This window comes from Enterobacter cloacae (assembly GCF_013375935.1).
Taxonomy (GTDB): domain Bacteria; phylum Pseudomonadota; class Gammaproteobacteria; order Enterobacterales; family Enterobacteriaceae; genus Enterobacter; species Enterobacter pasteurii.
The window spans coordinates 4125461-4183131 of record NZ_CP056117.1; the positions used below are offsets into that span (position 1 = coordinate 4125461).

Below are 57671 nucleotides of genomic sequence, written 5' to 3' on the forward strand. Positions count from 1 at the left end.
GTTTATTCTGCGCCCGCAGCGCCGACAGCAGCGCCGCGCGCTGCGGTGAGATATCCTGAAACTCATCCACCAGAATGTGTTTCCACGGGCTGACGAAGCGTCCTTTCTCCAGTATGACGATGGCCTGATGGATCAGCCCTGAAAAATCGACCGCGTTTTCGTCTTTCAGCGCGCTTTTCCAGGCTTTCAGCATCGGAGCCATCAGCTTGACCCGCTTAGAAAACAGGGCGCGGATTGGCTCCGGCGCGCTTTCAATCATTTCGGCCTGAGAGCCGCCGTGCATACGCATCAGGCTTACCCAGCGGTCGAGCCGTGAGCCCAGACGGCGCGCCAGCTTTTCATCCTGCCAGAAGCTGCCCTCCGGCACCTCCCAGCTCAGCTCCTCTTCAAGCCACTGACGCCAGCCTTTCGCCTGCGCCTTCTTCTCACTGCACTGCTGGCGCCAGGTTTTTATAAACAGCGCCTGACGGGCCTGCGCGTCGTTCTCCAGCTTGCTGACTACGGGCACCTTTTTACTGCCCTGCTGAATGATATGCAGGGCGAGGGAGTGGAAGGTGCGCGCCGAGATATCCTGAGTATGCAAACGCGCCTGGATGCGTTCATCCATCTCCTGCGCGGCCTGGCGGCCAAAGGCAAGCAGCAAAATCTGGTCGGCAACCGCCTCGCCCGTCGTCAGAAGCCAGCCTGCACGCGCCACCAGCACCGACGTTTTGCCGCTCCCGGCACCTGCCAGCACCTGCAGCGACTGCTCGCCGTTTACCACCGCACGCGCCTGGGCGGGGTTGAGGGGCGATGTCTCGACCGTACTGAAGAACCCGGCATAGCGCGCGAGCATTGCATCGGTCCAGGCCTGATTGTGCGCCAGACGGCTTTTCTCGATATCGCTCAGCCAGGCCTGACACTTACGCCAGGCGTCGCGGCAGTTATCAAACTCTTCAAGCCGGGCCACGGGTAAGGGTAATGCCGTCAGCGCCTCGGCGATCTTTTGCTGAAGCCCGGCGGTTTGCTGACGTGTCAGCCACTTCTGCTGGGTATGGCTCTGGTCTATATCGTCCAGCACCTGTTGCAGTACCTGCGCGGCAATCACGCTCATCTCCTGGCTCCACTGCTGCCAGCGCGTGTTCAGATGGTGGTGGAAGCGTTGGGTTTCAGCCCACTCCGTCCCGTGCAGCCGTACCACCTTTTCAGCAGGCAGAACGAACTCCAGCTCGCCCCACACCAGCCCACGCTTGCAGTGAATAGCCAGAAGCTGATTAAACGGAATAAGGTATTCGTGGCGTTCACCGGAGACTTTGACGCCCGCATTGAGAAGGACAACCTTGTCGTACGGGTGCTGCGCCAGGCGTTTGCCCATTGAAGTTGCTTTCAGTTCCATATCCTGCCGGATCCACGAGGTAATAATTTGTCAGACAGTTTAACCGCCAGTTTTAAGGTGCTCCAGCCCAAAAAAACGTTACAATCAGCGGGCGTTAATCATATCGAAGGAAATGAGGGTTTATGCGTACCGTTCTGAATGTGTTGAATTTTGTCCTTGGCGGTTTTGCCACCACCCTTTCCTGGCTTTTTGCCACCCTGGTGAGCATCGTGCTCATCTTCACCCTGCCGCTGACGCGCTCCTGCTGGGAAATCACTAAGCTGTCCCTCGTTCCGTATGGCAATGAAGCCGTACACGTGGATGAGCTGGAGCCGGAACGAAAAAGTGCCCTGATGAACACCGGCGGCACGCTGCTGAATATTCTGTGGCTGATCTTCTTCGGCTGGTGGCTGTGTCTGATGCATATCTTCGCCGGTATTGCCCAGTGCATTACGATTATCGGCATTCCGGTTGGCATCGCTAATTTTAAAATTGCCACCATCGCCCTGTGGCCGGTAGGGCGCCGGGTTGTTCCGGTAGAAGTGGCGCAAGCCGCGCGTGAAGCCAATGCCCGTCGTCGTTTTCAGTAAATAAGGACAGGCCGCTCTCATGCTAAGCCCCCTGCTTCGTCGCTATACGTGGAACAGTAACTGGCTCTATAACGTCAGGATCTTTATCGCCCTCTGCGGCACCGTGGCTCTGCCGTGGTGGCTGAACGATGTGAAGCTCACCATCCCTCTCACGCTTGGGGTGGTGGCCGGCGCGCTTGCCGATCTCGATGACCGTCTGGCCGGACGCTTGCGTAACCTGGTTATCACGCTGGTCTGCTTCTTTATTGCTTCCGCGTCCGTGGAGCTGCTTTTTCCCTGGCCCTGGCTGTTCGCCCTCGGGCTGACGGTATCCACCAGCGGATTCATTTTGCTCGGCGGCCTCGGGCAACGCTATGCCACCATTGCGTTCGGCGCCCTGCTGATTGCCATTTACACCATGCTGGGCGTCTCCCTTTACGATCAGTGGTATCAGCAGCCTGTACTGCTGCTGTTGGGCGCAATCTGGTATAACCTGCTCACCTTAACCGGGCATCTTATTTTTCCGGTTCGCGCCCTGCAGGACAACCTTGCCCGCAGTTACGAACAGCTGGCCCACTATCTGGAGCTGAAATCCCGGCTGTTCGATCCGGATATCGAAGAGGACAGCCAGGCGCCGCTGTACGATCTGGCGCTGGCAAATGGGCAACTGGTCGCCACGCTAAACCAGACGAAAGCCTCTCTGCTCACCCGCCTGCGCGGCGATCGCGGTCAGCGCGGCACCCGACGCACCCTGCACTATTACTTTGCCGCCCAGGATATTCACGAGCGTGCCAGCTCCTCGCATGTGCAGTACGCGGCTCTGCGCGAAAAGTTTCGCTACAGCGACGTGATGTTCCGCTTCCAGCGCCTGCTGTCGATGCAGTCACAGGCCTGCCAGCAGCTTGCCCGATCGATACTGCTGCGTACGCCCTATCAGCATGACCCACGCTTTGAGCGCGCGTTCAGTCATCTGGATGCGGCGCTCGATCGCGTGCAGGCCAGCGGCACGTCGCCGGAACAGTTCAAAGCCCTGGGCTTTTTGCTCAACAACCTGCGGGCCATTGATGCGCAGCTGGCCACCATTGAGTCTGAGCAGGCCCTGGCGCTGCCGGGCAATGACGCGGAAAACCAGCTTGCCGACGACAGCCTGAACGGCTTCAGCGATATGTGGCTGCGCCTCAGCCGCCACTTTACGCCCGAATCGGCGCTCTTTCGCCACGCGGTGAGGATGTCGCTGGTGCTGTGCGTGGGCTATGCCTTTATTCAGATTACGGGGCTGCACCACGGGTACTGGATCCTGCTGACCAGCCTGTTCGTCTGCCAGCCGAACTACAACGCGACCCGCCATCGCCTCGCGCTGCGTATTGTCGGGACATTAGTCGGGGTCGCCATCGGGCTGCCGGTCCTCTATTTTGTGCCATCAGTAGAAGGGCAGCTGATCCTGATTGTTATCACCGGCGTCCTGTTCTTTGCCTTCCGTAACGTGCAGTACGCCCACGCCACCATGTTCATTACGCTGCTGGTTCTGCTCTGCTTCAATCTGCTGGGCGAAGGGTTTGAAGTTGCCCTCCCCCGCGTGATCGACACCCTGATTGGCTGCGCCATCGCCTGGGCGGCGGTGAGCTTTATCTGGCCTGACTAGCGTTTTCGTAACTTACCGCGCGTGTCCGACAGAGCCATGAACGCCAACTGCCGCTACCTGGATGCCATCCTTGAGCAGTACCATCAGGGCCGCGATAACCGTCTGGCCTATCGCATTGCCCGCCGCGACGCGCACAACACCGATGCCGAACTGGCTTCCGTCGTCTCGAATATGTCCACAGAGCCACGCGCCACGGCAGAGATGCGGGAAACGGCCTTCCGTCTGCTGTGCCTGAACCATACCTTCACCAGCTATATCTCCACGCTCGGCGCACACCGCGAGAGGCTGACGAACCCGGGTATCCTGGCGCTGCTGGACGACGCCGTCTGCTACGTTGATGACGCACTTCATCATCAGCCCGCGGATGAGCCACGGGTACACCAGGCGCTGGAGGAACTGTCGCAGCGTATCGTCCATCTTGACCCAGGGACCGACAACAAAGCGCCGCTGGTCCTACAGCAAATTGGCCTGCTTATCGCTTTGCTGCCGGAAATTTGTCGACTGCGTCAGCAGATCGCTACCTGGCGGAACGATGCCCCTGCGACTCGGGCAGCGCATTAAACCACTCTGTAAGCTCCCGGCGAATCTCCGCCGGGAGTGCCGCCTCATGCAATCCCTCTATAGCACCTTCAAGCGCAAACAATACCCGGATACTCAGCCCCTTATTTTTAGAGCGCATTTTCAGCCAGCTTGTCTTAGACCCCAGCTGCCGTAGCGTCTCTTCATTAGTAATGCCCGCCTCCATAAGCAGGACCTCAATCTGAAAGGTCAGGTTCGGCAGATCCTTCAGCCGGTTACGCTGATGGCGCTGGTAGCGCTCTCTCCTGGCGGCATCCAGCGCAAAAGAGGAGAGCTGAAGCAGTTTTTCCCTGTCTTGCCACAGGCCTTCATCCACGCGGTAGTAATTAAGCAGAACCGGACGTCCGCGTTTCATTAACGTCAGAAAAGAAGAGGCGTTTTTTACACAGTACTTTGCACTCTCCTCACAGGCGCGAAGGTAGAGTTCGCCGTCAGACACCATGGCAAATACCGCTTCATCCACGGCCAGGGTATAACCGCCAAACAGGGCACGATGACGAATTTCACCCAGCGGAGAGAGGTATTCCTGGGATTGATAAATCCGTTCATAAGATATCTTTTTCATGATAATTCCATTAAAAATCAAACATTAACCACGACATTTCTTACTAACGGATCCGTTAGCAGGAAAATAGGCAACTTATTGTCGTTGGGCAAGATGATTTTTTCAGGTTCACCGGGAATGGATGAAATTTGCGAGTTGCTTTCCGAAAATGAGGTTGATCTTTATGCATACAGGGGTTACTGTATATCCATACAGTAACCACAGGGCTGGAATGAACATGTACACTTCAGGCTATGCAAATCACTCAACACCTTCCTCTTCTGCCGCCGGCACTACTGCGCAGAATTCTAGCGGACGTGTATCGACAGGGCTTATCAGTGAAGTGGTTTACCGTGAAGACCAGCCGCTGTTAACACAACTTTTACTTTTGCCGCTGTTACAGCAGCTCGGCCAACAGTCTCGCTGGCAGCTCTGGCTGACGCCTCAGCAAAAACTGAGCCGCGAGTGGGTGCAGTCCGCTGGCCTGCCGCTGGCGAAGGTGATGCAGATTAATCAGCTTTCCCCGTGTGATACGGTCGAGTCGATGGTTCGGGCATTACGTACCGGGAACTACAGCGTCGTGATTGGCTGGCTTCCTGAGGAACTGACGGAAGAGGAACATTTGCGTCTGACTGAAGCAGCAGAAGAAGGTAACGCAATGGGCTTTATTATGCGGCCGGTTCGTGCAGATTCTTATCGCAGAGGACAACTTTCTGGGCTAAAAATTCACTCAAATTTGTACCATTGAGTCATTTTAAGAGTTTTCCTGGAATTTTTTTCGACCTCATGATGCAAAAAAAGTTCAACGCGCCAAAACTGCGGCAAGGCTTGTCTGACGCGGTTCTCGTTAATTTTACTGCACAAAATTCGTTCAAAAAATGTTAAATATTGGGTATACGGACCTTTTTTTTTCATATGCCTGACGGACTTCACACTTGTAAGTTTTCAGCTACGTTGTAGACTTTACATCGCCAGGGGTGCTCGGCCTAAGCCGAAGATATCGGTAGGTTTATATTTGACCACGCCCCCCGGTGAAGGATTTAACCGTGATTTCTCTGACGGAGATATTCATGGCAAATTTTGGATGATAACGAGGCGCAAAAAATGAAAAAGACAGCTATCGCGATTGCAGTGGCACTGGCTGGCTTCGCTACCGTAGCGCAGGCCGCTCCGAAAGATAATACCTGGTATGCAGGTGGTAAACTGGGCTGGTCTCAGTTCCATGACACTGGTTGGTACAACAGCGACCTGAACAACGATGGCCCTACTCACGAGAGCCAGCTGGGTGCAGGTGCGTTCGGTGGCTATCAGGTTAACCCGTATGTTGGCTTTGAAATGGGTTACGACTGGTTAGGTCGTATGCCTTACAAAGGCGACAACGTAAATGGCGCTTTCAAAGCTCAAGGCGTACAGCTGACCGCTAAACTGGGTTACCCAGTAACTGACGATCTGGACGTGTACACCCGTCTGGGCGGCATGGTATGGCGTGCAGACTCCAGCAACAGCATCGCTGGTGACGACCACGACACTGGTGTTTCTCCAGTATTCGCTGGCGGCGTTGAGTGGGCAATGACCCGTGACATCGCTACCCGTCTGGAATACCAGTGGGTTAACAACATCGGTGACGGTGCTACCGTTGGCGTTCGTCCAGACAACGGCATGCTGAGCGTTGGTGTTTCTTACCGTTTCGGTCAGCAGGAAGATGCGCCAGTCGTAGCTCCAGCTCCGGCTCCAGCTCCAGAAGTACAGACCAAGCACTTCACTCTGAAGTCTGACGTTCTGTTCAACTTCAACAAAGCGTCCCTGAAACCAGAAGGTCAGCAGGCGCTGGATCAGCTGTACACCCAGCTGAGCAACCTGGATCCTAAAGACGGTTCTGTAGTGGTTCTGGGCTTCACCGACCGTATCGGTTCTGACGCTTACAACCAGGGTCTGTCTGAGAAACGTGCACAGTCTGTAGTTGATTACCTGGTATCTAAAGGTATCCCAGCTAACAAGATCTCCCCACGTGGTATGGGCGAATCTAACCCAGTTACCGGTTCTACCTGTGACAACGTGAAACCACGCGCTGCACTGATCGACTGCCTGGCACCAGATCGTCGCGTAGAGATCGAAGTTAAAGGTATCAAAGACGTTGTAACTCAGCCTGCGGCATAAGTTATCGTCTTATAAAAAAACCCCGCTATGCGGGGTTTTTTATTATCTGAACAAACGTAAAAACGTCATTTTTTACCCAGCAGTGCCTGCAAATCGTTCTTCAGCGTCGACATCTGGCTGGCATATTTTTCTTTGTGTTCGGCATCTTCAATCAGCTGCACCACCGTTTCAGACAAAGTTTTCCCGCGACGTTGCGCAAGCCCGGCCAGACGCTGCCAGACCATAAACTCCAGGTCGATGGATTTTTTACGGGTGTGCTGATGTTCAGCATTGAAGTGCCGCTTACGTCGCGCACGGATAGTTTGCTTCATCCGGTTCAACAGGGCCGGATTAATGTGTTTCTCAATCCAGCCGTTGACCTGTACCGGTTCGTTTTCGAGGGTCAGCAACATATCCACAGCTTCTTGTGCCGCGCTGGCTTCGATGTAGCAGGTGATCAGCTCCCCTTCACGGTGCTTTTTGACCAGGTACTTCCATTTCCAGCCGCTTTCGAGGTTTTCCAGTTGTTGATATTTCATTGCGATCTCAGTGTTACCGTGTAACTCTGTTCAGAATATCAGTTTTTTGGCAATCTGCTGAAAAGAAATCATATCCTGTGAAACACGACAGGCTATCTGCATGACGAAATCCCGAATCCTGATTGGGCAGAGTGCACCGCTTACGGTATACTCCACGGTTTTACATCTGACTAAAAAACATCAACTTTGACCATTACGAAACTTGCATGGCGTGACCTGGTTCCGGATACCGAGAGCTATCAGGAGCTGTTTGCACAGCCAGACCTCACAAAAGAACACGAATACATACTTAGCGAGACACAACCGCGTTTGCATTACGCGCTGGAGCAGATGACGTCCCCCTGGGCGACATCTCCTTTCATGCTGCTCAAAGCCCCGGAAGAAGCCGAGTATCTGACGCTTCTCGGTGATGCCATGCGCCAGTTGCAGCCGAAAACGAACGCCGTTTTTGGCGGTCGCTATCATGTTGCCGGACGCGACGTCACGTTCGAACCGTCAACGCAGGCCGACGGGCTTTTCGCCGCAAAAGGCGAGGTGATTACCGCCAGCTGGGTGGAAGCCGAGCAGCTGTTTGGCTGCCTTCGTCAGTTTAATGGTGAAGTGTCGCTGCAGCCGGGGCTGGTACACCGCGCGAACGGCGGCGTGCTGCTGATTTCCCTTCGCACCCTACTTGCACAGCCTCTGCTGTGGATGCGCCTGAAAATGGTAGTAACGCAGCAGCGTTTTGACTGGATTGGCTACGACGATTCGCGTCCGCTGCCTGTATCCGTCCCGTCGATGCCGCTCTCGCTGACCGTTGTGCTGACGGGTGACCGCGAATCTCTGGCTGATTTCCAGGAAATGGAGCCAGAACTCGCGGAACAGGCCGTATACAGTGAATACGAAGACAATATCCAGATTGCCGATGCCGATGACATGGCGCAGTGGTGCAGCTGGGTTATGGACGTGGCAGAACGTTTTGCCCTGCCCTCACCGGCCGACGACGCGTGGCCCGGCTTAATCCGCGAGGCCGTGCGCTATACCGGCGATCGGGAAACCCTGCCGCTCTGCCCGCTCTGGATTGGCAAACAGCTGCGTGAAGTAGGCGTCATCAGCGGCAGCGGCGCGTTTAGCGGCGAGCAGTTTACCCAGATGCTGGCCCAGCGCGAATGGCGTGAAGGCTATCTTGCTGACCGTATGCAGGATGAAATTCTGCTGGAGCAAATTCTGGTGGAAACCGAAGGCGAACGTATCGGGCAGATCAACGCCTTGTCCGTTATCGAGTTCCCGGGGCACCCGCGCGCCTTTGGCGAGCCTTCCCGCATCAGCTGTGTTGTGCACGTTGGTGACGGCGAATTTACCGATATCGAACGCAAGGCCGAGCTGGGCGGAAACATTCATGCCAAAGGCATGATGATTATGCAGGCCTTCCTTATGTCTGAACTCCAGCTTGAGCAACAGATCCCCTTCTCTGCCTCTCTGACCTTCGAGCAGTCCTACAGTGAAGTCGACGGCGATAGCGCCTCCATGGCCGAGCTGTGCGCGCTGATCAGTGCCCTGGCAGAAGTGCCAATCAATCAGAACATCGCGATCACCGGCTCCGTGGATCAGTTTGGTCGTGCCCAGCCGGTCGGCGGACTGAATGAAAAAATTGAGGGTTTCTTTGCCATCTGCGAGCAGCGCGGTTTAAACGGCAAACAGGGCGTTATTATTCCAGCCCCTAACGCCCGTCATTTGAGCCTGAGCCAGGCGATTCTGGACGCGGTAGAGCAGGAACAATTCTTCATCTGGGCCATCGAAGGCGTTGATGATGCACTACCCTTACTGACAAACCTGGTCTGGGATGGCGAAGGACAGACCACCCTGATGCAGACCATTCAGGAACGTATTGCTCAGGCGACACAGCAGGATGCTCGTCATCGTTATCCGTGGCCGTTACGCTGGTTAAGTTGGTTTAGTGCAAACTGATCGGACTTGTTCAGCGTACACGTGTTAGCTATCCTGCGTCCTTCACTAAAATAAGGCTTACTGAGAACATGGTAGATAAACGCGAATCCTATACTAAAGAAGACCTTCTTGCCTCTGGTCGCGGTGAACTGTTTGGCGCGAATGGCCCGCAGTTACCGGCCCCAAATATGCTGATGATGGACCGTGTCGTGAAAATGACCGAAACCGGCGGCAACTTTGATAAGGGTTACGTAGAAGCAGAACTCGATATCAACCCGGACCTGTGGTTCTTCGGTTGCCACTTTATTGGCGATCCGGTAATGCCTGGCTGCCTCGGCCTCGATGCAATGTGGCAGCTGGTTGGCTTCTATCTGGGCTGGCTTGGCGGTGAAGGCAAAGGCCGCGCGCTGGGCGTTGGTGAAGTGAAATTCACCGGTCAGGTTCTCCCGACCGCGAAGAAAGTCACCTACCGCATCCATTTCAAACGCATCGTTAACCGTCGTCTGATTATGGGCCTGGCGGATGGCGAAGTGCTGGTTGATGGTCGTCTGATCTATACCGCGAACGATCTGAAAGTGGGTCTGTTCCAGGATACCTCTGCTTTCTGATAGCGGCTTTTAGCCTCCTCCAGAAAGGCGAAACCTCCGCATTGCGGAGGTTTCTTTTTAAAGAGACGGTATCAGGCAAGTACTGCCCTGTCTCCGATGGCTTCTCGCCAGCCCCCTAACCATTGAGACCTTTGATTTAAGGCCTGGTAGGGACACATTTCTTTTGAACGTCCGGCGATGCCAGCCTGATAACCACGTTGATGAGCCCTTTCCAGGCGATCTCGTTTCTGTCTCTTCATGCCTCGTTTCCCTCATTCTTTTGTCTGGTGGAAAGAAAACAGTGGTTGCAATATGTGCAAGCACAGTTAACGAATACCCCGAATCAGCCTCAGCGTCAACGTTCAAAATTCATACGGGTGTCATATTTGTGAGCTATGCGGAAGATCGTTTGTACAAAAAATGTGATGCGGCACAAGTAACAGCCTGAAGCCAAAACGAAAAAAAGCCGCAATCAGCGACAAGCTGAGAGCGGCTTACGACTATGAATTTTACTTATGGCAGCCGGGAAATCTCTCTGGCAATGGCGGCCGACTCCTGCGCCCATCCCTGTGCGAGCACTTTCACCATCTCGTCATATCCATCTTTTTGCTGCTTCAGCTCAAGATGGAAAGGACGCTTGATCAGCTGTCCCTGATGGTTCAGCAGCCACTCCCCGCTGATGACAACGGCACCGTCATAGCGGCCGTGGAAGCCCGTTACGTTAACATTCAGCGTGTCCTGATCGCTTCCCAAAGGCTGTGAGGCCACGACCCAGCCGGGGAGCTGACCGCTCAGATTTGCCACCAGCGTATTGCGTAACTGCTGATCCAGCGGGCTGGCCCACAGGTTATTGCTGGCGATCACGTACTGCACGTCGCTGGTCTGGTAAACCACCCCGTTGCCTGCCAGATAATCCGGTACCGCAACCTGCTCGACCCACAGCAGCCGGCTGCCCTGCGAGGCGATGCTTTGAGCGCCCGGCTGCGCGCCCATGGGCAGCTGATAGTAGCTTTTGTTATCACTTCCCGAGCTACAGGCCGTTAATACCAGCGCGCCCACGATAGTTAGCCATTTTTTCATTGTTTCGCCCTCTTAGGCTCAGGATCCTTTTTATCTTTCGCTTCAAACACCAGCGCGTTGCTCTTCTCGTTGAGCGTTTTCAACACTGGCTGGAGCTCGCGTAAGACCTGGTCAAGACGCTGCATGTCCGCCACCATTTTGTTGTAGGCCGCTGAACCAGGCTGGAAGCCCTGCATACTGCGGTTCAGTTCGCGCAACGTTTTCTGCATATCCTGCGGCAGCTGCTGCATGGACTGGTTGGCGGTGAGCTTGTTGATATTATCCAGCGTGGTTTGCAGACGTCGCATCGTCGCCTGGCTCTGTTGCAGCGATCCCGTTGCAGCCTCAAGCATTGGATTCAGCGGCAGATTGTTAATCTTATCCAGCGTTTCCATCAGGCGCTGCTGGATCTGCGCCAGGCCACTGCTCACCGTAGGGATAATTTTATAACCGCCAAATTCGCGGATCCCCGTCATTGGTGGCGCTTTTGGATAGAAGTCCATATCGACATACAGCGCCCCCGTCACCAGGTTACCGGTTTTCAGCGAGCCGCGCAGACCGCGGTTCATCAGGTCGGTGATGTGCTCGCCGATATCCTGATCCTGACCAATCTGGTTAATCAAACGCTCAGGCTCAATGCGGATCAGCACCGGAATACGGTAATCATCATCAAGCATCTGCTTAAGACCCGGAACAAAGTAAGGCACCTGTCCCACTGTCCCCAGACGGATACCGCGGAACTCGACCGGCGCTCCCGGCTGCAGGCCACGCACCGAATCCTTAAAGAACATCAGATAGTCGATGTGATCGGTATAGAGCGCATCCTGAATGCTTTTCTGATCGTCAAACAGCCTGAAGGCGGTTTTCTCCGCCACCGGCTGTCCGAGATCCAAACCTTCCGGTACGTCAAAGCTGACGCCCCCGCCAAACAGGGTGGTGAGTGACCCCATCTCTACGCGCATCCCCGCCGAAGTCAGATCGACCGCGATCCCGCTGTCTTTCCAGAAGCGCACGTTGCTGGTCACCAGGCGGTCGTTCGGCGCATTGATGAAAAGCTGATAGCTGATGGTCCGCTTTTGCGGATCGAACGTACTGGTCTCAACCGAACCGACGCGGTAGCCGCGGAACAGCACAGGATCGCCCGGCGAAAGCTGGCCCGCTTTTTTACTGTCCAGAATGACGCGGATCCCCTTAGCGTCCGGCGGCGCAAGCGGCGGAGAGTCCAGCAGCTCATAGCTCGCGGGCTGGATACCCTTGTTGCCAGGCTGAAGCTCAATGTAAGCCCCTGACAGGAGCGTTCCTAACCCGCTGATCCCTTCACGGCCGACCTGAGGTTTAACCACCCAAAAGACGGAATCTTCATGCAGCAGTTTTTCCATGCCGGCATTCAGGCGAGCCTTAATTTCTACATGGGTTAAGTCATCCGTCAGGGTCGCACTTTCGACCACGCCCACATCCACGCTGCGGCTTTTGATGGTGGTTTTACCGCCCTCAATGCCTTCTGCATTGGTGGTGATTAGCGTGACTTCCGGGCCCTGATGGCTGTAATGATAAAACAGGATCCATGCGCCGATCAGCGCGGTCACGATGGGGAATATCCACACCGGCGACCAGTTTCTGACCTTCTGCACTTTAGCCTCTCCACTCTTATTTTCCATGCTCTTACTCTTCCTCATGGCTTGTCTCGGGCTCACGATCCCACGATAAACGAGGGTCGAAGGTCATGGCCGCAAACATGGTCATAATGACGACCAACGCAAACATCAGCGCTCCCATCGCGGGATAAATACTCATCAGCCCGCCCATGCGCACCAGCGCAGAGAGAACCGCTATCACAAACACGTCAATCATCGACCAGCGGCCAACAAATTCCACAACCTCATAAATCAGGTGCATACGTTCACTGTCGCGCTTTCCGTGCCCTTTCGCATCCCAGCAAAGCCAGGCAATCGCAATCATCTTTAAGGTCGGCACCATAATGCTGGCGATGAAAATCACCCCCGCAACCGGGTACGACCCTTCCCCCCACAGCAAAATAACCCCGGCCAGGATGGTCGAAGGCATTTTGTCGCCGAGCAGGTCGGTGATCATGATCGGCAGGATATTGGCGGGCAGATAAAGCATGATGGAGGTCACCAGCAGCGCCATCGTCCATTGCAGGCTATTTTTACGCCGCACGTACCCCTTTGTTTCACAGCGCGGACACACCTCGACCTCTGCGGGCAGGATGGCGGTGCAGCAGGAGCAGGAGCGAAGCCCCTGACGAATGCCCGGCACGCCCACCTTAACCGTCTGCGACAGCGTCGGCGCCGGGGCGATATCGTCCCAGGCCCAGCGTCGGTCTACGCACTGAAAGGCGCGCAGCTGCAGCACGCAGTACAGGCACCAGGGAATAAAGCTGCTGCCAATTCCCACGTCGCCGTAGGCCATCAGCTTCACGAAGCTGACCAGTACCCCCGCCAGAAAGATCTCCGCCATCCCCCAGCTTTTCAGCTGGAACAAAACGCGCGCGAGTTTGATTTTGAGGGAGAGCGGCATCCTGACGCGGTTAACCAGCAGCAGGATGACGACCAGGCAAAAGGCCGGAACTATCTGCACGAACAGCAGGAAGAAGGTGCCGAGGCTGGCGTAGTCCTCCGAGAACATGACGTTCGGGATTTCCAGTAAATCTACCTGGCTGGTCATCCCCCCCACCTTCATGTAGATGAAAGGGAAGAGATTGGAGAGCAGCAGCATGAATAACGCTGCCAGCGCATAAGCGGTAGGACGCTGCCTGGGCGCGTCCCACTCGGTTGTCAGCGTCGCCCCACAGCGTGGGCAGGCAGCCTTGTGTCCGTGACCAAGCTCTGGCAACGCCACAAGCATATCGCACTGCGAGCATAGAATATGCCGATCGGCATGGTGCTGGTCACACATAGTTTATCCCTGTTTATGCGCCGTTTTTCAGAGACTCAAGATACTCCCAGCGCTCAAACGCTTCCTCCAGCGCCTGCTCGGCCTGGGAGAGCTCAGCCAGTACTTTCTGAGTATAGTCGTGAGGCTGCGTAAAGAATGACGCATCAGCAACCTGAATCTGCAGCGCTTCCAGCGCGGCTTCCAGCTCTTCCAGACGCTGCGGCAGGCCTTCCAGTTCGCGCTGCAGGTTATAGCTCATTTTAGCCGGTGATTTTTTGGCCGTTTCAGCTTTTGCAACAACGGGTTCCGCTACGCTTTTGGTCCTGGCCTGTTTTTGCGCCATGGACTGGGATTGCTGCCCGCGCGCGTCGTGATAGCCGCCAACATACTGACCAATCCGGCCTTCGCCTTCGAAGATCCAGCACTCGGTCACGGTGTTATCCACGAACTGACGGTCGTGGCTAACCAGCATCACCGTGCCCTGATAGCCATCAATCAGTTCTTCAAGCAGCTCCAGCGTTTCGACATCCAGGTCGTTCGTCGGTTCATCGAGGATCAGTAAATTGCTTGGTTTCAGGAACAGACGCGCCAGCAGAAGACGGTTACGCTCCCCGCCGGACAGCGCGCGCACCGGGGTCATGGCGCGTTTTGGATGGAACAGGAAGTCCTGAAGGTAGCCCAGCACGTGGCGCGGCTTGCCGTTAACCATCACCTCCTGCTTACCTTCGGCAAGGTTATCCATCACCGTGCGGTCTGGATCCAGCTCGGCGCGGTGCTGGTCGAAGTACGCCACTTCCAGCTTGGTGCCGCAGTGAATACGGCCGCTGTCGGCCTGAAGCTGGCCCAGCATCAGCTTCAGCAGCGTGGTTTTACCGCAGCCATTCGGGCCGATAAGCGCAATTTTGTCGCCGCGCTGTACCCGCGCGGAGAAATCGTTCACCAGCACTTTACCGTCGACCGAATAGTTAACGTTTTCCATTTCGAAGACAATCTTGCCGGAGCGGGACGCCTCTTCAACCTGCATTTTGGCGCTGCCCATCACCTCACGGCGTTCGCTGCGTTCGCGACGCATCGCCTTCAGGGCGCGAACGCGGCCTTCGTTACGGGTACGACGCGCTTTAATGCCCTGACGGATCCACACCTCTTCCTGCGCCAGCTTGCGGTCGAACTCAGCATTTTGCAGCTCTTCCACGCGCAGGTTCTCTTCTTTCTCCAGCAGGTAGGTATCGTAATCGCCCGGATAGGTCACCAGCTTGCCGCGGTCGAGATCGACGATGCGTGTCGCCATATTGCGAATAAACGAACGGTCGTGCGAGATAAAGATAATGGTGCCGTTAAAGGTTTTCAGGAAACCTTCCAGCCAGTCAATCGCTTCGATATCCAGGTGGTTCGTCGGTTCGTCCAGCAGCAGCACCTTAGGCCCGCTCACCAGCGCACGGCCCAGCGCCGCTTTACGCAGCCAGCCGCCGGACAGCGCCGACAGCTCCATATCCGCTTCGAGGCCAAGCTGCGCCAGCACTTCGTTAATGCGGTTTTCCAGCTGCCACAGGCCGTGGTGATCGAGCATCTCCTGCACCTTAGCCAGCTCGTTGAGATTCTTGTCGCTCGGGTCAGTCATCACCAGATGCGAAATCTCGTGGTAGCGCTTCAGGTATTCCGCCTGCTCAGAAATACCTTCCGCCACGAAATCATAAACGCTGCCGGTGACGTTACGCGGCGGATCCTGTTGCAGACGAGAGACGATCAGATCCTGTTCGTAAACAATGCGGCCATCGTCCAGCCCCTGCTCGCGGTTAAGGATTTTCATCAGCGTCGATTTGCCCGCGCCGTTACGGCCAACCAGGCAGACGCGCTCGTTATCTTCGATATGCAGCTCTGCATTATCGAGAAGCGGCAAGTCGCTGAAGGAGAGCCACGCGCCGTGCATACTAATTAAAGACATTTATTTTTCCTTTCAGACCGCGGAGATAAGCCAGCAGTTGTGGATTTGACGGTTACGGGCAAAGTCCTGAGACAGCGTTTTTTGGCTGATTTCTTGTGCTTTCAGTCCCAGTTCGGCCAGGCCGTCGTGATCCATGCGGAATCCGCGCTTGTTGTTCGAGAACATAATGGTGCCGCCCTTACGCAGCAGGCGCTTCAGGTCGGTCATCAGGCGCAGGTGATCGCGTTGAACATCAAAGCTATCCTCCATGCGCTTGGAGTTAGAGAACGTCGGTGGATCGATAAAGATCAGATCGAACTGTTCATCCGTATCGCGCAGCCAGCCCAGCACGTCGGCCTGCAACAGACGATGCTGACGCCCGGTTAAGCCGTTGAGACGCAGGTTGCGCTCCGCCCACTCCAGATAGGTGCGGGACATATCCACCGTGGTGGTACTGCGCGCGCCGCCAAGCCCTGCATGCACGCTGGCGCTGCCGGTGTATGAGAAGAGGTTAAGGAAATCTTTGCCTTTGCTCATCTGGCCCAGCATGCGGCGGGCGATACGGTGATCGAGGAACAGGCCGGTATCAAGATAGTCGGTCAGGTTAACCCACAGGCGAGCATTATATTCGCCCACTTCGATGAAGTCGCCCTTCTCGCCCATTTTCTGATACTGATTTTTACCTTTCTGACGTTCACGGGTTTTCAGCACCAGCCTGTTTGGCGAAATGCCGAGCACGGCGATGGTCGCCGCAATGACGTCCAGCATACGCTGACGCGCTTTTTGCGCATCAATGGTTTTCGGCGGGGCATACTCCTGAACGACCACCCAGTCCGCATAGCGGTCAACCGCCACGTTGTATTCCGGCAGGTCAGCGTCGTACAGGCGATAGCATTCGATCCCTTCCTGCTTCGCCCACTTCTCAAATTTCTTCAGGTTTTTGCGCAGACGGTTGGCGTAATCTTCCGCTACGCCGGAGGGCTTGCTGTCCGCCGCCGTCTCGGCCAGATGGTAGTTTTTCTGCACGCAGTCCAGCGGGCCGTTTTTCGCCTTGTACTGGCGATCCGCACGCAGCTGCAGGCAGCTCAGCAGCTCCGGCGAGGCGCTAAACAGGGAGAGATTCCAGCCGCCGAAATGCGCTTTCATGTTGCGGCCCAGCAGGCTGTGCAGCGCAATCAGCGCCGGCTCGCTGCCCAGACGTTCGCCGTAAGGCGGGTTGCTGATCACCGTACCGTACGGGCCCTTAGGCAGCGGGTTGGTCAGGTTCGCAACGTCCTTGACGTCAAATTGAATCAGCTCGCCAATCCCGGCGCGGCGGGCGTTGCTGCGGGCGCGTTCAATGACGCGGGCATCGCTGTCCGAACCATAAAAGCGAGACGTGTACTCCGCCAGCCCCTTGCGCGCGCGGGTCTGCGCGTCGTCCTTCACCTCTTTCCAGAGGGCTTCATCGTGCTGTGCCCAGCCTTTAAAGCCCCACTGTCCACGGTGCAGGCCTGGCGCACGGTCGGTAGCCAGCATCGCGGCTTCAATCAGCAGCGTGCCGGAACCGCACATCGGATCGAGCAGCGGCGTACCCGGCTGCCAGCCGGAGCGCATGACGATGGCCGCAGCCAGCGTTTCTTTTATGGGCGCCATCCCGGTGCGGTCGCGATAGCCGCGCAGATGCAGGCCCGCGCCGCTCAGATCCAGGGATATGCTGGCGGTGTCGCCGTTCAGCCAGACGTTGATACGCAGATCCGGGTTTTCGCGGTCAACGTTCGGGCGTTCCTTATTTCGACGCGTGAAGCAGTCGACAATGGCGTCTTTGACGCGCAGAGCACCGTACTGGCTGTTGCGGATCTCATCGTTGACGCCGTTGAAATGCACCGCAAAGGTGGCGTCCGGGGTGAAGATCTCTGTCCAGTCGATCATCTGTACGCCGGTGTAGAGATCAAGATCGCTGTAGACCTTGCACTCTTTCATCGGCAGCATGATGCGCGACGCCAGACGGCTCCACATCAGGCTCTGGTAAATAAGCCGCGTGTCGCCCTCAAAATGGACACCACCCTGAACCACCCGGCACTCTCTCGCGCCCAGGCCTTCCAGTTCAGTTTTTAACAGCTCTTCCAGCCCACGGGCCGTACTGGCAAACAGAGAATTCATATCGTCACTTTTACTCTTAGAAAATTGTCGCGCATTATAGCTAATATGGCGTGTATGTCATAAAGTTGAAGGCTTATTTTCTTTTGCGGGAGTGTGCAGTGGCGACGTTATCCAGGCTTTTTATTCATCCGGTGAAATCCATGCGCGGTATCGGCGTTACGCACGCGCTGGCCGATATAAGCGGATTTGCCTTCGATCGCATATTTATGGTCACCGAGCCTGACGGTACGTTCATTACGGCACGCCAGTTCCCGCAGATGGTTCGCTTTACCCCTTCCCCGCTTCATGACGGTTTGCACCTGACCGCGCCGGACGGATCGAGCGCGGTGGTTCGCTTTACCGATTTTGCGCCGGTGGATGCGCCAACGGAAGTGTGGGGGAATCATTTTACCGCGCGTATCGCCCCGGACGCTATAAACCAGTGGCTGAGCGGCTTTTTCTCCCGTAACGTTCAGCTGCGCTGGGTTGGGCCAGCCCTGACCCGTCGCGTTAAGCGCCACAACGCGGTCCCCCTCTCCTTCGCGGACGGTTTTCCGTTCCTGCTGACCAACGAGGCCTCGCTTCGCGACCTACAAAACCGCTGTAAAGCCAGCGTGCAGATGGAGCAGTTTCGCCCGAATCTGGTGGTGACCGGAGCGGATGCCTGGGATGAAGATACCTGGAAAACGATCCGCATCGGCAGCGTGATTTTTGACGTGGTGAAACCGTGCAGCCGCTGTATTTTCACCACCGTCAGCCCGGAAAAAGGCCAGAAGCATCCTTCCGGCGAACCGCTGAAAACGTTGCAGTCATTCCGTACCGCGCAGGACAGCGGCGACGTCGATTTCGGTCAGAACCTGATCCCCCGCTCAAGCGGCGCGATCCGCGTGGGCGACGAGGTCGAAATCCTCACCCGCGGCCCGGCACGCGTGTATGGCGCAGGTCAGGAAGAAGAGATGGTCGACGCCGTGACCAACGTCGCTTCCGCGGTGGATATTCACTGGGAAGGCAAGGTTATCCGGGGTAACAATCAGCAGGTACTACTGGAGCAGCTGGAGCAGGCGGGTATTCGCGTACCGTATTCCTGTCGGGCGGGAATTTGTGGATGCTGCCGCATCAGGCTGGTAGACGGTGAGGTGAGTGCTCTGAAGAAATCCGCGATTGGCAATGACGGCACGATCCTGTGCTGTAGCTGCGTACCGAAAACGTCCGTACAGCTGGAAGCTTAAACCGCCTGTTCGAGGCTGAAGGAATCTACGCGCAGCTGTGGCTTCAGCCTGTCGTTCATTACCTTGATGGCATCACCTAACTGCATCACTCGCCCGGCAATGGTCACGCCGGGCTGTGCCAGCAAACAGAGCGCGGCGTTTTCGCCGGGTTCAACCACCAGCAAACTCACCTCTTCTTCGGTATCGCTCAGGCTCACGCTGGCCGCATCGCCCGTGGCCGGGGTCCAGCTCATGCCGTGCGCGAGGAAATGCCAGCTTTTCGGCATTTGGGGTTTCAGAAAGCGGATTGCCACCAGCGCGTTTAATACCAGTTCGGCGCGCTGTTCTTTGGAGAGATCGAGATCGCGGCATTTTTCTTCAAAAGAGAAATAGAGCGCGGCATCGTCAACGCAAAAGCCTGAGGGGGCAAACGCGTCTGGCGTGAGCATCCGGCGCGCAAAACGAGAGCGAAACAACATGCCATTGGCTAAGTCGAGCATCATTCGGTCATGCTCTTCGCAATAATACCAGCGCCAGTTATCGTCAGGTTTAATTCGCATGTTTCTCTCCCGTCCCCAAACGTCCTGTACTAAAAATGTCCTGTTTGCCGCTTCGTTTATAACACTAGTAATAAAAGACTATAATGTCTAAATAAGCAACAATGACGGAATATAAAACAACCAGGGCTGGAAATAAAGCCCTGGTTGTCTGATTAAGAGAAAAGATTAGATATGGGTGACAATTTCTTTAATCAACGGCGGCCCTTTAAAAATAAAGCCGGAATAAATTTGCACCAGCGATGCGCCCGCCGCCATCTTCTCACGCGCAGCGATGACGGAATCAATGCCGCCCACCCCAATAATCGGCAGCTGGCCTTTTAATTCCGCAGAAAGTGCGCGAATAATTTCGGTGCTTTTTAATTGTACCGGACGGCCGCTTAAACCACCCGCTTCGTCACAGTTTTTCATTCCCTGAACGAGGGATCGATCGAGCGTCGTATTGGTCGCAATAACACCATCAATATTATGGCGAACTAAACTGTCGGCAACCTGGATCAATTCTTCAGGAGAAAGATCCGGGGCGATCTTAACCGCGACCGGAACATATTTATGGTGGCTCGCCTGCAGCTCCGTTTGTTTATTTTTAATGGCGCTGAGAAGATCGTCGAGCGCTTCGCCATATTGTAATGAACGCAGCCCTGGGGTGTTTGGTGATGAAATATTCACCGCGATATAACCGGCATAGGCGTAGACTTTTTCCATACAAATCAGATAGTCATCTTTACCCTGCTCGACTGGGGTGTCTTTATTTTTACCGATATTAATACCCAGCACGCCATCAAAATGGGCTTTTTTTACGTTCTCTACCAGATGATCGACACCGAGGTTATTAAAGCCCATGCGGTTGATCAGCCCTTCGGCTTCGACCAGGCGGAACAGGCGCGGCTTGTCGTTACCCGGCTGCGGGCGCGGCGTCACCGTCCCGATTTCGATCGAGCCAAAGCCCATCGCACCGAGTGCATCAATGCATTCGCCATTTTTATCCAGGCCGGCCGCGAGGCCCAGCGGATTCTTGAAGGTCAGGCCCATGCACTGCACAGGTTTTTCCGGCACGTTCTGGCGCACCAGCGCCGCTAAAGGCGTTCCGGTAATGCGGCGTAACTGCTGAAACGTCAATTCATGAGCGCGCTCTGGATCGAGCTGGAAAAGGGCTTTACGAACGAAGGGGTAGTACATGAACTCTCCTGGATTCCCGGTGTGCAAACCGGGAGGGGATTATGTGCGATCCGGCACGGAAAGGGAATTGACCTGTGGCAAAAAAAGCCGAGTAAAACGCAATCGTTTCCTTCGGGAAGGCTTCTTATGCATTTTTTGGCATTTCACCTGAGGATAAATCATTTAGTGGAATAACGGCGCAATGTCACACTCCTGAAAATTGTTATGAATGTTAGATAAAAGCAAACAATTAGTTATAAGGAGCAACCATGCGCGTCATTACTCTGGCCGGAAGCCCGCGCTTCCCCTCTCGCTCCAGCACCCTGCTGGAATACGCCCGCGATAAGCTTAATGCTCTGGATGTGGAGGTATGCCACTGGAATCTGCACAATTTCGACCCTGAGGATCTGCTCTACGCCCGCTTTGACAGCCCGGCGCTGAAAACCCTGACAGAACAGCTTAAAGGCGCGGATGGACTGATCGTCGCGACGCCCATTTATAAAGCCTCTTTTTCGGGTGCGCTGAAAACCCTGCTCGACCTGCTGCCCGAACGCGCGCTGGACGGCAAGGTCGTCCTGCCGCTGGCCACCGGCGGTACCGTGGCCCATTTGCTGGCGGTGGATTACGCCCTCAAGCCCGTACTGAACGCGCTGAAGGCGCAGGAGATCCTGCACGGCGTCTTCGCAGACGACTCACAGGTTATTGACTACCAGCACAAGCCACACTTCACCCCGAACCTGCAAACCCGCCTCGACAGCGCGCTTGATACCTTCTGGCACGCCCTGAACCGCCGGGAACGCCATGCAGAGGCACGTCGTCAACCACAAGGAGTAGCGCATGTTTAAAATCCTTACCCGTATCGGGCTGGCGGGCCTGCTGGCAGTCGCGTCGCTGGCACACGCGGCGGAGGCCGCACCGGAGAGCCTGCGCATTGGCTATCAGAAAGGCAGCGTCAGCATGGTGCTGGCGAAAAGCCACGCGCTTTTGGAAAAACGCTTCCCGGACACCACATTCTCCTGGGTCGAATTCCCTGCCGGCCCCCAAATGCTGGAGGCGCTGAACGTCGGGAGTATTGATTTAGGCAGCACCGGCGACATTCCGCCGATCTTTGCGCAGGCAGCCGGGGCGGATCTGGTTTACGTTGGCGTTGAACCCGCGAAGCCCAAGGCAGAGGTGATCCTGGTGCCGGAAAATAGCGGGATTAAACGCGTCGCCGATCTGAAAGGGCATAAGGTTGCTTTCCAGAAAGGCTCCAGCTCGCACAACCTGCTGCTGCGCGCGTTGCAGGAGGCTGGCCTGTCGTTCACCGATATCCAGCCCGTTTACCTGACGCCTGCCGATGCGCGCGCGGCGTTCCAGCAAAAGAACGTTGATGCCTGGGCTATCTGGGATCCGTACTACTCTGCCGCCCTGCTGCAGGGCGGCGTGCGGGTGCTGAAAGACGGCACGTCCCTGAAACAGACGGGTTCGTTCTACCTGGCAGCGCGTCCGTACGCCGAAAAGAACGGCGCTTTTATTCAGGAGGTGCTCGATACCTTCACGCAGGCCGATGCGCTGACCCAGACCCAGCGTCAGCAGAGCGTAACGCTGCTCGCAAAAACCATGGGCTTGCCTGAGCCGGTGATTGCCACCTACCTTGACCACCGTCCACCAACCACCATCGCCCCGGTTGACGCGCGCGTTGCCGCCCTCCAGCAGCAAACGGCAGATCTTTTTTATCAAAACCGCCTGGTTCCAAAGCAGGTAAATATTCGCGAACGCATCTGGCAACCCGCAGGCACTGAAGGAAAAAAATCATGAGTCTGAATCTTTTCTGGTTTTTACCCACCCACGGTGATGGACGCTATCTTGGCACAGAAGAAGGTGCTCGCCCGGTCGACCACGGCTACCTTCAGCAGATAGCACAGGCGGCAGACCGCATCGGTTTTACCGGGGTGCTGATCCCGACGGGCCGCTCGTGCGAGGATGCCTGGCTGGTTGCCGCCTCAATGATCCCCGTCACCCAGCGTCTGAAATTCCTGGTGGCGCTGCGCCCGAGCGTGGTATCGCCAACCGTCGCGGCGCGTCAGGCGGCAACGCTGGACAGGCTATCCAACGGGCGCGCGCTGTTCAATCTGGTCACCGGCAGCGATCCGCAGGAGCTGGCGGGAGACGGCGTGTTCCTCGATCACACCGAACGTTATGAAGCCTCCGCCGAGTTCACACGCGTCTGGCGGCGGCTGCTGGAGGGTGAAACCGTCACCTTCGAAGGAAAACATATCCACGTTCGGGATGCGAAACTCTACTTCCCGCCGGTTCAGCAGCCGCGCCCTCCCCTCTATTTCGGTGGTTCATCGGACGTGGCGCAGGATCTGGCCGCTGAGCAGGTCGATCTCTATCTGACCTGGGGCGAGCCGCCTGCGCTGGTGAAGGAAAAAATCGCCCAGGTACGCGCTAAAGCGGCTGAACATGGCCGCAAGGTGCGCTTCGGTATTCGCCTGCACGTGATTGTGCGCGAAACCAGCGAAGAGGCCTGGCAGGCCGCCGACCGGTTAATTTCCCATCTGGACGACGACACCATCGCCAGGGCACAGGCGGCGTTTGCCAGTACCGACTCCGTGGGTCAGCACCGGATGGCGTCGCTGCACAACGGCAGGCGAGAAAATCTGGAAATCAGCCCGAACCTGTGGGCCGGCGTAGGTCTGGTGCGCGGCGGCGCCGGTACGGCGCTGGTAGGTGACGGCCCAACCGTAGCGGCACGCATCAATGAATACGCGGAGCTGGGCATCGACAGCGTTATCCTCTCCGGCTATCCGCATCTGGAAGAAGCATACAGGGTGGGCGAACTGCTGTTCCCGCATCTGGATGTCGCTGTTCCGGACATTCCGCAGCCGCGGCAGCTTCAGCTGCAGGGCGAAGCGGTGGCGAACGCGTTTATTCCGGGAAAAGTCGCGCAAAGCTAAGGAGCCTCTATGTCCGCAAATGCACAAAAATGGCTGCTGCGCGCCGCGCCGTGGTTCTTGCCCGTCGGCATTATCCTCGTGTGGCAGCTGGCATCTTCAACCGGCTGGCTGTCGAGCCGCATCCTGCCCTCTCCGGAGGGCGTTGTCGAAGCATTCTGGTCGCTAAGCGCCAGCGGCGAGCTGTGGCAGCATCTGGCTATCAGCTCCTGGCGTGCGGCAATCGGTTTTTCGATTGGCGGCAGCATCGGCCTGACGCTTGGGCTGATCAGCGGTCTCTCCCGCTGGGGAGAGCGGCTGCTGGACACCTCCGTGCAGATGCTGCGCAACGTGCCGCACCTGGCGCTGATCCCGCTGGTCATCCTGTGGTTTGGCATAGATGAGAGCGCAAAAATCTTTCTCGTGGCGCTGGGGACGCTGTTCCCGATCTATATCAATACCTGGCATGGGATCCGCAATATCGATCGCGGCCTGGTGGAGATGGCCCGCAGCTATGGCCTGTCGGGTTTTGCCCTGTTTACGCATGTCATTCTGCCGGGCGCCCTTCCCTCCATCATGGTCGGCGTGCGTTTTGCGCTCGGCCTGATGTGGCTGACCCTGATCGTGGCGGAAACCATTTCGGCTAATTCCGGCATTGGCTATCTGGCGATGAACGCCCGGGAGTTTCTGCAAACGGACGTGGTGGTGGTTGCCATTATCCTTTATGCCCTGCTCGGCAAGCTCGCAGACGTCAGCGCCCAGTGGCTGGAGCGTACCTGGCTGCGCTGGAACCCGGCCTATACCGCTCAGGAGGCGAAAGCATGAATACTGCACGACTGAATCAGGGGACGCCGTTGCTGTTAAGCGGCGTAACCAAACGCTACGGCGAAAAAACCATTCTGAACGCGCTGGATCTGCATATTCCCGCCGGACAGTTTGTGGCCGTTGTCGGCCGCAGCGGCGGCGGAAAAAGCACCCTGCTGCGTCTTTTAGCCGGGCTGGAAGCCCCCAACGGGGGTGACATTCTGGCGGGCACCACGCCGCTGGCCAACATTCAGGACGATACGCGCATGATGTTTCAGGACGCGCGCCTGCTGCCGTGGAAAACGGTGATGGATAACGTCGGGCTTGGTCTGAAAGGCAGCTGGCGGGAGGAGGCCCGGCAGGCACTCGCCGCGGTCGGGCTGGAGGATCGCGCGGGTGAATGGCCTGCGGCGCTGTCGGGCGGTCAGAAGCAGCGCGTGGCCCTGGCGCGGGCGTTAATTCACCGTCCCGGCCTGCTGCTGCTTGATGAACCGCTCGGTGCGCTCGATGCCCTGACGCGAATCGAGATGCAGGATCTGATTGCGTCTCTCTGGCAGACGCACGGTTTTACGGTGCTGCTGGTGACGCACGACGTCAGTGAAGCCGTGGCGATGGCCGACCGGGTGCTGTTAATAGAAGAGGGAAAAATTGGTCTGGATCTGACGGTGGACATTCCACGCCCTCGCCGCGTGGGCGCGGCAAGACTGGCGGAGCTGGAGGCGGAAGTGCTGGACAGGGTAATGAAGCGTGGGGTGAATGAGCGCGCGTTGATTAAAGCTAATGCCTGATGCCCTCACCCCGGCCCTCTCCCACAGGGAGAGGGAGGGTTAAGCTTTCTATCAGGCCAGCGCCTTCGCAATCTTTTCGTACAGATCGCCAGACAGGTTTTCCAGCCCTTTCAGCTGCTCAAGCGCGGCTCGCATTTTCGCCTGACGCTGCGCGTCGTAGCGCTTCAGGCGGATCAGCGGCTCAATCAGGCGAGACGCCACCTGCGGGTTACGGCTGTTCAGCTCGGTGAGCATTTCCACCATGAACTGATAGCCGCTGCCGTCTTCGGCATGGAACGCGGCCGGGTTGCTGCTGGCAAACGCGCCAATCAGCGAGCGTACGCGGTTCGGGTTGCTCATGGTGAACGAACGGTGCCTGAGCAGGCTGCGGACCTTGCTCAGCGCATCGGCCGCCGGGCTGGTGGCCTGCAGGATGAACCATTTGTCCATCACCAGACCATCCTCGTGCCACCTGTCGTCGTACTCCTGCATCAGCGCGTCACGGCACGGCAGCTCGGCGGCAACGCTCGCCGCCAGCGCGGCCAGCGCATCCGTCATGTTATCCGCTTCGTGGTACTGCTTGCTTACCAGCACGTTTGCCAGCTCAGCCTCACCAAACGCAAGGTAGCGCAGGCAGGTATTGCGCAGGGAACGCTTGCCAATGTCCGCATGCTCCACGCGATAGGCGTCCAGCCTGTTGGCGTTATAGATGGCGAGGAATTCATCCGCCAGTTCGGTCGCCAGCGTGCGGGTCAGCGCTTCACGCACGGCCACAATCGCAATCGGGTCAATGATGTCGAACAGCTCCGCGATTTCGGTCGCGGACGGCAGCGTCAGAATTTCAGCCGCCAGCGCCGGGTCAATCTTCTCATCCAGCAGAATGGCGCGGAAGGCATCAGCCACATGCACCGGCAGCGTCAGCGGCTGGCCCTGCTGGTAACGGTTGACGTTCAGCTTGATGTACGTCGCCAGCAGGCTTTGCGCCGCGTCCCAGCGAGAGAAATCATTGCGCGCGTGACGCATCAGGAACGTCAGCTGCTGATCGCTCCACTTGTACTCCAGCTTAACCGGCGCGGAGAACTCACACAGCAGCGCAGGAACCGGCTGGAAGTAGACGTTATCGAAGATAAAGGTCTGCTCCGCCTGGGTTACGTTCAGCACGTTATGTACCGGATGCCCGCCCTTCTGCAACGGGATCGCGTTGCCTTCGTTGTCGTACAGTTCAATGCTGAACGGAATGTGCAGCGGATGTTTTTCCTCCTGCTCGGCCGTTGGCGGCGTGCGCTGGCTGATGGTCAGCGTGTACTGCTCGGTTTCCGGATTGTAATCGTCTTTCACGGTGACAATCGGCGTTCCGGCCTGGCTGTACCAGCGGCGGAAATGAGAGAGATCGACGTTGGACGCGTCTTCCATTGCCTGCACGAAGTCGTCGCAGGTGGCCGCGCTGCCGTCGTGGCGCTCGAAGTAGAGCTGCATCCCTTTCTGGAAGTTCGCTTCCCCCAGCAGGGTGTGGATCATACGGATAATTTCAGCGCCTTTCTCATACACCGTCAGGGTGTAGAAGTTGTTCATCTCAATCACTTTATCCGGGCGGATCGGGTGCGCCATTGGGCTGGCGTCTTCCGCAAACTGCAGGCCGCGCATGGTGCGCACGTTGTTGATGCGGTTCACCGCCCGCGAGCCGAGATCGGAGCTGAACTCCTGATCGCGGAAGACGGTCAGGCCCTCTTTCAGGCTCAGCTGGAACCAGTCGCGGCAGGTGACGCGGTTCCCGGTCCAGTTGTGGAAATATTCGTGACCGATGACGCGCTCGATATCGAGATAGCCTTTATCGGTGGCGGTATCGGTACGCGCCAGCACGTATTTGGAGTTAAAGACGTTAAGGCCCTTATTCTCCATCGCGCCCATATTGAAGAAGTCGACGGCGACAATCATATAAATGTCGAGGTCGTATTCGAGGCCAAAGCGCTCTTCGTCCCACTTCATGGAGTTGATGAGGGAAGTCATCGCCCACGGCGCGCGGTCAAGGTTTCCACGGTCGACGAAGAGCTCCAGCGCCACTTCACGGCCAGAGCGGGTTTTGAAGGTGTCGCGCAGAACGTCGAAATCCCCTGCCACCAGCGCAAACAGGTAGCACGGTTTCGGGAACGGATCCTGCCACTGCACCCAGTGACGGCCATTCTCCAGCTCGCCTTCGCCAATACGATTACCGTTGGAGAGCAGGAACGGGTACAGCGCTTTATCGGCAATAATTTTCGTGGTAAAGCGCGCCAGCACGTCCGGGCGATCCAGATACCAGGTAATGTGGCGGAAACCTTCTGCTTCACACTGGGTACACAGGGCTACGCCTGACTGGTAAAGCCCTTCCAGCGCGGTATTGGCGGCAGGGCTGATTTCATTCACGATGCGCAGCGTAAAGCGTTCCGGCAGGTTGTCGATGACCAGCTGGTTGCCTTCTTCTTTATAGTCTGACCAGGCTTCATCATTAATATGCAGGGAGACCAGCGTCAGGTCTTCACCATCCAGACGCAGCGGCACGGCCGTCGCGCTCTGGCGCGTCACCTGGCTTTCCGCCGTCACAACGGTTTTTGTAGCATCCAGGTCAAACGTCAGATCGATATCGCTAATCAGGTAATCCGGCGCACGGTAGTCGTGGCGGTATTTGGCTTGTGGCTGTTGTGTCATAGAAAACCTTATGCATCGTTTGTCGAGTAACGATTCAATATATTCCTGTTGTGTAAAACGCGCTATGCAGAATGTTCATCTTTTCAGGCACAACGACCTTTATTGCTACATTTTTATAACACGGGGCACGAAATGCACTCGACCATAAAGTGTGCTTATGTTGTGATCGGGGTTCAATAAATCATTAAACAAGGTATACTCCGGAGTTGTTTATTGTACTAAACGCTCCCGTGAGAGGATGCTACAGCGCACCTATGACTCAATTCGCTTCTCCGGTTCTGCATACGTTGCTGGATACCGACGCGTACAAGCTGCATATGCAGCAAGCCGTGTTTCACCACTATCATGATGTTCATGTTGCGGCGGAATTTCGCTGCCGGGGTGACGACTTGCTGGGTATCTACGCAGACGCCATTCGTGAACAGGTCGATGCCATGCAGCATCTGGCGCTGCAGGATGACGAATATCAATGGCTTTCTGGCCTGCCGTTCTTCAAAGCGGACTATCTGAACTGGCTGCGCGACTTCCGCTATAACCCGGAACAGGTCACCGTCTCGAATGATAACGGCAAGCTGGACATCCGCCTGACCGGCCCGTGGCGCGAAGTGATCATGTGGGAAGTGCCGCTCCTGGCCGTAATCAGCGAGCTGGCCCACCGCTATCGTTCCCCGGAAACCGGCGTTACCCAGGCCGTTGCCGCGCTGGAAAATAAACTCGTTGAGTTTAACCAGCTGACTGAAGGGCTGGATATGTCCCGCTTCCGGCTGATGGACTTTGGCACGCGCCGCCGCTTCTCACGCGACGTTCAGGAAGCCATCGTCAGACGCCTTCAGCAGGAGCCGTGGTTTGTTGGCACCAGCAACTACGATCTGGCGCGTCGCCTGGATTTAACCCCGATGGGCACCCAGGCGCACGAATGGTTCCAGGCACACCAGCAAATTAGCCCTGACCTCGCTAACAGCCAGCGCGCGGCCCTCGCCGCGTGGCTTGACGAATACCCGGATCGGCTCGGCATTGCCCTCACCGACTGTATTACCATGGACGCGTTCCTGCGCGACTTTGGTCCTGAATTTGCTGAACGCTATCAGGGCTTACGCCATGACTCCGGGGATCCGGTAGAATGGGGTGAGAAAGCCATTGCCCATTACGAAAAATTGGGTATCGACCCGATGAGTAAGGTGCTGGTCTTCTCCGATAATCTCGATCTCGCGAAAGCCGTTGACCTTTATCGCCACTTCTCCTCTCGGGTGAATCTTAGCTTCGGGATCGGTACGCGCCTGACCTGCGATATCCCTCAGGTGAAACCGCTGAACATTGTCATAAAACTGGTGGAATGTAACGGCAAGCCGGTGGCGAAGCTCTCCGACAGCCCGGGCAAAACCATCTGCCATGACAAAGCGTTCGTTCGCGCATTACGTAAAGCCTTCGATCTGCCCCTGGTGAAAAAAGCCAGCTGACCGCTTCGGGGAGCCTTCATGGCTCCCCTTCTCTTATTTATTTCTTATTTCTTCTCTTAAGACAGCGAAATTTACTTGTCTGATAGCGGATGGCAGGTAACATAGATATCCCCCCTATAAGGGCGGACAAGTGTTTATTTTTTCCGACTATTAACAGAGAGAATATTATGAGCGTTGTGCCTGTAGCCGACGTACTCCAGGGCCGTGTCGCCGTTGACCAGGAGGTCACCGTGCGCGGATGGGTGCGTACTCGTCGAGATTCTAAAGCTGGCATCTCCTTCCTCGCCGTCTATGACGGTTCCTGCTTTGATCCTGTACAGGCCGTCATTAATAATTCTCTGCCCAATTACAATGACGACGTTCTGCACCTGACAACAGGCTGTTCCGTGATCGTTACCGGCGTTGTGGTGGCTTCTCCGGGCCAGGGACAGAGCTTCGAAATTCAGGCGACAGCTGTGGAAGTAACCGGCTGGGTTGAAGATCCGGATACCTACCCGATGGCTGCAAAGCGCCACAGCATCGAATATCTGCGTGAAGTCGCGCACCTGCGTCCGCGCACCAACCTGATTGGTGCGGTCGCCCGCGTGCGTCACACCCTGGCGCAGGCGCTGCATCGCTTCTTTAACGAGCAGGGTTACTTCTGGGTTTCTACCCCGCTGATTACCGCATCCGACACCGAAGGTGCAGGTGAAATGTTCCGCGTTTCAACGCTGGATATGGAAAACCTGCCGCGTACGCCGGAAGGTAAAGTCGACTACGACAAAGACTTCTTTGGTAAAGAAGCCTTCCTGACGGTATCCGGTCAGCTGAACGGTGAAACCTATGCCTGTGCGCTGTCCAGGATCTATACCTTCGGCCCAACCTTCCGTGCGGAAAACTCCAACACCAGCCGTCACCTGGCGGAATTCTGGATGCTGGAGCCGGAAGTGGCCTTTGCCGACCTGAACGACGTTGCGGGCCTGGCGGAAGCGATGCTGAAATACGTGTTCAAAGCCGTTCTTGAAGAGCGCGCAGACGACATGAAATTCTTCGCTGAGCGTGTGGATAACGATGCTATCGCCCGTCTTGAGCGCTTTGTCTCCGCGGACTTCGCGCAGGTAGATTACACCGATGCGGTTGCTATCCTGGAAAAATGCGGCGAGAAGTTCGAGAACCCGGTTTACTGGGGCGTGGATCTCTCCTCCGAGCACGAACGTTATCTGGCAGAGAAGCACTTTAAAGCGCCGGTTGTTGTGAAAAACTATCCGAAAGACATTAAGGCGTTCTATATGCGCCTTAACGAAGACGGTAAAACCGTTGCCGCGATGGACGTCCTGGCACCGGGCATCGGTGAAATCATCGGTGGTTCCCAGCGTGAAGAGCGTCTGGATGTGCTGGATGCGCGTATGCAGGAGATGGGTCTGAACCCGGCTGACTACAGCTGGTATCGCGACCTGCGCCGCTACGGTACCGTTCCGCACTCCGGTTTCGGTCTGGGCTTTGAGCGTCTGATTGCCTACGTTACCGGTGTTCAGAACGTGCGTGACGTGATTCCGTTCCCGCGCACGCCGCGTAACGCAAGCTTCTAACCGACCTTCTTACCTATGGCCAGCAAACGCTGGCCATTATTTTATCCTGCAATGTCAGTTTTCGTCAGTCGAAAGTCAGCGTCTTTAAAACACAACCCCGCAATAACCTCTACCTGTTACGTTTTGTTTCCACGAAATATCTGTGAACAAAAAAACAACCTCAATCTTATTGCGCTTAATACATTTCTTAACTTATAGCACAAAAAACAACCAAATCCAGAGCCATCCGGACGTCTTATTACGATCATAAGAAAATCCACACCGTTTAGCTTCTGTTTATAAGTAATGCATTTAGCAAAATTAAAGATAAGCAAATCATATATATAGGAATAAAGGAGATGTTTATTTCGCCAGATGCCGCTGAAATTTGAGGTGCTTCACAAAGTTCCCTAAAATACACATTTAGTTACACATAATTTCTTTTTGTAACCGAATCTTGAAGATTGTAGCACTTTCAGTGTAGCGAAACGCTTCTATGAATGGAAAGATGCCTGTCAGATACAAAAAGACACCTAACTCTCATCAATAGTTCCGGAAATATTTATTGACAGAATTTATTGACGGCGGTGGCGAGTGTCATAAAAAAACCAATGAGGGTAATAAATAATGATGAAGCGCAATATCCTGGCAGTGGTAGTCCCTGCCCTGCTGGTAGCCGGTGCAGCAAACGCTGCTGAAATCTATAACAAAGACGGCAACAAATTAGATCTTTACGGTAAAGCAGTTGGCCTGCACTACTTCTCTGACTTCGCAGGCAACGATGGCGACAAAACTTATGCGCGTCTGGGCTTCAAAGGCGAAACTCAGATCAACGACCAGCTGACTGGTTACGGTCAGTGGGAATACAACTTCCAGGGTAACAACTCTGAAGGCGGCGATGCACAGGACGGCAACAAAACCCGTCTGGCATTTGCAGGTCTGAAATTCGGTGATGCAGGCTCCTTCGACTACGGTCGTAACTACGGCCTGGTCTATGACGCAATCGGCATCACCGATATGCTGCCTGAGTTCGGTGGTGATACCGGCGCGAGCGATAACTTCTTCGCAGGCCGTACCGGTGGTCTGGCAACATACCGCAACAGCAACTTCTTCGGCCTGGTCGATGGTCTGAACTTTGGCCTTCAGTACCTGGGCAAAAACGAGCGTGATGACGCATTACGTTCTAACGGTGACGGCTGGGCGACCTCTCTGAGCTATGAATACGAAGGCTTCGGCATTGTTGGTGCTTATGGTGCGGCTGACCGTACTGATGCACAGCAAACCAGCCTGGCCTGGGGCGAAGGCGATAAAGCTGAGCAGTGGGCAACCGGTCTGAAATATGACGCGAACAACATCTACCTGGCGGCAGTGTACGGCGAAATGCGTAACGCAGCACGTCTGGACAATGGTTTCGCTAACAAGTCTCAGGACTTCTCTGTCGTTGCTCAGTACCAGTTCGACTTCGGCCTGCGTCCATCCATCGCCTACTACAAATCTAAGGCGAAAGACGTAGAAGGTATCGGTGACGAAGACTACATCAACTACATCGACATTGGCGCGACCTACTACTTCAACAAAAACATGTCCACCTATGTTGACTACCAGATCAACCAGCTGAAAGACGACAACAAGCTGGGCATCAACAACGACGACGTTGTCGCTGTGGGTCTGGTTTACCAGTTCTAATCAGCACACCGCATTGTTATATGCTTAATAAACAGGGCTTCGGCCCTGTTTTTTTTATTTGTGCAGATAAAACTTAGCGACTTTTGAAAAGCCGCACGCTTTTCGTCGCAAACGGTTGGCATTTTGTAAATCTACCGTTAACCTGATAGCGGATTTCACTTCTGTAATCACAATGGAACTTCGTCATGTTTGAGAACATTACTGCCGCTCCTGCCGACCCAATTCTGGGCCTGGCCGATCTGTTTCGTGCCGACGACCGCCCTGGCAAAATCAACCTGGGTATTGGTGTATATAAAGATGAAACCGGCAAAACTCCGGTACTGACCAGCGTTAAAAAAGCTGAGCAGTACCTGCTGGAAAACGAAACCACCAAAAACTACCTCGGTATTGATGGTATTCCTGAATTTGGTCGCTGCACCCAGGAGCTGCTGTTCGGCAAAGGCAGCACCATTGTGAGCGAAAAACGCGCCCGCACGGCCCAGACCCCTGGCGGTACCGGCGCACTGCGCGTGGCGGCAGATTTCCTGGCGAAAAACACCTCCGTGAAGCGCGTGTGGGTGAGCAACCCAAGCTGGCCTAACCATAAGAGCGTATTCAATTCCGCGGGTCTGGAAGTGCGTGAATACGCCTACTACGACGCGGCAAACCACGCTCTGGACTTTGACGGTCTGCTGGCAAGCCTGAACGAAGCCCAGGCGGGCGACGTGGTGCTGTTCCACGGCTGCTGCCATAACCCAACCGGTATCGACCCTACCCTTGAGCAGTGGGAACAGCTGGCTAAGCTGTCCGTTGAAAAAGGCTGGCTGCCGCTGTTCGACTTCGCCTACCAGGGCTTTGCCCGTGGTCTGGAAGAAGACGCCGAAGGCCTGCGCGCGTTCGCTGCGGTGCATCAGGAGCTGATCGTAGCCAGTTCTTATTCCAAGAACTTTGGCCTGTATAACGAGCGCGTGGGTGCCTGTACGCTGGTGGCCGCTGACGAGCAAATCGTCGATCGCGCCTTCAGCCAGATGAAATCCGCGATCCGCGCTAACTACTCCAACCCACCGGCACACGGTGCATCTGTGGTCGCGACGATCCTGAGCAACGATGCGCTGCGCGCTATCTGGGAACAGGAGCTGAACGATATGCGTCAGCGCATTCAGCGCATGCGCCTGCTGTTTGTGAACACGCTGGCAGAGAAAGGTGCCGATCGTGATTTCAGCTTCATCATCAAGCAGAACGGCATGTTCTCCTTCAGCGGCCTGACCAAAGAGCAGGTGCTGCGTCTGCGTGAAGAGTTTGGCGTGTACGCCGTTGCCTCTGGCCGCGTAAACGTTGCAGGCATGACGCCTGACAACATGGCACCACTGTGCGAAGCCATTGTCGCGGTGCTGTAATCTGCATCCACAAAAAAGCCTGCATAAGCAGGCTTTTTTATTTCTGGTTACCAGACAGGCATTTCATCCTGAAGGAACGGGTTATGTAACCGCTCATGGCCCAGCGTCGACATCGGACCGTGACCCGGAATAAACGTCACGTCATCGCCCAGCGGCAACAGCTTCTGCTTAATCGACTGAATCAGCTGACCGTGATCGCCGCGCGGGAAATCGCTGCGTCCTACGCCGCCTTTGAAAATCACGTCACCGGAAATCAGCAGCCGCGACTGGTCGTCAAAGAAGACGATATGGCCGGGCGTATGCCCGGGACAATGCAACACCTGTAAAGTCACATTCCCTACGTTAACGCGCTCACCTTCGTTCAGCCAGCGGTCAGGCGTCAACGGCTGACACTCGTCCAGGCCAAACATGCGGCTTTGGGCGGGTAACCCCTGCAGCCAGAACTCATCTTCTTTTTCCGGGCCGATAATCGGCACACCGTAGTGTTCAGCCAGTTCAGCCGCTGCCCCAACATGGTCGAGATGACCGTGGGTCAGTAAAATCTGTACCAGCGTCACGCCGCTGGCAGCGACTTCCTGCCTGATTGTCCCGGCGTCACCGCCGGGATCGACAAGCGCGGCCAGCCTGGTTTGTTCACACCAGATCAATGAACAGTTCTGTGAGAACGCGGTAACCGGAATAATACGATAGTTCATACTGCTCCTGTATTTCGTTATTACCAGTGCCGAACCGGCCCGGTATCAATATGCACAAAGTTGCTACGTGGGTAGTATCCTACACCACCTGCGCGCATAGATAACGCCGCTTTGCGAATATTGGCTAACGAAACGCCTTCAATATGGAAATCCATCGCCTGCCCTTTCGTGTGGTAGCTTTTTTTCGCTACCCCACGGCTGTGGGCGCGCAGTTCATTGTTGGTGTCCAGAGAGCGGTAGCCAGAAATGAGCTGCACCGGCCTTTTGGTGCCCAGCAGGCCCTGCAGGCGGAAAAGCTGATCGAACAGTCCAGGGTCGATGGCTTTGATTTTATTCGCGCGGAAATCACGGAAAAAATGGTTGAGTCTTGCTAATTCATCCTGAATATAGCCTCTGCCATCGAAAAACTCCGCCTTAAGCGTCTCACCAGTATGCAGATTGTTGAGCGTTAAAATACGCGGACGAGGTGTCGAGAGGGTGGCAAATGCTGGCGTCGGAAGGATAGCCGCTGCGCCCAGCGCAACGCCACCTAACGCCAGCAATTTGCGGCGATTAGCGTCAAATTTGTCCATGATAATCAGGTCTACAGGTAAAAGAAATTGTCAATATGCTTAGCGCACGAAGGGCACCTTAACTGGCAAAGCCTGATACGTCAAGGCGCCCAACCCCAGCAAATACGCGGCCTGCAGCCAGATCGCCCCGTATTCACCATAACTTACGACAATCATTTTCCCCGAACTGCTTCATTTACCTGATTAATTGTTCCGCTTTTGGCAAAATTTGTGCGCCGGATCGCGCTGTCTGATCATAATTGTAAATATCTGTGCGGTACTGGGTGCGCCCGTCCGCGCCCACAAACGCGGTGAGATAATACAGGTTGACCGGAATATTGTGGCGGATATTGACGTAACGGGTGTCCCCCTGCTTGAGAGCATCGGAGATCCGCGTGTCGTTCCAGCCCGCATCCTGCAACAGCATATTCGCCAGCTCCGATGCCTTATTCACACGCACGCAGCCTGAGCTGAGCGCGCGGGCATCTTTCTGAAACAGGTTATGGTTCGGCGTATCATGCAGATAGATAGCGTCCGAACTTGGCATGTTGAATTTATAGCGCCCCAGCGAGTTATGCGCACCCGGCGCCTGCTGGAAACGGAACGGCAGGTTCGACGGCGTAATCGTTGACCAGTCTACCATCCACGGATCGATCGTCTCTTTGCTGTTCCAGCCGCGGATCACCGTATAGTTATGACGCTCAAGATAGCCAGGATCGTTCCAGACCTTAGGCAGAATATCCTTGCGCGCCAGCGTTGGCGGCACGTTCCACGGCGGGTTCACTACCACGTTATTCAGGGCGCTGCTCATCATCGGCGTTTTACGGTCAGGCCGTCCCACAATCACCCGGGAGGCCAGCACCTCGCTGCCGTCCTGATAGTAGACCAGCGAATAAGCGGGAATGTTAACCATAATGCCGGTGGATAAGGTCCCCGGGAGCAAGCGCAGGCGCTGGATATTTAACGCCAGCACCCCAGCGCGCTGAGCCGGCGAGACGTTCAGCCAGTCGCGGGTGGATGGACCGATTACCCCGTCTGCGCCCAGCCCCTGCGCGGCCTGGAACTGCTTAACCGCCGCGACCAGTTCGCGATCGTAGGCGGCGGGTTTGTTGCTCAGCGCAACGGCCTTTTTCTCTTTTACCGGGGCCGACGGGCTGACGACCGCGTTTTGCGTATCGTCGCCAGGCAGCGCAATCTTAGGACCGCTTTCGAGAATGCCTGAGCGTTTCATAATTTCGCGGATCGCCGGGACATCGCTGCTCCACTGCCCCGGACGAAGCGTGGTTGTCCCACGTACCTGAGGCCACGGACGGGAATCCGCTACCAGCTCAAGCAGCGACTGATGCATGGTGGCATACTGCGGATGGGCAGGCGCCAGGCTTGCGATAAAGCGCGGCAGGTCACCGTTGTCCAGCGCCAGCTGCCACTGGTTAATCACAGACAGCGCAGGAGTCGCCAGCCTGTACGGCTTATTGCTGTAGAGCCAGCGGTTGCCGTTCACCGAAATGCCCGCCACAAACTGCAGGTAGCCCATCATGGCATCAGACAGCACCACGTCACGCGCCTGGCCGGTGACGGCGGGATCGGTGAGGAGTTCAACCCAGGTTGTGAACTGCGGCTGAAAACCTGCAATCGCCACTTCTGCCAGCTGCTGCTGGAAGGCGCGCACCGCATCCCGGTTTTCCCACATCGGTTTCATATCGCGCGCAGCGTACAGCAGCGTAAGCTGGTTGATATAGGCAGGAGTATAGCCCGCAGGCAGCCCGGTCATGAGCTGCTGGCGTAGTGATTCAGTATCGATGCCTTCCGGCAGCGGTTTAATGCCGGCCATAATGGCCGTCGCCGGAGACTGATCCAGCGGCTGTGACAGCGACGTCGGCTGCGCGCCCATCGTCGCAGAGCTGTCAGTCGGCACAATTTCAGGCTCGTCGGCCTGAGCGGTAAACAGTGGAGCAAACATCACTGTCAGGCACAAACTCAGCGCAGACAGCTGACGACCACGATTTTTCTTAAGCAACATCCCTTGCCCCCTGTTTTTACGACATGCCCAGTGTACTGGAGCTTTCCTTCAGTATAGGAAGGCATATACGCTGTTGCCTTACCTTATGTAAAGAAGTTTAAAGATAACGCAGCCCTGAACACAAGTTAAGTGAATAAAAAAAGCGGCGCATCAGCGCCGCCCTTTGTAATAACCCGCCTTAAGAAGCGTCAGCCGTGCCGGGTAATGATTCCGGAGGCTGCGGCGCGAAACCGCGCAGGCCGACGACGTGTACGTGTTCACTGTTCTGGAACACCTTACGCACCAGCTTATAGGTCGTGCCTTTTTCCGGGCTGATGTTTTCCGGCGCCGCAATGATGAGCTGCATATCAAGTCGATCGCAAAGCTCAAACAGCGTGGCGATGGAGCGGGCATCTAGACGCGCGGCTTCATCGAGGAACAGCAGACGGCATGGAGAGATGTCTTTACCGCGCAGACGACGCGCCTCATCTTCCCAGCTCTGCACCACCATCACCAGAATCGACATACCGGTACCGATCGCTTCACCGGTAGAAAGCGCACCGGATTCAGCGCGCAGCCAGCCGTCGGAGCCACGGTTAACCTCAACCTCCATCTCGAGATAGTTGCGGTAATCCAGCAGCTCTTCACCGATGGTTTGCGGGGTACGCTGGCCCATGTCAATCTGCGGATTCAGGCGCTGATACAGTTTCGCCAGCGCTTCGGAGAAGGTCAGGCGGTTACTGTTAAACAGATCCTGATGCTGCTCGTGCTGTTCAGACAGCACGTCCAGCAGCGTGGAGTGCGCTTCACGCACGTTCACGTTCAGCCGCACGCTGTTGACCTGGCCAAACGACACGCTTTGCAGGCCCTGATTCAGCTGGCGGATACGGTTCTGCTCGCGCTGAATGGTTTTACGAATAATATTCGCCACGCTGCGGGAGCTGATAGCCAGCTTCTGCTCGCGGGAGGTCAGCTCTTCCGTCAGACGCCCCAGTTCGATCTCCATCTGCTCGATGGCTTCAACCGGATCGTCGGTGCGGATGATGTCCTGACGAATACGCTCGCGCAAGTGCTGATAAACCGCCACGAAGAACTGGATTTTGCGCTCGGGGCGCTTCGGATCTTCGGACATGCGCAGCACGTCGCGCAGGTGTTCGTTGTCCGCCACGGCCAGACGCAGCGCGCCCAGCGCCTTATCCGACATAGAACGCAGCTCATCGGCTGACAGATACGCCAGCTCGCGACGGTGCAGACGACGTTCCACGTTATTGTCTTTCACCATACGCATCACCGCGCACCAGCCCGCCTTCGCGGTCACGACCTGTTCACGCATTTCGTGATAGTCGCGCTCCAGCTTGCGCAGGCGACGCGTCAGGTTGTCCATCTCCGCTTCACAGAAGGTCAGCGCTTTTTCCAGCTGATTACGACGCGCGCGGTTGTTGCTGAGCTGTGCATGCAGTTCATCGCGTCGGATACGGGCGCGCTCTTCCGCACCGCTGTCGGCGCGCACGCCGATGTCCTGAAGCTCTTTATGCAGGTCGTTTAGCAGCTCTTTCTTGGTGTCGAAGGAGCTTTTCAACGATGCCATCACCTGGCTGTACTGGCTCAGCTGTGCGGCGTGAGTACGCATCGCCTCACGCGCGCGGGTACGTTCCGCTTCGGCCTGCTCAAGACGCTGGCGCAGCTTTTCATTGAGATCGCTGTTCCCGCTCAGCATTTCTGCTGAATCGGAGTAGCCGAAGTGCGCGCGACGTTGCACCACTTCCGTCAGGGCAAACGCCTGCTGACGCGCTTCGCGCTGCACCTGCTGTGACCAGGCGTAATCTTCTTTTAACTGCTCAAACTGTTCCGGATCGCTCTGGAGAACGGAGACCATCGGCTCCAGTTTTGCCAGCTGGTTGCCGTGCTGCTGCACAAAGCGCGCCGCTTCCTGCGCTTCGTCCAGGCGTTCCTGAATTTCATCCACGCGATCGGCGAGGGTATCGTCTGCCAGCAGATTCAGGCGCGGCAGAATGCGGTTAAGCGCAGCAACCCCCTCTTTCGCCTGTTCGAACTGCACGCGGCTCTGCTGGTTGTCATTTTCATGGCTGGCCAGCGCGCGCTCCAGTTCACCACGGCGGGTGTTGAGCTTGCGAATTTCCGCTTCCGGATCGGGCTCAAAGGCCACGCCCAGATGGCTACCGATAAAGCGGCTGAACGCCTGATGCAGACGCTGCGTTTTCTGCACATCGAACGACAGCGTCGCAAAACGTTCAGAAAGCGTTTCACGCTCGGCGTGCAGGGTTTCAATACGGTTTTCACGCGCGGCGCGGCCAAACAGCGGCAGTTCCGGGAAGCGCGAGTAGCGCCACTGGCGATCGGCGATTTTCACCACCACCGCTTTTTCCAGCTCGTCTACGCTGAATACGCTGTCATCAAACGACTGCGGATCCCCTTCGATGAGGTAGAGATCTTCCGGGCAGTCCTCAAGCCCTGCGAGCTGCTCAGAAATCAGCGACAGATCCGGCACCACAATCGCGTTACGGGACGGACCGTACAGCGCGGAGAAGTACGGCGCATCGTCCAGGCCGACGTCGTCGTAAATTTCAGACAGCAGCACGCCGCCGAAACGCTCGGCTAACGCATTCAGACGCGGATCCTCTGACCCGCCCGGCTGGCTTAGGCGCTCAATTTCTTCATCGACGTCACGCTTGCGCGCGCCCACTTCGTCACGCTCAACAATCGCTTCACGCTCGCGCTCCAGCAGCTGTTGCATGTATTCGGTGACGTCCTGGCTGGAGGTAAACTCCTGGCCACACTGCTCGCTGAGCTGGTTCAGGCTGCTTTGCGCGGCCAGCCAGACTGGCGCACGTTGTAATAGCGTCTTCGAGCGGGACTGGAGCTGCTCAAGCTCCTGACGCAGCGTCATGCGCTGTTCGCTGGCATTCGAGACGGTATCGGACAGGGCCGCAATACGCGCCTCCAGCTCCTGATGCAGGGCTTCAAGCTCGTCGAAATCGTAATTTTTACCCTGACGCTTGCAGAAATCCGCCAGCAGACGTTCGGCTTCCTGCTGCTCGCGCAGGCGCTGTTCCAGCTCGTTCAGACGCATGCGCAGCGGCTGCACCTGCTCGGCCAGATGGCGCTGGTTCACGCCGTCGCGCAGCAATTCACGGGCAACGTCCCACGCTTCGTTACGCGCCAGCGGGCCGTTGATCGCCACCACCAGCTGGTACGCCTGCTCAAACTGGCTGTGCGCCGTCTGGGCCACGCTCATTTTCTGATCGAGAGAGAGCAGTTTTTCCGTGGCTTCCTGCTCTTTTGCCTGGAAGGTATCCAGCCATTCGTCGGCGCTTTCCGGGGTAAGATCGGGCAGATGGCAGAGCGCTTTTGCACGCTGCAACGCCTGCAGCGCCTGGTTGTACTGGATCGCGCGGGTCTGCTGCACGTCCAGCGCCTGCTGGTAGTCAGCGAGCTGGCTTTTCAGCTCATCCACTTCCAGCTCGGCGGCTTCGGCGCGGGCTTCGTTCTCTTCCTGCAAATCGGCGGCTTCCGCCACCACTTCATTTTGCTCTTCGAGACGAATTTGCAGCTCATCGAGATCCGCTTCGTAGCGCTCGATTTTCTCCTGCTGACGCAGCGCGGTTTGCACCAGGTTAAGGTGATCGCTGGCCGCCTGGTAATCGGCTTCCAGATCCCCTTCGGCGCCGTTGTGCTCGCCCAGCTCACGCGCCATTTCGACGTGCTTATACTGCTCGGCCACCAGCTGTTTGCGGGAGGTAAACAGCTCGCGACGATACTCTAGCGCCTGATCGAGATGAATGCGGCGCTCGTTGGCGTGGCGCATATAGTCTGCCGCCACGTAGTTAGTGGCTTCGCTGATCAGGTGTTTAAACAGATCGCGGTCAGACTGCGTAACGCGAATCGCTTCCAGCGTCATGCGGTTTTCACGCAGCGCGGCTTCCATATCCTGGAAGGCCTTACGCACGCCGCTGTTTTCCGGCAGCAGGTAGTCGCGCAGGGAGCGGGTAATGGCGCTGGAGATACCGCCGTACAGGGAGGCTTCGATCAGGCGGTAGTACTTACTACGATCGGACGCGCTGCGCAGACGGCGGGCAACCACGCCCAGATCGAACATCAGGGAGTGGTAGTCGGTAATAGAGTTGAACTGCTTGAACTGAACGCCTTCAATGGCTTCGAGCTTGTCTTTCAGCTCCTGAAGCGTCAGGACGCGCGCCTGGCGTTCATTCAGGGTTTCCGTCAGCAGCGCGGTCGGCTGTACGGACGTTGGCAGCCCCTGAATCGCAAACGGCTTGATATCCACTTTACGATCGCGCCCGGCGACCTGTTGCAGACGAACCCCCACGACCACGCGCTGGTGACGGGAGTTGATCACGTCCAGCACCGAATAACAGACGCCCGCTTTCAGCTTACCGTGCAGACCTTTATCGCGGGAGCCGCTTGTCGCCCCCGCTTCGGTGGTGTTACGGAAGTGCAGCAGCGTCAGGTCAGGGATCAGCGCCGTAACGAAGGCCGCCATGGTGGTGGATTTACCCGCCCCGTTACCGCCGGAGAGCGTCGTCACCAGCTCATCCAGATCGAAGGTTCGGGCAAAGAAGCCGTTCCAGTTAATCAGCGTTAGTGAGCGAAATTTACCGCGTTCAATCATTACTCTTCCTCCCCGCTATCCGGCTGATTCTCTTCATGCTCGTCATTGAGCTGCAAATGGTTTTCCACCGGCATCGCCTCACCGTCACGGATCATACGCAGCTGCGCTTCGCGCGCATCGTCGCCCGCGCGCACATCGGCGCCAAAGCGGAAGACCGATTCGGTAATGCGGAACTTGCTGCTGTCGTGGCCCATGAACCAGACCATTCCCAGACGGCGCAGACGGTTAAGGGAAGAGCGTACTTTTTCCTGTAATTTCTGACGGTCCAGATCGGACCCCGTCGAACGATTGTTCACCAGCTTGAGAAGCTTGCTTTCATCCGCCAGCGACAGCAGCTCATCGTAAAGCTCCTGCTGGGTGAAGATCCCCTCATTCGCCAGACGTTCCGGGCTGAGGTAGAGGTAGCAGAGAATTTTACCCACCATCATATCCAGCTCGGAAAGCACGGAACGGGGAATAAGCGTGGTCGAGCGCGGACGCAGGTAGAAAAACCCTTCCGGCGCGCGGATAAGCTCAACGTTATAGCGAGCGTAAAACTCTTCCAGGTACTCCTGAAAGTCCATCAAAAAGGCGTGATTATCCAGCTCGTCAAGGCCAATGTGACGACCGGCACGCAGCTGGCTGTCCAGCGCCGGAAACAACGGATTCGCCAGCGCCTGTGCCAGCTTAACTGGCATCACTTGTTCAATATTTGTCAATGACATGCGCCTGTACCTTGGCTCCGTAATCGTTAATCGGCTGCCACTTCGGCGGCAGTCCGGTGAAATCGGCTTGTGCGATACCCAGGCGCACCGCCTGGTCTACAACAATGCGGGCAACGTCGAAGTGGCGCGCGCGCGGATACTGCGCCAGATAGTCGCGCACCACGAGGCCAAGATCCAGCGGCGCCTGTCTGGTTTTGTAGACAGCGAGCTGTTCCTCGATCATCGCCGCAAGCTGCTCGCGAATTTCGTTAAATTCTTCGTATTCCAGATCCGGCGGCAGTTCCCCGGTGACCTCTTCATCGCGCAGCGCCATCTCTTCGTCGCGCATATCCAGCAGACGATCGGCATTGGCGTAGGTCAGCGCCCATGGCGCATCGAAGTAGGTCTGTACCGACTGGCGCAGACGCTGGGCAAAGACGCGGTTTTTGTCCATATCGATGGCGGTACGGATAAATTTATGCACGTGACGGTCATAACCAATCCACAGATCGATCGACTGCTGGCCCCAGCTGATAATGCGGTCAAGCTTGCTCTGCAGATCGAACACCAGACGGTCGATAAAATGCAGATCGTCGTGCGCCATCGTCGCGTCCTGGATGCGCAGCAGGTTGGCCTGAAGCTTGTCGCCTGCCGCCTCCAGCGTATCCTGCAGTTCGCGCAGCGTACCGGAGGTTTCTGACAGTAAAAGTTCACAGCTGGAGATAGCCGCGCGCCAGTCCTTATTCAGCAGCTGCGCAATATCATCCTTAACCTGCTGCTGCTGTTCGTCCATCAGACGCTGGGTCAGATCGATACTGTCAAAAATCTCGGCGACCGAGTATTTCAGCGGTGCGTACACGTTGCGATGCCAGTGGAATTCGTCACCGTTTTCATCGGCCGCGTCGGCGGCACGCTTCAGCTCTCCTGCAACGATAGAGAGCTGCATGGAGAGGCGCAGCGTGGAAAATTCACGCTGGCGAATATAGTAATCGGTAATGCCGATGCCCAGTGGCGTGAGGCGATAGATAGCGTTTCCTTCCGCCTGCTCGCTGGTAAAGCGGTTCAGCAGACGTTGACGCACCATATCATTGATGGCGTTGTTGGCGCGCACGCTAATGGTTTCGCTGGTTTGCTCAAACGCATCACTGACGTGGCGGAACGCATCCACCAGTTCGCCTTCACTCATTTCGCCATCCAGGCGTTCGCCGTTTAGCGTCGCGACCGCCAGCAGGAAAGAGAGTCTGTCTACCGGCAGCGAGATGGAGAAATCATTTTTCCTGGCCCAGGCAACCAGTTCGGGGACTGTCTGGGAAAATTCACTCATAGATTATCCTTGCATCTGCGGCTTGCGCGCGGTGACGTGTATATAGCGGCCAAGGCTGAGATAAGGCTCCTGGCGGCAGTACCGCGTCTCTATTTCTGTTAAGGCGTCTAAACAGTCGTCCTGTTTTTGTTTATCACGCAGATAATCATGAAACACCCTCACGCCTGTTTTACCGGTAATTTCCCAACCGATCTCCTCCAGCCAGCCGTAGACCTGCTGCGGTTCACGTGGGAAATCCGGTGAAAGCGTGCGTCGTTTCTTTTTATACATGCCCTGCTGTACGTAGCCAAAATTGCCCACCAGCACGTTTCGCATCAGCAGGCCGTTGGCATTGTAAAACATCAGCGATAAGGCACCGCCCGGCCTCAGCATCGACCACAGCGTTTTTAACATCGCTTGCGGTTCAGCGACCCATTCGAGCACAGCATGAAACAATATCAGATCAACCTGCGTTTCCAAATGCTGCGGAATGTCCTGAGCGGCGCAATGTATAAAATGCATGTTGTCGCTCACACCTTTCTCTTGCGCCGCTCGCTCAGCGCGCGCCACCATCTCGGCAGAAAGATCGCACAGCGTGACGTGATGTCCCCGCTGCGCCATAAGGATCGCAGTCTGACCTTCCCCGCCACCGGCGTCCAGCACGCGCAACTGTCGGTCACCGAATTCGGCCAGCAGCTTGTCCAGATCCTGCCAGAGGATCGTCTGGCGAAGCTGACCTTTGGTGGTGCCATAAATGTTGCGCGAAAACTTTTCCGCGATGTCATCAAAATTGCGATCCCGCATTGGGAGGGTTCCACTCACTTACTGCAAAACCGCTATTTTGTCACACCCGCGCGGAGAATGAACCACTCTGGTGTAATATCACCGGAAATCGCCTGCTGTATGGTCAAAAAAGGAACCAAAAAGGATGCTTTTTACCCTAAAAAAATATATTGGAGGCATGATGCTTCCCCTTCCCCTGCTGTTGATTATTATCGCGCTGGGGCTGGCACTGTTATGGTTTAGCCGGTTTCAGAAAAGCGGTAAATCCATCGTGACCGCGGGCTGGCTGGCGCTGCTGTTGCTCAGCCTGCAACCCGTCGCTGACGGTCTGTTACGCCCGATAGAAGACACCTACCCGACATGGCAGGGAAACCAGAAAGTGGGCTACATCGTGGTGCTGGGCGGTGGATATACCTGGGACCCGAACTGGGCCCCCAGCTCTAACCTGATCAACAACAGCCTGCCGCGTCTGAACGAGGGGATCCGCCTGTGGCTTGCCAATCCGGGATCGAAGATGATCTTCACGGGGGCTGCCGCAAAAACTAACCCGGTCAGCACCGCGGAAGCGGGTGCAAGAGTGGCTGAATCGCTTGGCGTGCCGCGTTCCGCCATCATTACCCTGGATAGCCCGAAGGATACCGAAGAGGAGGCAGCGGCGGTAAAACAGGCCATCGGCGACGTACCGTTCCTGCTGGTGACCTCTGCCTCACACCTTCCACGCGCGATGATTTTCTTTGAGAAGCAAGGCCTGCATCCGCTGCCAGCCCCGGCAAACCAGCTGGCTATCGACGCGCCGCTTAATACGTGGGAACGGATTATCCCGTCTCCGGTATGGCTGATGCACAGCGACCGCGTTGGATACGAGTCGCTAGGCCGACTCTGGCAGTGGCTCAAAGGGTCGTCAGGCAAGCCAGGGCAAGAGTGATTTTGCGGCAAGGTCGAAGCCGGCGCGATTAAATCGCCCGGTGTTGACCAGCTGCGCGACCTCATCCCACAGCAGATAGAGCCAGCGACGCCAGAGGAACGCTTCCGCAACGGGTGCGCGCTGAAGGTAGTGCCAGAGCAAATCTTCCGCCGCCCCGCCCTCGCTCAGCCTGAACAGCTCGTACTCACGCGGCGCCCAGAGCATGATCCCCGGCCCGAGCATCGCAAGAAGCTGGTCGCTGCGGGGATCTTTTAACATGCTGCGCAGCGTGAAGTTGCCGTGCACCAGCACGCAGTTGTCGTTAAACCCCTCAAACAGCGTCGGCAGGCATTCCCGGGTGCGAAACAGAATGCGTTTGTCCTGCATCGTTAAGCCGGTGTTGTTGAATTGATTGAGCGTTCCCCACAGCACTTCAACGCGCTGGCGATACCACAGCGGCCAGAGGTTTTCCTGGGTGCTGTCTACCGCGCCAACCAGGCCGCGGCTGTCCTGCCGGTGCCAGGCAAGGAGAGCCTCGACAATCTGATCCTTCAGCTGTTCCCAGCGCTCAGGCGTACGCGCCGGGGCTTCAACAGAGACTCCGCGTAAACGCTCGATAAGCAGGACATCCGGCCCGGGATGCTCCTCATGCGTCATCACGCCGTAAACCGTGGGCATACGCACCGTTCCTTCCCGCGCCAGCATCGACATTTTCCACGCCAGCTGTCTGGCGACGCCCGGTGAGGTAAAGCTTCTGGCCATCAGCGGCATGGGGTGTCCCTGACTGTCATACAATGACCAGAGCGCGGTATCGGCCTTTTCATTCACGCATTCCACCCGACTTAGCTTTTCGCCAAGGAGATGGCTGAGTTCTGCACGCAGCTGTTCCATATGAGATTACCCCCATTAAGACTACTGCTTTTATAATGAGCGTGCGCGACCCGGATGTCACCCGGAAGAGATCAATAATGGACAAGAAAAGGAAAATAGCCTGGCGGGAGAACATCCCCTCAAGCGAGGGGATGGTAGCGATTTAACGCATTTCGACGCGAACGCGCTCGAGATCTTCAGGGGTATCCACGCCGGTGCCGGGCACTTCCCGGGCGACCGCAACGTGAATTTTCTCGCCGTACCACAGCACGCGAAGCTGTTCGAGCATTTCGATATGCTCAAGCGGGCTTGGTGCCCAGGCAACGTAGCGACGAATAAACCCTGCGCGGTAGCCGTAAATGCCAATATGGCGCAGGAAGGTGTCGCCAATCGTCTCTTTCGATTGCGCGAAACGATCGCGATCCCACGGAATGGTGGCGCGGGAGAAATAGAGCGCGTAGCCCTCTGCGTCCATGACCACTTTCACCGCATTTGGATTAAAAGCCTCTTCAGCGTGGTGGATCGGCACCGCGAGGGTAGCCATGCCGACCTGACGCTGAGCCAGGTTTTCGGCCACCTGACGGATGATCGCCGCCGGGATCGTCGGCTCATCACCCTGCACGTTCACAATCACCGTCTCGTCGCTAAAGCCGCACTTCTCGACGACTTCCGCCAGACGCTCGGTGCCCGACTGATGGTCGGCGCGGGTCATGCATACTTCCCCCCCCGCGGCCTCAACCGCGCGCGCGACGTCCGGGTGATCGGTCGCAACGATAACGCGCCCGGCCCCTGACTCACGCGCCCGTTCAAGGACGTGCACGATCATCGGTTTGCCGTTAATATCCACCAGCGGTTTACCTGGCAGGCGCGTTGAGGCATAACGCGCAGGAATAATGACAACAAAACTCATGACTTGCTCTCTTCTGCCACCAGGGAACGGGCTTCGTTTTCCAGCAGGACCGGAATACCGTCACGCAGCGGGAACGCCAGGCTGTCCAGTTTGCAAATCAGCTCTTGTTTATCCTGGCTGTAATACAGTTTGCCGTTGCACACCGGGCAGGCAATAATTTCAAGTAAACGGTGATCCATAGTTCCTCCGTATGGGTAATCGCTAAAGCTTATCACATTCCCTTTTCAGAGAGTGTCTGTTTCCCAGCCGCCCAGGCAGGTTGTAAACAGCCCTGCGGGCACGCGGCCAAGCGTAATTTCACCTGCCCCCTGCCAGCGCGCAAATTCACTGAGAGCGGTCGTTAACCCTTTTTCCAGGCCAGCCGTGACCTTTACGCCCTCTTCAAGCCAGAGCGCGATAATTTCCAGAATGCCGGCTTTACGGTGCAGTTTGGCATCCATGCGCCCGACAAGCTGCCCTTTGTGCAGCAGCGGCAAAACAAAATAGCCATACTGCCGCCTGGGCGCCGGGGTATAACATTCGAGACGGTAGCTAAAACCAAACAGCTGCTCGGCGCGCTTTCTGTCCCAGACAACCGGGTCAAACGGCGACAGCACGGCACTGTGGGTCGCCTGTAGTTTGCCCTCAAGCGCCTGCGGCAGCAGCGGGACGACATCCGCGTGTAGCCACATTTCACCTAACGTATCTACCGACACCGGGATGACGCGCTGCTCCTGTTGCCACTTTTCCAGCAACGGTTTTAGCGCCGGCTGGCGCAGGCGATAGTAATCCGCCAGCCATTGCGGGCGAAATATCCCCAGGCTGCGGGCGCTGTTTTCAAGCATAACGGCTTCGGCTGCTTCCTGAGTAAGCAGGTCGCGAGCATCGTCCCAGTGCGGCATAACGCGGTGCGTGAGGTCATAGACGCGCTGAAAGTTGCGGCGCTCGACAACCATCACCTTTCCCGCCGTAAACAGCCCTTCCAGATGACGCTTGTGCGGCTTCCACTCCCACCAGCCACCGGCTCCTTTTCGCGGGTGTTCAAAATCCGCGGAGCGTACCGGGCCGTTTTCCTGAATATGGGCAATCAGCTGCTCAATTTCAGCCGCGTGTTCCGCCATCCACTCCTGTCGGTATTTCCAGCCCATGCTGTCCGGGGCGAGCATTCGGTGGCGCACCAGCGCAAAATCGCTGCGCGGCAGAAAGCAGGCTTCATGCGCCCAGTATTCCATCAGTTCGCCCTGGCTCAGCGCATTATCCAGCCATTGCGGTGGGTAGTTTCCCAGGCGGCTGAACAGAACCAGATACGGGCTGCGCGCCACGATGTTAATGGTGTCGATTTGCAGCAACGACATGCGCTGCACGGTAGAGAGGATATCCGCTGGACGCGCGCGGCGGGGCTTTCGCAAAAGCCCCTGCGCGGCAAGATGCAGGTTACGTGCGGCTGCAAGTGAAAGTTGCGGTAGAGACATGCGTTTTCCTGTCAGTCAAAGCGCCACCGGAACCGCGTTGAAGTTACTGCACTAACGCGAGCAGTTCCTTGAGCAATTGTTCCGGCTGCTCGCCGCTGAGTTCGGCGTCAACCGGCAGGTACCACCAGTTTGCTTTCGCAAAGGCCCGGCATTTTACCGCGTCTTTTTCCGTCATGATCAGCGTCTGCCCGTGCGCGGTCAGCCCTTCGATCGCCTCGGCAACTAACGCCTGGTGATCGGCCAGCGGAACCCGCTTTTCAGGCCGGGCACCGCACTGCTCAAGCGTCGCGAAGAAACGCGGCGGATGGCCAATTCCGGCCATCGCTACCAGATGATCCAGCTGCGCGACGTCTCTGCGTTCGCCGGTCAGCATGTTCACCGCCTGTCCGGGGCGAAGACGCATAGGGATTTCGCCCGCTCTGGCTTCGCCACCGTTAACAATCACGGCATCTACGGTTTTCAGGCGCGACGCCCGCTCACGCATAGGACCGGCTGGCAGCCACCAGCCGTTGCCAAAACGACGAACGCCGTCAATGACCACGATCTCTTTATCACGCGCCAGCGCGTAATGCTGTAAGCCATCATCGGTGATTACGATCTGTACTTTGTGCTCCGCAAGCAGTGCTTTAACCGCATCGCTGCGCACCGGCGAGACCGCAACCGGCACGCCTGTACGCTGGTAGATAAGCACCGGCTCATCGCCGGCTTCGGCGGTTGTCGTGCCAGGCGTCAGCAGCAGTGGATACTGCGCCGCCTTGCCACCGTAACCGCGGGAGACAACGCCCGGACGAATACCGCGCTTCTGGAGTTGCTCCACCAGCCAGATCGCAACCGGGGTTTTGCCGTTTCCGCCTGCCGTCAGGTTACCCACCACCACCACCGGTACCGGCGCGCGCCAGGCGCGCCTGATCCCGAGGCGGTAAAGCAGGCGAATACCACCGCTCACCAGGCCATACAGCCAGGAGAGCGGGAGGAGCAGCACCCACAGAGGAGATTCACCCGACCAGATGCGTGCAATCATTGTCCGAACTGCATTTTATGAAGCTGGGCGTAAACACCGCGCTGTTCCAGCAGATCCATATGGCTGCCGCGTTCAACGATGACGCCGTCTTCCACCACCACGATTTCATCAGCCTGCTCAATGGTAGACAGACGGTGCGCGATAACCAGCGAGGTACGGTTTTTCTGAAGTTCATCCAGCGCCGACTGAATAGCGCGTTCAGATTCGGTATCCAGCGCGGACGTCGCTTCATCAAGGATCAGGATGGGGCTGTTGCGCAGTAGCGCACGGGCAATCGCGATACGCTGACGCTGACCACCGGAAAGCAGTACCCCGTTTTCACCAATGATGGTATCCAGACCATTATCCATCTTGTTGATGAAGTCCATCGCATAGGCCATACGCGCCGCATTCTCAATCTCTTCGCGGCTGTACTCTTCGGTACGGGCATAAGCAATATTATTCGCGACCGTATCGTTAAACAGATGCACGTTCTGCGATACCAGCGCGACCTGGTTACGCAGCGACTGTAGGGTATATTCCCGCAGGTCGTGACCATCGAGCAGGATCTCGCCCTGATCGATATCGTAGAAACGGGTAATCAGGCTGGCAATCGTCGATTTGCCCGAACCGGAACGGCCGACCAGCGCAACGGTTTTACCCGCCGGAATCGACAGGCTAATATCGCGCAGCGCCGCCACTTCGCGGCCTGGATAAGTAAAGGTCACGTTGCGGAACTCAACGTCGCCTTTTGCGCGCTCAATCACGCGTGTCCCTTCATCTTTTTCCTGCTCGGAATCGAGAATGCTGAACAGCGTCTGGCAGGCCGCCATCCCGCGCTGGAACTGGGCGTTGACGTTAGTCAGCGATTTCAGCGGACGCATCAGCGCAATCATGGACGAGAACACAACGGTGATGGTACCCGCGGTCAGGGTCTCCATAACGCTTGGGAAACTCGCGGCATACAGAACAAAGGCCAGGGCCAGAGAGGCGATCAGCTGAATAATGGGATCGGAAATCGACGAGGCCGATACCATTTTCATCCCCTGCAGGCGCATTTTGTTGCTGACCTTGTCAAAGCGTTTGGTTTCGACTTCCTGACCGCCGAAAATCAGCACTTCTTTATGGCCTTTCAGCATCTGCTCGGCGCTGGTGGTAACCTGCCCCATCGTGTTCTGCATATTTTTACTGATGCTGCGAAAACGTTTGGACACCACGCGGATCGCGATGGAGACTATTGGTGCCAGCACAATAAGGATGAGCGACAGCTGCCAGCTGTAGTAGAACATCATCGCAAACAGACCGATGATGGATGCGCCTTCACGCACCACGGTAATCAGCGCGCTGGACGACGACGACGCTACCTGCTCGGAATCGTAGGTAATACGAGACAGCAGCGTACCGGTTGACTGTTTGTCGAAGAAAGAGACCGGCATCCCCATCATATGGCTGAACAACCGGCGGCGCATGGTCATCACCACTTTACCGGATACCCAGGAGATGCAGTAGCTTGATACATAGCTGGAGATACCGCGTAAGATCATCAGCCCAATAACCACCAGCGGCATCCATAGCAGCACTGAACGATCCGTTTTACCAAAACCGTCATCCAGTAACGGTTTGAGAAGCGATAACATAAACGTATCGCTGGCCGCGTTGAGGACTAACGCTACGCCCGCCACGAACAAGCCTGCTTTGAAAGGAGCAATCATCGGCCAGAGCCGGCGGAACGTTTGCCACGTGGAGAGATCTTTGTCGTTATGCATTCAAAAAACCAGCATTTGTTGAAATAGCCGCATATTCTACCCGTTATCTACGGGCGCGCCAAACCACTGATGATACCAACGCGGTAAATTGTGCTCGCGTAAGCGGCGAATTTGCCTGCCGTGGTGCGAAAACGTCACGGATATTTGCCCGGACTGCGGGGTATCCAGCCAGAGATAACCCTCCTTTCGATAGCGCCGAAGCACCTTCACCGACGGGAAACGCCACGCGTTATAGCGGGCCATGGAGGCCAGCGAAATCGCCCCCTCCACGCGCTGAACCAGCGGCGCTGAGGACGAGGTGTTGCTGCCGTGATGCGGCACCTGAATCAGTGTAGACGCAAGCTGACGCCAGCGGTGGCTCAGCATCGCCAGTTCCGCCTGCGCTTCAATATCGCCGGTCAGTAAAACACTCTGCTCCCCGTCATCAATTTTTACCACGCAGGAGCGGTTGTTGCCTTTAGCGGCGGTGTTTTGCGGCGGCCAGTGCACGGTGAAGGATAATCCCTGCCACTGCCATCGCTGCCCGCGAAAACAGGGAAGATGCCCGGCCCAGGGCAAGGGACTCCTGACCCACATGGCAGGCCAGGCCGTTCGTAGCGATGCCAGCCCTCCCGCGTGATCGAGGTGCTCATGGCTCAGGATAACCCCTTCCGGCCTCAGATGATGCCAGCGTAGCCAGGGGATAATCAGCTGCTGCGCGCTGTCGCCACCGGGCCATGCCGGACCGGTATCATACAGAATGGCCTTCCCGTTACGCTCAACGACCATTGCCAGCCCCTGCCCCACGTCGAGCATATGCAGCGTCCAGCCGTCGGTTTTTGCCCTGTGCCAGAGCGGAAAGGAAAGCACGATACCGCCTGCCAGACATAGCGCAGGCGCTGTTCGCCAGGCGCGGAATCGCCAGCCAACTATCGCAAGCCATGGCAGCAACGTGAGGTACTGCCAGCGTTCATCAACGTCCTGCCAGCCATCCGGTAGGCGCTTCAGCAGCCAGAAAAGCCCTGCCAGAGACTTATCCGCTGCCAGCCACACGACATTTTCCAGCCCGGCCATCGGCAAGAGATGCAGCAGCATACCGAGCAGGATTAGCGGAACAGAGATAAAGGTGACCAGCGGAACCGCAAACAGATTCGCCACCAGCGAGGACAGGCTGAAGCCATGGAAAATGAGTACCTGAAGCGGTAACAACAGCAGCAGCATCCCGACCTGAAGATACAAAAGCGTAGCCAGCGGCCGCATGCGGCGGTCACGCAGCGGTTGCGGGAGTGGCAACCACTGATACCAGAAAATCAGCGCGGCTACCGCAAATGCCGACAACGCGAGGCTCTGCGACAGCACCGCCAGCGGATCGAAAATAAGGATTGCCGCCACGCAGGCAAGCCACACCTGCCAGGGTGACCACTGGCGACCACTCATTCGTAACGCAGCCAGAACCGTAAGTGCCACAACCGTGCGCAGCGCCGGCGGCTGTAAGCCCGTTAACCACGCGTAAAACGCGGCAAAGCACAGTCCTGCCAGCAAGGGGGCTGGCCAGCGGATCCAGTGGCCCGGCAGGAAAAACTGAACGCCCCGCACCAGTAACCAGACCACGGAGGCGGCCAGGGCAATATGCAGTCCCGAGATTGCCATAAGGTGCATCGTCCCCGTCTCACGCATCAGATTTTTTATCTCCAGTGATACCGACAGGCGCTCCCCCATTCCCAGCCCCAGGATCACGGGCCCCCACTGATACGGCGAAAGTGTAGCCTGTAGCGATCCCAGATAGCGCGCACGCAGGCTACAGCGCTCGTCAACGATCTCCGCATGGGTAAATCGTCCGCTCAGCGTCTGGTGCCGGGCAAAGGCATTTTTCTGCGAATCATAGCCGCCGTCGTTGAGTTCACCGTGTACCGCCCTTAGCCGCAGGGTCATCGCCCAGCGCTGCCCTACGCAGACGCGCTGTGGCAGATAGTTACCATACATCGCCACTCCCGTTGCACCCCAGATACGCCTACCATTGAGGCTGACAATTTTCCCCTGGTGCATCGTTGCGCCATCCGTTGCCGTTATCACCACCTCTGCCTGCTGCGGCCCTTTTGTTAAATGGTTCATCGGCCATACGCTCTCGTGTGCCGCCAGCATACCCCAGCAAAAAAAGAGCAACCCTAAGCCTGAAAACGTTAGCCATTTTCTCTGCGGCACGGCCAACGCAACGCCTGCGGCAATCATCATCCAGATAGTGGGCAAACCTGGCAAAGCGGGTAGCCAGTAGAGCGGAATTATGGCCAGAATGGCGCAAATACTGATGACGTGGATCCCCATTTTCACCTCCCTGTTAAAGGCGAGTATGCGGCGAAACTGGCGCGTCGTCAGACGGAAAAGGCTTGGTTTACGGCGGGCGCTGCAGCGCTTTTAGGCGTTTGCAGAAAACTAAGGAAGATAGTGCGGCGGAGATTCAGAAATGAAGGGATGGGTACAAAAAAAGCACCCTAAGGTGCTTTCTTTAAACTCAGTTAAACCCTGCGGGCTAAACTCAGTTACCGTAAATATTGGCGCGGTCGCGCAGTTCTTTACCCGGCTTAAAGTGCGGAACATACTTACCTTCCAGCTCCACTTTATCGCCAGTCTTCGGGTTACGCCCGGTGCGTGGTGCACGATAGTGCAGAGAAAAACTACCGAAACCGCGGATTTCAATGCGCTCGCCCTGGGCAAGAGTGGTGGCCATATGCTCCAGCATCTCTTTAACGGCATCTTCCACAGCCTTAGCAGGGATATGCGGTTGCTGACTGGCAAGTCTTTCAATCAATTCTGACTTGGTCATGATTCCTCCGGTTCCTTTCAAACCAATTAGCTGAACAGCTCATTAAACAAGGGCGGCCGTAGCCGCCCTTTGTTATTGATTACAGGACGAATCCTGCAATCTGTCAAGTCTGCTCTCCATCCTTCACGCTGTAAATGCGTTACAGCTCAAATGATGGTACAAACCTGAACTTACTCGCCTTTAGCTGCTTTGAAAGCTTCAGCCATTGCGTTGTTAGAGAAGTTTGCATCTTCCTGTTTGTTCACAGTTGCGATTGCATCTTTCTCATCAGCTTCGTCTTTAGCACGAACAGACAGGCTGATTGCACGGTTCTTACGGTCAACGCCGGTGAACTTAGCTTCAACGTCGTCGCCAACGCTCAGAACCAGAGTTGCATCTTCAACGCGGTCACGTGAAGCTTCGGAAGCGCGCAGGTAACCTTCAACGCCGTCAGCCAGTTCTACGGTTGCGCCTTTCGCGTCAACTGCAGTCACTTTACCGTTTACGATTGCGCCTTTCTTGTTCAGTGCAACCCAGTTGTTGAACGGATCTTCTGCGAGCTGTTTAACGCCCAGTGAGATACGCTCACGCTCTGCGTCAACCTGCAGAACAACTGCTGCGATTTCGTCGCCTTTTTTGTATTCACGTACTGCTTCTTCGCCTGCAACGTTCCAGGAGATGTCAGACAGATGAACCAGGCCATCGATGCCGCCGTCCAGGCCGATGAAGATACCGAAGTCAGTGATAGACTTGATTTTACCTTCAACACGGTCGCCCTTGTTGTGGGTTTCCGCGAACTGCTGCCATGGGTTGTTTTTGCACTGCTTCAGGCCCAGGGAGATACGACGACGTTCTTCGTCGATATCCAGAACCATCACTTCCACTACATCACCAACGTTAACAACTTTGGATGGGTGGATGTTTTTGTTGGTCCAGTCCATTTCGGAAACGTGCACCAGGCCTTCAACGCCTTCTTCGATTTCAACGAAGCAGCCGTAGTCAGTCAGGTTAGTAACGCGACCAGTCAGTTTAGTACCTTCTGGGTAACGCTTAGCGATAGCTACCCATGGATCTTCGCCCAGCTGTTTCAGGCCGAGGGATACACGAGTACGCTCGCGGTCGAACTTCAGCACTTTAACAGTGATTTCGTCGCCCACGTTCACGATTTCGCTTGGGTGCTTAACGCGTTTCCACGCCATGTCGGTGATGTGCAGCAGGCCATCAACGCCGCCCAGGTCAACGAATGCGCCGTAGTCAGTGAGGTTCTTAACGATACCTTTGACTTCCATGCCTTCCTGCAGGTTTTCCAGCAGCTGATCGCGTTCTGCGCTGTTTTCGGATTCGATAACGGCACGACGGGAAACAACAACGTTGTTACGCTTCTGGTCCAGCTTGATTACTTTGAACTCAAGCTCTTTGCCTTCGAGGTGCAGGGTGTCACGGACTGGACGAACGTCTACCAGTGAACCTGGCAGGAACGCACGAATACCATTCAGCTCAACAGTGAAGCCACCTTTAACTTTGCCGTTGATAACACCGACCACAGTTTCAGCTTCTTCGTAAGCTTTCTCCAGCGTGATCCATGCTTCGTGACGTTTAGCTTTCTCACGAGACAGCAGGGTTTCGCCGAAGCCGTCTTCTACTGCGTCCAGAGCAACGTCAACTTCGTCACCAACCTGGATTTCCAGCTCGCCCTGGGCGTTTTTGAACTGCTCAGCCGGGATGGCAGACTCAGATTTCAGACCGGCGTCAACCAGTACTACGTCTTTGTCGATAGCAACAACAACACCACGAACGATGGAACCCGGACGGGTTTCGATTTCTTTTAAGGATTCTTCAAACAGTTGAGCAAAAGATTCAGTCATGTTTAATCTTCAGGTTAATATTAACGTCCACCTGGCTCCGTGCCGGATGGGGTTGTTTCACATACCCGCCGTCAATCCATTGCAGCGGGGGTACTGCTAAATCGGTCGCAATTACGCGAGTGCCAGTTTTTGGCGCGCATATTGTAGCGCTTTTTCAATCACTTGCTCAATAGTTAAACTGGTTGAATCCAGCACTAATGCATCTTCTGCAGGAACAAGTGGAGCGACGGCGCGGTTACGATCGCGGTCATCGCGCTCTTTTATCTCGGATAAAAGGCGATCAAAGTTAACACTAAACCCCTTTTCCTGCAACTGAAGCATGCGGCGTTGAGCACGTTCTTCCGAAGAGGCGTCAAGGAAAATTTTCACTGGCGCATCAGGGAATACCACGGTTCCCATGTCGCGTCCGTCGGCGATAAGCCCGGGGGCTTCACGAAAACCGCGCTGACGACGTAACAGCGCCTCGCGAACGCGTGGGAATGCCGCGACCTGAGAGGCCGCGTTAGCCACTTCCTGCGTACGGATTTCACCGCTGACATCTTCCCCTTCCAGGATCACTTCGAGGTTGCCATCGGTAGAGACAAAGCGCACATCCAGATGCGCGGCCAGCGGCACCAGCGCTTCTTCAGAGGCAACATCCACATGATGATGCAGCGCAGCCAGAGCCAGCACGCGATAGATTGCTCCCGAATCTAAAAGATGCCATTGCAATGCTTCCGCCATCGCTTTGCACAGAGTACCTTTCCCTGCGCCACTTGGCCCATCAATGGTGATTACCGGGGCAACTGCCGTCATCTTTTTCTCCTTAATTAAGGCATACCGTTAACGTGAACGCCGCGCATTATACGCGCCAACGTGCGCAACTGTTACCTTTGCGTGTAAATTCCGGAATGATTGAAGCAGAGTGTAGAAGAAATGGGCGAAGATGACCGTCAGAAAGCGTAAGGAAATGCCGCATCGGGCGATGCGGCAGGTATTCATCAGGCAAGCGTGCTAATGCGCGCCAGCTGCTCGAAGTAGTCCGGGAAGGTTTTCGCCGTGCACTTCGGGTCAAGAATAGTGACTGGCGTATCTGAAAGCGCCACCAGCGAGAAACACATCGCCATACGGTGATCGTTGTAGGTGCCAATTTCCGCAAACTGGAGTTTCGCCGGCGGCGTGACGCGAATGTAGTCTTCGCCCTCTTCCACTTCGGCACCCACTTTACGCAGCTCGGTGGCCATCGCGAACAGGCGGTCGGTCTCTTTTACGCGCCAGTTATAGATGTTACGCAGCGTCGTGGTGCCTTTCGCAAACAGCGCTGCGGTGGCGATGGTCATTGCCGCATCAGGAATATGGTTCATGTCCATGTCGATGGCGTTCAGCTCGCCGCGCGTACAGGAGATGAAGTCATCGCCCCAGGTAACAACCGCGCCCATTTTTTCCAGCA

The 57671-nt window shown here is 56.4% G+C and carries 46 protein-coding genes and 1 pseudogene (2 of these 47 running past the window's edge); 17 read left to right on the forward strand and 30 right to left on the reverse strand.

The genetic code is table 11. The annotated features are described in order from the left end of the window. Positions 1 to 1375, reverse strand: partial view of a DNA helicase IV gene (helD, locus tag HWQ14_RS19485; protein ID WP_176610705.1) — the 5' portion only. 680 nt of this gene lie to the left of the window's left edge; the window shows 1375 of its 2055 coding nt (coding positions 1-1375); the start codon lies at positions 1373 to 1375; its stop codon lies beyond the left edge, outside the window. Positions 1376 to 1497: 122 nt separating this feature from the next. Between helD and HWQ14_RS19490 the strand changes: the two genes are divergently transcribed. Further along, complete coding sequence (locus tag HWQ14_RS19490; RefSeq protein WP_148420978.1) at positions 1498 to 1944, forward strand: YccF domain-containing protein; 447 nt, start codon at positions 1498 to 1500, stop codon at positions 1942 to 1944. Between the two features lie 19 nt (positions 1945 to 1963). Further along, a pseudogene (gene yccS, locus HWQ14_RS19495) lies at positions 1964 to 4126 on the forward strand (YccS family putative transporter). Here the strand turns inward: yccS and HWQ14_RS19500 are convergent. After that, on the reverse strand, positions 4083 to 4709 hold the full coding sequence (locus HWQ14_RS19500; RefSeq protein ID WP_176610706.1) for a TfoX/Sxy family DNA transformation protein: 627 nt from the start codon (positions 4707 to 4709) through the stop codon (positions 4083 to 4085). The pseudogene yccS and the gene HWQ14_RS19500 sit on opposite strands and share 44 nt — an antisense overlap. A gap of 217 nt (positions 4710 to 4926) precedes the next feature. On the opposite strand from HWQ14_RS19500, the gene sulA reads away from it, so the two are divergent. Both sulA and ompA read left to right on the forward strand, forming a co-directional pair. Further along, positions 4927 to 5436: an SOS-induced cell division inhibitor SulA gene (sulA, locus tag HWQ14_RS19505; RefSeq protein ID WP_176610707.1), complete on the forward strand. Its 510-nt coding sequence runs from the start codon at positions 4927 to 4929 to the stop codon at positions 5434 to 5436. Between the two features lie 356 nt (positions 5437 to 5792). Further along, on the forward strand, positions 5793 to 6845 hold the full coding sequence (ompA, locus tag HWQ14_RS19510) for a porin OmpA (RefSeq protein ID WP_176610708.1): 1053 nt from the start codon (positions 5793 to 5795) through the stop codon (positions 6843 to 6845). Positions 6846 to 6910: 65 nt separating this feature from the next. Here the strand turns inward: ompA and matP are convergent, their stop codons facing one another. Then, positions 6911 to 7363: a macrodomain Ter protein MatP gene (gene matP, locus HWQ14_RS19515; RefSeq protein ID WP_006809347.1), complete on the reverse strand. Its 453-nt coding sequence runs from the start codon at positions 7361 to 7363 to the stop codon at positions 6911 to 6913. Positions 7364 to 7549: 186 nt separating this feature from the next. On the opposite strand from matP, the gene HWQ14_RS19520 reads away from it, so the two are divergent. After that, complete coding sequence (locus HWQ14_RS19520; RefSeq protein ID WP_176610709.1) at positions 7550 to 9310, forward strand: AAA family ATPase; 1761 nt, start codon at positions 7550 to 7552, stop codon at positions 9308 to 9310. 68 nt (positions 9311 to 9378) lie between these two features. Continuing rightward, entirely contained in the window at positions 9379 to 9897 is a 519-nt protein-coding gene (fabA, locus tag HWQ14_RS19525) for a bifunctional 3-hydroxydecanoyl-ACP dehydratase/trans-2-decenoyl-ACP isomerase (RefSeq protein WP_148420990.1), read from the forward strand. 71 nt (positions 9898 to 9968) lie between these two features. On the opposite strand, the gene rmf is transcribed toward fabA, so the two are convergent. The 6 genes from rmf to rlmKL all read right to left on the reverse strand — a co-directional run bounded on the left by rmf (position 9969) and on the right by rlmKL (position 17893). Beyond that, positions 9969 to 10136 carry a ribosome modulation factor gene (rmf, locus tag HWQ14_RS19530; protein ID WP_003858162.1) on the reverse strand — a complete coding sequence of 56 codons (168 nt, stop codon included), beginning with the start codon at positions 10134 to 10136 and terminating at the stop codon, positions 9969 to 9971. 253 nt (positions 10137 to 10389) lie between these two features. Continuing rightward, entirely contained in the window at positions 10390 to 10956 is a 567-nt protein-coding gene (gene pqiC / locus HWQ14_RS19535; RefSeq protein ID WP_148420992.1) for a membrane integrity-associated transporter subunit PqiC, read from the reverse strand. Next, positions 10953 to 12593 (reverse strand): intermembrane transport protein PqiB, encoded by a 1641-nt coding sequence (pqiB, locus tag HWQ14_RS19540; RefSeq protein ID WP_148420994.1) that lies wholly within the window; start codon positions 12591 to 12593, stop codon positions 10953 to 10955. Before pqiB ends, pqiC begins: the two co-directional genes overlap by 4 nt. A gap of 4 nt (positions 12594 to 12597) precedes the next feature. Then, positions 12598 to 13851, reverse strand: a complete 1254-nt coding sequence (gene pqiA / locus HWQ14_RS19545) for a membrane integrity-associated transporter subunit PqiA (protein WP_148420996.1) — start codon at positions 13849 to 13851, stop codon at positions 12598 to 12600. A 13-nt stretch (positions 13852 to 13864) separates the two neighbouring features. Further along, the gene (locus HWQ14_RS19550; protein WP_176610710.1) at positions 13865 to 15772 is read right to left on the reverse strand and encodes an ABC transporter ATP-binding protein; all 1908 of its coding nucleotides are present in this window, start codon (positions 15770 to 15772) and stop codon (positions 13865 to 13867) included. A gap of 12 nt (positions 15773 to 15784) precedes the next feature. Continuing rightward, a complete protein-coding gene (rlmKL, locus tag HWQ14_RS19555; protein ID WP_176610711.1) occupies positions 15785 to 17893 on the reverse strand; it encodes a bifunctional 23S rRNA (guanine(2069)-N(7))-methyltransferase RlmK/23S rRNA (guanine(2445)-N(2))-methyltransferase RlmL in 2109 nt (702 codons plus the stop codon). Between the two features lie 98 nt (positions 17894 to 17991). Between rlmKL and HWQ14_RS19560 the strand changes: the two genes are divergently transcribed. Further along, positions 17992 to 19101, forward strand: coding sequence for a YcbX family protein (locus HWQ14_RS19560; RefSeq protein WP_176610712.1), 1110 nt, complete (start codon positions 17992 to 17994; stop codon positions 19099 to 19101). On the opposite strand, the gene zapC is transcribed toward HWQ14_RS19560, so the two are convergent. Continuing rightward, positions 19098 to 19640 (reverse strand): cell division protein ZapC, encoded by a 543-nt coding sequence (gene zapC, locus HWQ14_RS19565; protein ID WP_148421004.1) that lies wholly within the window; start codon positions 19638 to 19640, stop codon positions 19098 to 19100. The two genes, HWQ14_RS19560 and zapC, sit on opposite strands and share 4 nt — an antisense overlap. A gap of 165 nt (positions 19641 to 19805) precedes the next feature. Next, entirely contained in the window at positions 19806 to 20816 is a 1011-nt protein-coding gene (gene pyrD / locus HWQ14_RS19570; RefSeq protein ID WP_148421006.1) for a quinone-dependent dihydroorotate dehydrogenase, read from the reverse strand. Between the two features lie 248 nt (positions 20817 to 21064). Between pyrD and ssuE the strand changes: the two genes are divergently transcribed. From ssuE to ssuB, 5 genes are read left to right on the forward strand one after another with little or no spacing between them, the layout of a single operon-like run. Further along, positions 21065 to 21640 (forward strand): NADPH-dependent FMN reductase, encoded by a 576-nt coding sequence (ssuE, locus tag HWQ14_RS19575; RefSeq protein ID WP_176610713.1) that lies wholly within the window; start codon positions 21065 to 21067, stop codon positions 21638 to 21640. Then, on the forward strand, positions 21633 to 22595 hold the full coding sequence (locus tag HWQ14_RS19580; RefSeq protein ID WP_176610714.1) for a sulfonate ABC transporter substrate-binding protein: 963 nt from the start codon (positions 21633 to 21635) through the stop codon (positions 22593 to 22595). The genes ssuE and HWQ14_RS19580 overlap by 8 nt, the downstream gene beginning before the upstream one ends. Next, positions 22592 to 23737 carry an FMNH2-dependent alkanesulfonate monooxygenase gene (ssuD, locus tag HWQ14_RS19585; RefSeq protein WP_148421012.1) on the forward strand — a complete coding sequence of 382 codons (1146 nt, stop codon included), beginning with the start codon at positions 22592 to 22594 and terminating at the stop codon, positions 23735 to 23737. Before HWQ14_RS19580 ends, ssuD begins: the two co-directional genes overlap by 4 nt. A 9-nt stretch (positions 23738 to 23746) precedes the next feature. After that, the gene (ssuC, locus tag HWQ14_RS19590; protein WP_176610715.1) at positions 23747 to 24538 is read left to right on the forward strand and encodes an aliphatic sulfonate ABC transporter permease SsuC; all 792 of its coding nucleotides are present in this window, start codon (positions 23747 to 23749) and stop codon (positions 24536 to 24538) included. Then, positions 24535 to 25305 carry an aliphatic sulfonates ABC transporter ATP-binding protein gene (ssuB, locus tag HWQ14_RS19595; protein WP_148421017.1) on the forward strand — a complete coding sequence of 257 codons (771 nt, stop codon included), beginning with the start codon at positions 24535 to 24537 and terminating at the stop codon, positions 25303 to 25305. The genes ssuC and ssuB overlap by 4 nt, the downstream gene beginning before the upstream one ends. Positions 25306 to 25356: 51 nt before the next feature. Here ssuB and pepN read toward each other — a convergent pair whose 3' ends face one another. Then, on the reverse strand, positions 25357 to 27969 hold the full coding sequence (pepN, locus tag HWQ14_RS19600) for an aminopeptidase N (protein WP_176610716.1): 2613 nt from the start codon (positions 27967 to 27969) through the stop codon (positions 25357 to 25359). 254 nt (positions 27970 to 28223) lie between these two features. Here pepN and pncB point away from each other — a divergent pair, with 254 nt between their 5' ends. The 4 genes from pncB to HWQ14_RS19620 all read left to right on the forward strand — a co-directional run bounded on the left by pncB (position 28224) and on the right by HWQ14_RS19620 (position 34035). Continuing rightward, positions 28224 to 29426, forward strand: coding sequence for a nicotinate phosphoribosyltransferase (gene pncB / locus HWQ14_RS19605; protein ID WP_148421020.1), 1203 nt, complete (start codon positions 28224 to 28226; stop codon positions 29424 to 29426). Between the two features lie 167 nt (positions 29427 to 29593). Then, positions 29594 to 30994 (forward strand): asparagine--tRNA ligase, encoded by a 1401-nt coding sequence (gene asnS, locus HWQ14_RS19610; RefSeq protein WP_148421022.1) that lies wholly within the window; start codon positions 29594 to 29596, stop codon positions 30992 to 30994. A gap of 606 nt (positions 30995 to 31600) precedes the next feature. Next, the gene (ompF, locus tag HWQ14_RS19615; RefSeq protein WP_274857760.1) at positions 31601 to 32659 is read left to right on the forward strand and encodes a porin OmpF; all 1059 of its coding nucleotides are present in this window, start codon (positions 31601 to 31603) and stop codon (positions 32657 to 32659) included. Between the two features lie 185 nt (positions 32660 to 32844). Then, positions 32845 to 34035, forward strand: a complete 1191-nt coding sequence (locus tag HWQ14_RS19620) for an amino acid aminotransferase (RefSeq protein WP_148421024.1) — start codon at positions 32845 to 32847, stop codon at positions 34033 to 34035. A gap of 47 nt (positions 34036 to 34082) precedes the next feature. Here the strand turns inward: HWQ14_RS19620 and HWQ14_RS19625 are convergent, their stop codons facing one another. From HWQ14_RS19625 to cmoM, 7 genes are all read right to left on the reverse strand, one after another. Next, positions 34083 to 34730 (reverse strand): MBL fold metallo-hydrolase, encoded by a 648-nt coding sequence (locus HWQ14_RS19625; RefSeq protein WP_148421027.1) that lies wholly within the window; start codon positions 34728 to 34730, stop codon positions 34083 to 34085. Between the two features lie 20 nt (positions 34731 to 34750). Further along, positions 34751 to 35302 carry a YcbK family protein gene (locus tag HWQ14_RS19630; RefSeq protein WP_176610717.1) on the reverse strand — a complete coding sequence of 184 codons (552 nt, stop codon included), beginning with the start codon at positions 35300 to 35302 and terminating at the stop codon, positions 34751 to 34753. Positions 35303 to 35477: 175 nt separating this feature from the next. After that, positions 35478 to 37301, reverse strand: coding sequence for a L,D-transpeptidase (gene ldtD, locus HWQ14_RS19635; protein ID WP_176610718.1), 1824 nt, complete (start codon positions 37299 to 37301; stop codon positions 35478 to 35480). A gap of 178 nt (positions 37302 to 37479) precedes the next feature. Beyond that, on the reverse strand, positions 37480 to 41928 hold the full coding sequence (gene mukB, locus HWQ14_RS19640; protein WP_176610719.1) for a chromosome partition protein MukB: 4449 nt from the start codon (positions 41926 to 41928) through the stop codon (positions 37480 to 37482). Further along, positions 41928 to 42632, reverse strand: coding sequence for a chromosome partition protein MukE (gene mukE / locus HWQ14_RS19645; RefSeq protein WP_003858208.1), 705 nt, complete (start codon positions 42630 to 42632; stop codon positions 41928 to 41930). The genes mukB and mukE overlap by 1 nt, the downstream gene beginning before the upstream one ends. Continuing rightward, positions 42613 to 43935, reverse strand: a complete 1323-nt coding sequence (mukF, locus tag HWQ14_RS19650; protein ID WP_015570962.1) for a chromosome partition protein MukF — start codon at positions 43933 to 43935, stop codon at positions 42613 to 42615. Before mukF ends, mukE begins: the two co-directional genes overlap by 20 nt. 3 nt (positions 43936 to 43938) lie before the next feature. Continuing rightward, the gene (gene cmoM, locus HWQ14_RS19655; protein WP_148421034.1) at positions 43939 to 44718 is read right to left on the reverse strand and encodes a tRNA uridine 5-oxyacetic acid(34) methyltransferase CmoM; all 780 of its coding nucleotides are present in this window, start codon (positions 44716 to 44718) and stop codon (positions 43939 to 43941) included. Positions 44719 to 44842: 124 nt separating this feature from the next. Here cmoM and elyC point away from each other — a divergent pair, with 124 nt between their 5' ends. Next, positions 44843 to 45622: an envelope biogenesis factor ElyC gene (gene elyC / locus HWQ14_RS19660; RefSeq protein ID WP_176610720.1), complete on the forward strand. Its 780-nt coding sequence runs from the start codon at positions 44843 to 44845 to the stop codon at positions 45620 to 45622. Here elyC and HWQ14_RS19665 read toward each other — a convergent pair. The 11 genes from HWQ14_RS19665 to aroA all read right to left on the reverse strand — a co-directional run. Then, entirely contained in the window at positions 45599 to 46492 is an 894-nt protein-coding gene (locus HWQ14_RS19665; RefSeq protein WP_148421038.1) for a YcbJ family phosphotransferase, read from the reverse strand. The genes elyC and HWQ14_RS19665 overlap by 24 nt on opposite strands. Before the next feature lie 142 nt (positions 46493 to 46634). Continuing rightward, positions 46635 to 47381 carry a 3-deoxy-manno-octulosonate cytidylyltransferase gene (kdsB, locus tag HWQ14_RS19670; RefSeq protein ID WP_148421040.1) on the reverse strand — a complete coding sequence of 249 codons (747 nt, stop codon included), beginning with the start codon at positions 47379 to 47381 and terminating at the stop codon, positions 46635 to 46637. Beyond that, a complete protein-coding gene (gene ycaR / locus HWQ14_RS19675; RefSeq protein WP_176610721.1) occupies positions 47378 to 47560 on the reverse strand; it encodes a protein YcaR in 183 nt (60 codons plus the stop codon). Before ycaR ends, kdsB begins: the two co-directional genes overlap by 4 nt. 45 nt (positions 47561 to 47605) lie before the next feature. After that, positions 47606 to 48832: a winged helix-turn-helix domain-containing protein gene (locus HWQ14_RS19680; protein ID WP_176610722.1), complete on the reverse strand. Its 1227-nt coding sequence runs from the start codon at positions 48830 to 48832 to the stop codon at positions 47606 to 47608. Positions 48833 to 48875: 43 nt separating this feature from the next. Then, on the reverse strand, positions 48876 to 49853 hold the full coding sequence (gene lpxK / locus HWQ14_RS19685) for a tetraacyldisaccharide 4'-kinase (RefSeq protein WP_176610723.1): 978 nt from the start codon (positions 49851 to 49853) through the stop codon (positions 48876 to 48878). Next, positions 49850 to 51598 carry a lipid A ABC transporter ATP-binding protein/permease MsbA gene (gene msbA / locus HWQ14_RS19690; protein WP_176610724.1) on the reverse strand — a complete coding sequence of 583 codons (1749 nt, stop codon included), beginning with the start codon at positions 51596 to 51598 and terminating at the stop codon, positions 49850 to 49852. The genes lpxK and msbA overlap by 4 nt, the downstream gene beginning before the upstream one ends. A gap of 36 nt (positions 51599 to 51634) precedes the next feature. Next, the gene (locus HWQ14_RS19695) at positions 51635 to 53899 is read right to left on the reverse strand and encodes a ComEC family protein (protein WP_176610725.1); all 2265 of its coding nucleotides are present in this window, start codon (positions 53897 to 53899) and stop codon (positions 51635 to 51637) included. 211 nt (positions 53900 to 54110) lie between these two features. Then, entirely contained in the window at positions 54111 to 54398 is a 288-nt protein-coding gene (ihfB, locus tag HWQ14_RS19700; RefSeq protein WP_003858233.1) for an integration host factor subunit beta, read from the reverse strand. Between the two features lie 170 nt (positions 54399 to 54568). Then, entirely contained in the window at positions 54569 to 56242 is a 1674-nt protein-coding gene (gene rpsA / locus HWQ14_RS19705; protein WP_003858235.1) for a 30S ribosomal protein S1, read from the reverse strand. Positions 56243 to 56353: 111 nt separating this feature from the next. Next, complete coding sequence (gene cmk, locus HWQ14_RS19710; protein ID WP_152084089.1) at positions 56354 to 57037, reverse strand: (d)CMP kinase; 684 nt, start codon at positions 57035 to 57037, stop codon at positions 56354 to 56356. A gap of 185 nt (positions 57038 to 57222) precedes the next feature. Next, positions 57223 to 57671, reverse strand: partial view of a 3-phosphoshikimate 1-carboxyvinyltransferase gene (aroA, locus tag HWQ14_RS19715; RefSeq protein ID WP_176610726.1) — the final stretch only. Its footprint extends 835 nt past the window's final position; 449 of the gene's 1284 nt are visible here — the last part of the coding sequence; its start codon lies beyond the right edge, outside the window; its stop codon occupies positions 57223 to 57225.

Coding starts and splice junctions, on each gene's coding strand:
- ssuD (WP_148421012.1), top strand. CDS start 22,592: ATGAGTCTGAATCTTTTCTGGTTTTTACCCACCCACGGTGATGGACGC.
- ompF (WP_274857760.1), top strand. CDS start 31,601: ATGATGAAGCGCAATATCCTGGCAGTGGTAGTCCCTGCCCTGCTGGTA.
- HWQ14_RS19665 (WP_148421038.1), bottom strand. CDS start 46,492: ATGGAACAGCTGCGTGCAGAACTCAGCCATCTCCTTGGCGAAAAGCTA.
- ihfB (WP_003858233.1), bottom strand. CDS start 54,398: ATGACCAAGTCAGAATTGATTGAAAGACTTGCCAGTCAGCAACCGCAT.
- fabA (WP_148420990.1), top strand. CDS start 9,379: ATGGTAGATAAACGCGAATCCTATACTAAAGAAGACCTTCTTGCCTCT.
- msbA (WP_176610724.1), bottom strand. CDS start 51,598: ATGCATAACGACAAAGATCTCTCCACGTGGCAAACGTTCCGCCGGCTC.
- pqiB (WP_148420994.1), bottom strand. CDS start 12,593: ATGGAAAATAAGAGTGGAGAGGCTAAAGTGCAGAAGGTCAGAAACTGG.
- rpsA (WP_003858235.1), bottom strand. CDS start 56,242: ATGACTGAATCTTTTGCTCAACTGTTTGAAGAATCCTTAAAAGAAATC.
- HWQ14_RS19680 (WP_176610722.1), bottom strand. CDS start 48,832: ATGTCTCTACCGCAACTTTCACTTGCAGCCGCACGTAACCTGCATCTT.
- HWQ14_RS19620 (WP_148421024.1), top strand. CDS start 32,845: ATGTTTGAGAACATTACTGCCGCTCCTGCCGACCCAATTCTGGGCCTG.
- pncB (WP_148421020.1), top strand. CDS start 28,224: ATGACTCAATTCGCTTCTCCGGTTCTGCATACGTTGCTGGATACCGAC.
- cmoM (WP_148421034.1), bottom strand. CDS start 44,718: ATGCGGGATCGCAATTTTGATGACATCGCGGAAAAGTTTTCGCGCAAC.
- mukE (WP_003858208.1), bottom strand. CDS start 42,632: ATGTCATTGACAAATATTGAACAAGTGATGCCAGTTAAGCTGGCACAG.
- mukF (WP_015570962.1), bottom strand. CDS start 43,935: ATGAGTGAATTTTCCCAGACAGTCCCCGAACTGGTTGCCTGGGCCAGG.
- rlmKL (WP_176610711.1), bottom strand. CDS start 17,893: ATGAATTCTCTGTTTGCCAGTACGGCCCGTGGGCTGGAAGAGCTGTTA.
- HWQ14_RS19580 (WP_176610714.1), top strand. CDS start 21,633: ATGTTTAAAATCCTTACCCGTATCGGGCTGGCGGGCCTGCTGGCAGTC.
- matP (WP_006809347.1), bottom strand. CDS start 7,363: ATGAAATATCAACAACTGGAAAACCTCGAAAGCGGCTGGAAATGGAAG.
- ompA (WP_176610708.1), top strand. CDS start 5,793: ATGAAAAAGACAGCTATCGCGATTGCAGTGGCACTGGCTGGCTTCGCT.
- HWQ14_RS19550 (WP_176610710.1), bottom strand. CDS start 15,772: ATGTCTTTAATTAGTATGCACGGCGCGTGGCTCTCCTTCAGCGACTTG.
- asnS (WP_148421022.1), top strand. CDS start 29,594: ATGAGCGTTGTGCCTGTAGCCGACGTACTCCAGGGCCGTGTCGCCGTT.
- zapC (WP_148421004.1), bottom strand. CDS start 19,640: ATGCGAATTAAACCTGACGATAACTGGCGCTGGTATTATTGCGAAGAG.
- ycaR (WP_176610721.1), bottom strand. CDS start 47,560: ATGGATCACCGTTTACTTGAAATTATTGCCTGCCCGGTGTGCAACGGC.
- lpxK (WP_176610723.1), bottom strand. CDS start 49,853: ATGATTGCACGCATCTGGTCGGGTGAATCTCCTCTGTGGGTGCTGCTC.
- HWQ14_RS19500 (WP_176610706.1), bottom strand. CDS start 4,709: ATGAAAAAGATATCTTATGAACGGATTTATCAATCCCAGGAATACCTC.
- elyC (WP_176610720.1), top strand. CDS start 44,843: ATGCTTTTTACCCTAAAAAAATATATTGGAGGCATGATGCTTCCCCTT.
- HWQ14_RS19625 (WP_148421027.1), bottom strand. CDS start 34,730: ATGAACTATCGTATTATTCCGGTTACCGCGTTCTCACAGAACTGTTCA.
- HWQ14_RS19490 (WP_148420978.1), top strand. CDS start 1,498: ATGCGTACCGTTCTGAATGTGTTGAATTTTGTCCTTGGCGGTTTTGCC.
- HWQ14_RS19695 (WP_176610725.1), bottom strand. CDS start 53,899: ATGGGGATCCACGTCATCAGTATTTGCGCCATTCTGGCCATAATTCCG.
- cmk (WP_152084089.1), bottom strand. CDS start 57,037: ATGACGGCAGTTGCCCCGGTAATCACCATTGATGGGCCAAGTGGCGCA.
- ssuC (WP_176610715.1), top strand. CDS start 23,747: ATGTCCGCAAATGCACAAAAATGGCTGCTGCGCGCCGCGCCGTGGTTC.
- ldtD (WP_176610718.1), bottom strand. CDS start 37,301: ATGTTGCTTAAGAAAAATCGTGGTCGTCAGCTGTCTGCGCTGAGTTTG.
- pyrD (WP_148421006.1), bottom strand. CDS start 20,816: ATGTACTACCCCTTCGTTCGTAAAGCCCTTTTCCAGCTCGATCCAGAG.
- pqiA (WP_148420996.1), bottom strand. CDS start 13,851: ATGTGTGACCAGCACCATGCCGATCGGCATATTCTATGCTCGCAGTGC.
- kdsB (WP_148421040.1), bottom strand. CDS start 47,381: ATGAGTTTTGTTGTCATTATTCCTGCGCGTTATGCCTCAACGCGCCTG.
- mukB (WP_176610719.1), bottom strand. CDS start 41,928: ATGATTGAACGCGGTAAATTTCGCTCACTAACGCTGATTAACTGGAAC.
- sulA (WP_176610707.1), top strand. CDS start 4,927: ATGTACACTTCAGGCTATGCAAATCACTCAACACCTTCCTCTTCTGCC.
- pepN (WP_176610716.1), bottom strand. CDS start 27,969: ATGACACAACAGCCACAAGCCAAATACCGCCACGACTACCGTGCGCCG.
- ssuE (WP_176610713.1), top strand. CDS start 21,065: ATGCGCGTCATTACTCTGGCCGGAAGCCCGCGCTTCCCCTCTCGCTCC.
- pqiC (WP_148420992.1), bottom strand. CDS start 10,956: ATGAAAAAATGGCTAACTATCGTGGGCGCGCTGGTATTAACGGCCTGT.
- rmf (WP_003858162.1), bottom strand. CDS start 10,136: ATGAAGAGACAGAAACGAGATCGCCTGGAAAGGGCTCATCAACGTGGT.
- ssuB (WP_148421017.1), top strand. CDS start 24,535: ATGAATACTGCACGACTGAATCAGGGGACGCCGTTGCTGTTAAGCGGC.
- HWQ14_RS19630 (WP_176610717.1), bottom strand. CDS start 35,302: ATGGACAAATTTGACGCTAATCGCCGCAAATTGCTGGCGTTAGGTGGC.